Source organism: Alcanivorax sp. IL3 (assembly GCF_047495465.1).
Taxonomy (GTDB): Bacteria; Pseudomonadota; Gammaproteobacteria; order Pseudomonadales; family Alcanivoracaceae; genus Alcanivorax; species Alcanivorax jadensis.
Window position 1 is genome coordinate 453,814 of record NZ_CP179931.1, and the last position, 57,671, is coordinate 511,484.

The window sequence follows — 57,671 nt, forward strand, 5'->3', positions numbered from 1 at the left end:
GCGGCTGTGGGCAGGCCATCATGGTGACGCCACCGGTCTTCACCGTGAAACTGTCATCCTCCAGCGTATAGCTGGCCATGTAATTGTTGCAGGCGGCTTTGCCAGCCAGTCGACCGGGTTCGTGGAAGTTAAGGGTAACCAGCGCGTCGCCCACGTCAGAACCATTGAGGTTATTAACTTGCCAGGCGCTGCCCTGAAGTTGCTCGCTGGTTACCATGGCAGTGGTCCCTTCCGGGTGACTACTGCAGGCGGCAAGAGCGATGGCGGCGCCTACCAGCAAGGATAGCTTTGGTGTTTGCATATCGGGTCCTTCTCGATGACGCGGTATTGGGTCGTCAATTAGTCCCCGACAGGGTGCAATAGTTTCCCTGGCATGGCTAACCCTGATCGCTGCCTGGGTTGACCGGCTCCAGGCGATTCAGGGGTTGGTCCGGTTTGGCGTAGCTCCAGCGTGCCTGGCGGTGGGTCAGGTGATAACTGTCCAGGCCTGACAGGGCCACCGTCCCGGCTTTCTCAATATCCACATAACCGTCACTGCCGAGGGCATAGCCGGGCAACTGGATATGTTCGATGGCGCCAATCACCATCACGGTGTCGTTGATCTGCAGGGTGTGGGTTTCCAGCAGCACCATGCCCAGGCGGATGCGTGCCTGCTCCACAAACGGTGCCGGGAAATCAGGCAGGTAAGCCGGCGTCAGACCGGTGGCCGTGAACTCGGACACCTCGCGCGGGTAGCGTGCGGCGGTCTGGTGGGCGGCAGGCACCATGTCGCCATGCACCTGGTTGAGCGTATAGAAGCCGGTTTCCATCAGGTACTCCAGGCTGTGCCGGTCCACGGAGTGGGGGCGAATGATCATGCCGATCAGGGCCGGGTCGGCGCCCAGATGGAAGCAGGAGCTGACAATGGACAGGTTCTCCTGGCCATTACTGGCGCGGGTGCCCAGCAGGTTTGCGCTCTTGAAGCCGGACAGGCTGTTGATCAGGTTGACCCGTTGTTGGCGTGGCAGGTCCTTGAGAGTATCGGCGGTCAGGTGCATGGTGTGCGTCCTCCTGGCGCCGTATTATCAGAAGCCGCCGTGAGTAAACCGTGGAGACCTCTTACCGGCTATGGCAAATCCTTTCGACCGTGAGCATATTGTTCAGCAGTGGCAGCCCCTCAACTGGGAAGCGTTTGATCCGCTCAGTGAATCCACCCGGCGCTACGTTGCCTACTATGGCCTGAATTTCGCAGAGCGCCTGCCGAATCTGGAGCATGGCTTCGGTTATTTCGAGGCTGCCGGTCACCAGCTGTCGGTGCATGCCTGGCGCCCTAGGGAGCCGCGCGGCACCGTGCTGGTCTGCCACGGCTACTTTGACCATGTGGGCCTGTACCGCCATATCATTGGTCATGTGCTGGAGCTGGGTTATGCGGTGCTGGCGTATGACCTGCCCGGCCATGGTCTCAGTTCTGGCCCCCAGGCGGTGATCGATGATTTTCGTACCTACCGGGATGTGCTCGAGCAATGTCTGGCGCTGGCGGATAACCACTTTCCCGGGCCTTGGCATGTAATCGCCCAGAGCACTGGCGGCGCCATCGTGATGGACTACCTGTTAAGTCGCGGTGACGGCGATGCCAACCCTTTTGAGCATGTGATCCTGCTGGCGCCACTGGTACGGCCGTTCAAGTGGTCGTCGGCGCGCTGGCTACATACGTTTATCCGTCCCTTTGCTCGCAGTATCAAACGGGTTTTCACCATCAACTCCAATGACCCGGATTTTCTGGATTTTCTTGAAAATCAGGATCCGCTGCAGGCGCGCCGGATGTCGGCAGTCTGGGTATCCGCGTTGAAAAAATGGCTGCCGGGTTTTGAGAAAGCATCACGAATAAAGATATCGCCGGTGGTGATACAGGGGGACATGGATGAAACCGTCGACTGGCGTTATAACTTGAAGGTAATTCAGGAAAAATTCCAGGATCCGCATATTCATATGCTGCCAGGAGCGCGCCATCAGCTGGTTAACGAGGATGAGGGGTTTCGCCGGAAAATTTTCGCGATTATCGATCAATATCTCGACTGATTATCGATTTTACGCTTTGTTACTTGAGCTGTGACGCAAATTTCCCGATGGTAGCGTCACATATTGGCAATATGCCTTTTGATTGTTGTTTCAAGGAGACAAAGCATGGATAAGAAACTGATTCTGGCGATGACCGCCGGTGCCGCAATGATGAGTCAGGTAGCAGTAGCCGACCTGAACGCGGGTATCAACGCTGCTGTTAACGCCGAAGCGGATGCCAAAGCCACCGAGCAGTCTGTTCGTGATCAGCGTGATGCAGGCAAAGCCAAAGCCGAACAAATGAAGGAAGAGGCCAAGGCTCGCAAGGAAGCTGCCAAAGAGAAGGCTGAAGCAAAGAAAGAAGAAGCCAAGGCCAAGAAAGAAGCCATGAAGGAAGAGGCTGAAGCCAAAAAAGAAGCAGCCAAAGAGCGTGCTGAAGCAGAGCGCGAAGCCGCAGAAGATCGCATGGAAGCAGAGCGTGAAGCTGCTGAAGACATGAAGGAAGCCGCCAAGGCCAACGCTGAAGCCGATGTTAATGCCAGTGCCGAAGTCAATGGCAACGGTGCCAAGGCTAACGCAAATGTGAATGCCAATGCCAAAGAGAACGCCAGCGAAAAAGCCTGGTTCAACTTCTGGGATTAAGTCATTCGCTTTGCGAAAAAAAGGGCCGCAATTTGCGGCCCTTTTTTATTGCTTGAAATACAGAATTCAATACTGATTGACGCTGCCGCTCTCGCCCACCAGCACCACGTCGGCAGGCCGTTTGGCAAACAGCCCATTGGTAACCACGCCGACAATATTATTGATTTTCTCTTCCATCTCGATGGGATTAAGAATATCCAGATTGTGCACGTCGAGAATGATGTTGCCGTTGTCGGTAACAAAGTCTTCCCGGTACTCTGGCTGACCACCCAGAGCGACCAGTTTACGAGCCACATGGGAGCGCGCCATGGGGATCACTTCCACCGGTAGCGGGAATTTCCCCAGCCGTTTTACTTGCTTGGACCCATCAACAATACAGATAAACTGTCGGGCCACAGCGGCGACAATTTTTTCGCGAGTCAGTGCGCCGCCACCGCCCTTGATCATTTCCCGATGGCCGTTTACTTCATCGGCGCCGTCCACATACACCGGCAAGCTGTCCACGTCGTTCAGTGACAACACCGGAATGCCGTGACTCTTGAGTCGTTCTGCGGTGGCGTCGGAGCTTGCCACGGCACCCTTGATGCGGTCTTTCAGGCTGGCCAGGCCGTCGATGAAGAAGTTGGCGGTGGAGCCGGTCCCCACGCCGATGACTTCGCCCTCGGGTACAAAGCGGAGCGCCGCCTCGGCGACCTGTTTTTTCAGCGCATCCTGGTCCATGAAATTGTCCTGTCGTGCGGGTAAAAGAAATGTGCGGGAATTATAGGGCAGGCGTGGCGATGACTCGACCCTGGAGAGTCCCGACCTATCGCATTTATCCCGGCCAGCCCCTAGACTAGACCCTTCTGCGCACCAAACACCAACCCGGAACTCCCCATGCTGGATAAATACGTCAAACGGATACTGCAATCCCGCGTCTACGACGTGGCGGTGGAAACCCCCATCCATGCGGCGCCGTTGATTTCCAAGCGTATTGGCAACCGCGTGTTGCTCAAGCGGGAAGACCTGCAGCCGGTGTTTTCCTTCAAGCTGCGCGGCGCCTATAACAAGCTTTGTCAGCTCAACGATGAGCAGCTTCAGCGCGGGGTGATCTGTGCCTCCGCCGGCAACCATGCTCAGGGGCTGGCGCTGGCAGCCAGTTCCATGGGTATCAAGGCTACCATCGTGATGCCGCGCACTACGCCGGACATCAAGGTGAACTCGGTGCGCAATCATGGTGGAAAGGCGGTGCTCTACGGCGACAGTTTCGATGAGGCTCTCGCTCATGCCCGCAAGCTGGAAGCGCGTGACAACCTGACCTTTGTGCACCCCTATGACGATCCGGATGTGATTGCCGGGCAGGGCACGGTCGGTATGGAAATCCTGCGTCAGCAAAGTCGCGACCTGGATGCCATCTTTATCCCTGTGGGCGGCGGGGGGCTGGCCGCCGGTGTGGCGGCCTATGTGAAATATGTGCGCCCGGATGTGAAAATCATCGCGGTAGAACCGGAAGATGCCGCCTGCCTGAAGGTGGCGCTTGAGAAAAATCGCCGTGCAATCCTGCCTGAGGTGGGGTTGTTTGCCGATGGCGTGGCGGTGAAACAGATTGGCAAGGAAACCTTCAAGATCCTGCGTCACCACGTGGATGAAGTGATTACCGCCACCACCGATGAAATCTGTGCGGCCATCAAGGATGCCTTCGAGGATACCCGGGCCATCTGCGAGCCCGCCGGCGCGTTGGCCCTGGCCGGTCTGAAGAACTGGGTAGCCAAACACCAGGTGGAAAACCAGACCCTGGTGGCGATTCAGAGTGGCGCCAATGTGAATTTCGACCGTCTGCGCCATGTGTCAGAGCGGGCGGAGCTGGGTGAACAGCGCGAGGCTATTCTGGCGGTGACCATTCCCGAACGCCCTGGTGCGTTTCGTGCTTTCTGCCAGGCCCTGGGTCGGCGTGGTATTACCGAGTTCAACTACCGTTACAGCGATGACCGGGATGCCAACATCTTTGTGGGCATCCAGCTGCGACCGGGCGGGGAAGCCCTTCAGGCCTTGATGGCAGACCTGGAGGAGCGTGGTTACCCAGTGGTGGATATGAGCGGCAACGAAATGGCCAAGTTGCACATCCGCCATATGGTAGGAGGGCATGCGCCACGCCAGGATATGCAGGAAAGGCTGTTCCGGGTGGAATTTCCCGAACGCCCCGGTGCCCTGATGAAGTTTCTCCAGTCCCTGGGAGAGAAGTGGAATATCAGCCTGTTCCATTACCGTAACCATGGCGCGGCCTATGGCCGGGTGTTGGTGGGCTTTCAGGTGGAGGCCGGGAAGTATTCCCGACTGCTTGCTGATCTCAAAAAGGTGCCTTATCCCATGGTCGAGGAAAGCGACAACCCGGCCTACCGCCTGTTTCTGGACTAATACTGAACTAAATAGCGGTGGTTCGGTCACTCCATGGCGACTTTGCTGGAAGGCCAGAATTGAAATAGTTGGCACAATCACTATTTGCGTTTAAAGCGGGTGTTTTTAGCCAGTTAATGAGCCTTTTTGTTAAGAAACGTCAGCAAAGCCGGCTAAGTGCTTGACTTTACATTGCGAAATGATCAAATTTTGACCCGGTTGGCATTTTACATTTTGTAATAGCTTTAAGGTGACACTCTTGTTACGACTTTCGGGTCGCTTTGAGTATTGCTGTACCGCTTTTTGGGGATAGAAAAATGAAGAAAAAGCCGGACGCCCTGGTGCTACTGGCTGTGATATTCGGCTTGGGCGTGCTGATCAGCAGCCTGACCTACGGCGGCAACGAAAACGATTACCAACGCTACGCAGATAGCGCCGGCGTTGTTGTCAGTCACATCCAGTAGTAACAGTCAGATCTACCGGTTGGTCCCACGGGGCTACCGGTAGCGTTCCCTCCGTAACCTTTTGAAAGTCATAACCCACCGCCACCAGTATGGGTCGCCTTGGCCTGCGCGCCAGCTCTGCCAGCGTGCGGTCGTAATACCCTCCCCCCATGCCTAGCCGATAGCCGCAGGCGTCAAACGCCACTGCAGGCAGCAGAATCACGTCCAGTGCCCACAACGCCCGACCCCGATAGTGGTGTGCCGGTTCGGCAATGCCGTAATGGTTGGGGTGCATGGGGTGGTGCCGCTGCCAGAGGCGAAACTGCAGGTGGCCACGGCGGATCGGGTCCAGGCGTGGCAGGTAGGTAGTGGCAAGCTGGAAGCGGTTGTGGTCGAGCCCGGGTAGCAGATCGAGCTCGCCGTCGTTGGCCAGATACAGCGCCAGATGGCGGGCCGGGCGATGGCCTAGTGCCTGATCCAGCTGAGCTCCGACACGGTGGCTGGCCCGGCGGCGCTGGCCAGGAGTCAGGGAGCGGCGTTGCTGTCGGAACTGGCGGCGCAGTTGCCGCCGCGTAGCTGCGGTCATGGGCTGGCCAATGCAGAAATAAAGGGTGCTTCCCGGTCCGCCGCTGCGGGTTTGACCCTTGAACCGCAGGTTCAAGGTGGAGGCAGCAACCCCACCTTCAGGCTTTCCGCTCAATAGGCGGACATGCACACAGGCAGGGCAATATTTGCCCCCGGGTATTACTTTATCGGCTCGGGGACATGACCCTCTGGCGAACGGGCCAGGAAGCACTCGGGTGCAGTATAACAGTGGTATCGGGGACAGGTCAGGACTTGACAGGGAAAGGATTTCGTTGGCCTTTACTCGGAGTCGCTGTAGGAGTTCCCTTCCAGGGGACGAACCACGCGTCAGCGTGGAAATCGCCCGCAGGGCGATCAGGGATGCCGGGGATCGACAGGTCTTTCCAGAAAGGAATGCGTGTTGGTCGGGGCTTTTCCTCGCCAAGGCTCGGTTCGCGCCTCAAGCCGCGCTCCTACAGGGGGGTAGAAACGTGGAGGGAAGAGACTACAGCTTGCGGCGGGCGTCTTCGAAGGCCTGGATTTCGTCTTCCAGGCGAGTGAGCAGGGTCTGGACGCGGGCTTCGCTTTCGGAGTCTTCGGACACCGCCTTGCGGGCGTTGAGCAATTCGTGGCTCATGTTCAGGGCGGTCATGATGGCAATGCGTTCCAGGCCGATCACATTGGCATCGCGGACTTCACGCAGTTGTTTGTCCAGATAGCGGGCGGCGGCGAGCAGGTTGTCCTGCTCACCGGCCGGGCAGGCGACGCGATACTCCTTGTCCAGTAGATGAATTACCAGGGAGTTTTCGTTAGACATGGCCGAGGGCACCGCATTGGCTGTGGATCAGTGTCAGGCAGGATGTCACGCTCAGGACTCCTGCTCCAGGGATTTCAGACGCGAAATAATGGCTTCGACCTTGTTGCGAGCCACATCGTTTTTTTTCAGCAGTTGGGCCCGTTCTTCCACCAGCTTGGCCTCGCGTTCATGCAAGGACTGGTTTTCCTGACGCAGGCGCGCACTGATGCGCAGCAGGTCATCGACGCGGGCTTCCAGTTGCCGTAGTTGTTGTTCCGTCGTCATGGCAAAATGTACGCTGTTCGCCTAAGGTGTGGACCTTTCTCGGCCCGGCGTTCCCGTAGAGCCTGTTTATTGGCCCTCACCCTGCCGGTATTTTCCGGCAATGGCATTCCCACCCGGATTACAGGTTGTTTCAACTATAGGTGTGGGGTTTGCAAGGGTCAACGAAATTCAATAGTGGTAGCCACTTAGCGCACATTATTCACGGGCTGCCTGAGAAGCTGTGCGGCGTCCGGACAGGAGCCGAGATAACCTTCCCATTCCCGCAAAACGGATAGAGTCATGTCCAACCCGATTGATTTTGAAGCCCTGGCCCAGGGCCTGGCTGCCGCCGGTGTGGCCCATTCCCCCAGTGAACTGCAAGGTGTCATGGCGGGGCTGCTGGCCACTGGCCATGGCGGTCACGATGAAGAAGTGATGGGCGTACTGGCGGCCCATACAGATATTGATGGTGGCTTTGACGGCGCTCTCTCGGTGGCACTGCTTTCATTGCGTGATCAGCTTCACGAAGGGTTCCAGGGTACCGGTCTCGATCTGGCGTTGTTGCTGCCCGGCGATGAAGAAGAGCTGGGCCTGCGTGTGGCGGCAGTGGCCCAGTGGTGCGAAGGCTTTCTGGTGGGGTTCGGTACCGGATCGGCCAACACCCATGACAAGGACCTGTCGCCGGGTATCCAGGAAGCCTTGTCCGACCTGGCAGCAATCAGTCAGGTGGCCACGCCGGACGATGACGGGGACGAGCAGGAAGATATGTTCGAGCAAGTGGCGGAGCATTGCCGGATGGCAGCACTGATGATTTACACTGAGCTGGTCATGCGCAACCAGGACAAGCCGGCACCAGCGCCGCAAACGCCACCTACCCGGCACTGAGAATCGCCGTTATCGCTGCCACTACCAAGGAGAGCTCTTGAGTATCAACCGTCAGGAATTCGATCGTCGCCGCCAGGAGCTGATGGGTATCATGGGGCCCAACAGCATTGCCATCCTGCCGGCTGCCCCGGAACGCACCCGTAATCGGGATGTGGAATACCCCTACCGGCAGAACAGCGATTTCTGGTACCTCACCGGTTTTGGCGAACCAGAAGCGATCATGGTGCTGCTGCCTGGCCGGGAGCACGGCGAGTATGTGCTGTTCTGCCGCGAACGCGATCGGGCCATGGAAATCTGGAACGGCTACCGGGCTGGGCCGGATGGTGCGGTGAGCGACTTCGATGCGGATGATGCTTTTCCCATCGGGGACATCGACGAGATCCTGCCGGGCCTGATCGAAGGCCGTGAACGGGTCTATTACGACTTGGGCCACGATGCGGAATTCGACCGTCGCCTGATGGGCTGGGTTAACAGTATCCGTGAGCGGGTCCGTTCCGGTGCCCAGCCGCCCGGAGAGTTCGTTGCCCTGGCCCACCATCTGCACGACATGCGCCTGTTCAAGAGCGCCGCTGAAATCAAGTTGATGCGCCGCGCTGCCAGCATTTCCGCAGGTGCCCATGTGCGCGCCATGCAGGCGGTCAAACCGGGCATGATGGAATACCAGCTGGAAGCGGAATACATCCACGAATTCATGCGCAACGGCTCACGCAGTCCCGCCTACCCGAGTATTGTCGGTGGCGGTGCCAATGGCTGCATCCTCCACTACATCGAAAACAGCCAGAAGCTGAAAAGCGGCGACCTGGTGCTAGTGGATGCCGGTTGCGAGCTGGAGAACTATGCCTCGGACATCACTCGTACCTTCCCGGTGAGCGGTACCTTCAGCAAACCGCAGCAAGCCTTGTACGAACTGGTGCTGGCCAGCCAGCATGCGGCTATTGAGGCTACCCATCCGGACAATCACTGGAATGTCCCCCACGAAAAAGTGGTGCATATCCTCACCCAGGGTCTGCTGGATCTGGGACTGCTCAAAGGTGAATTCAACGAGGTGGTGGAAACCGAAGCTTACCGCCGCTTCTTCATGCATCGCACCGGTCACTGGCTGGGGCTGGATGTGCATGATGTGGGCGACTACCGGGTGCAGGAACAGTGGCGGCAACTGGAGCCGGGCATGGCGCTGACCGTGGAGCCTGGGCTGTATGTGGCGCCGGACGACGACAGTGTGGACGAACAGTGGCGCGGCATCGGTATCCGCATTGAGGATGATGTGGTGGTGACCAAAGACGGCTGTGATGTGCTTAGCCATGAAGTGCCGAAGGAAGTAGCGGATATCGAAGCGGTGATGAAAAAAGCTGTTAACAGTTGATAGTGAATAGTTAACAGCGAAAACCGGTGCTAATACGCTCCTGCAGATACCCCTTATATGGTTTCGGGAAAACCTGGATGACGGAACAGAGGCAAGACCCCATTCTTATCGTCGGCGGTGGCATGGCCGGGGCGTTGCTGGCCTTGTTGTTGCGGCATCACGGTGCGTCGGCGGTGACGCTGGTGGAAAGCCATCCTCTGACCCTGCCCGATGAACCGCCGCTGACGCCCAGCTTCGATGCGCGCAGCACCGCGCTGTCCGCCGGCACCCTGTCGGTACTGGATGAGTTGGGATTGGCCGAGGCCATTCGTGAACATGCCGCCGCTATCGATACCGTGCACGTATCTCGCCGCTCGCGACTCGGCATCACCCGCCTGCGCGCCCGCGAAGAAGGGGTGCCGGCGCTGGGGGCGGTGGTGGAAAACCGCTGGCTGGGTTTTGTGTTGTTGCGGGCCCTGTATGCGGATGCCGCTATCCAGGTGCTGGCACCGGAACGGCTTAGCGCCATTCGCCGTCTGGCAGATGGCTATGAGGCTACCCTGGAATCCGGCCGCACCCTGACCACGCCGTTACTGATTGCCGCCGATGGTGCCGGGTCACGCACCCGGGAATGGATGGGAGTGAGCGCCCGGGACAGTGATACCGGCCACGATGCCATGATCGCCAATCTGTCACTGGCCAGTGACCACCAGGGCATTGCCTACGAGCGTTTTCTCAACGATGGGCCGTTGGCGTTGTTGCCACTGCCGGACCGTCGTTTTGCCCTGGTCTGGACTGGCCCCCGTGAGCAGGTGGATGCCTGGATGGCCATGGAAACCGGTGCTTTGCTGGCGCAGTTGCAGCAGCAATGCCCGGCAGAGGCGCCGCGGATTACCGGTATCGGCGAACGCCAGCGTTACCCGCTGGTGCTCACCCATGCCTGTGCCCAGGCGGTGCCCTACGGTGTGGTGGTGGGCAATGCTGCCCACACCCTGCACCCGGTGGCGGGGCAGGGCTTCAACCTGACCGTCCGCGATCTGCTTCAGCTGGCACGCACCGTGGGTGAGGCGTCGGCACCTGGGGCATTATCCCTGTTGCAGCAATACGTGCAGCGCCGGGAGCAGGACCAGGCCCTGATCAGCCAGGCGTCTCGCTGGGTGCCCGAAGTGTTCCGGGTCCAGCAACCGTTGTTTGCTCACAGCCGGCAGCTGGGGCTGGTCGCCATGGATATTCTGCCCGGCCTGCGGCAGGGGTTTGCCCGGCGGGCTATGGGGCTTTGAAAGGCCAGTTAACAGTTAATAGTGAATAGTTAACAGCGAAACCATGCTACGAAGCTGCTGTAGGCACGGAGCGTAGCGGCGTTCCTACATATCAACAGCGAGCATCGACCTTTGAAGAATGCGGCCATGACAGAACAGCCTGATTGCCAACACATCGTCATCGTCGGCGGTGGTATGACCGGGGGTTTGCTGGCGGTGTTGCTGGCGGAGCAGGGGCTGGATGTGACGGTGCTGGACGGGGCGCCCGCACCGGTGATGCCGTCGGGCCCGGCGCAGTTGCGGGTATCCACGCTCACCGAGGCCAGCTACTGGCTGCTGCAGAACAGCGGTGTCTGGGAGCATCTGGACATGAGTCGGGTGCAGCCCTACGACGCCATGCAGGTGTGGGATCAGGATGGCACCGGCGAAGTGCTGTTCCGCGCTGAAGAGGTGGGCGCGCCGTCCCTGGGCTGGCTATTGGAAAACGGTCACCTGGCGGCGGCGCTGTACCGGCGGGCGGCGGACTTTGCCAATCTGGACTGGCGTTGCAATGCAGCGGTGGATAGCGCCCGCCGTGAGCAGGGTGGCTGGCAGGTGCGCGCCGGAGACCAGTGCTGGCAGGCGGATCTGTTGGTGGGGGCCGATGGCGCCCGCTCCCGGGTGCGGGACTGGGCCGGCATCAGTGGCGGAGCCCGTGACAGTGGTCATCATGCCCTGGTGGCCACCATCGCCACGGCCTTGCCCCATGGTGCCTGCGCCCGTCAGGTGTTCATGGAATCCGGGCCGCTGGCGTTGCTGCCGCTTTACAGTGACCCGCAGCAGGGTGAGCAGCGGCAGTGTTCCATTGTCTGGTCCGGCTGGCCGCAGCGAATTGCGGGGCTGCGTGATCAGGCGCCGGCGGAGTTTGCCGCCGAACTGCAAGCGGCCGTTGGCGATGCGCTCGGCGACGTCACCTTGCTCAGCGAGCGGGCGGTCTTTCCCATTCAGGAGCGCCACGCCAGCAGTTATGTGGCGGCGGGCCTGGCGCTGGTGGGCGATGCTGCCCACGTGATTCATCCGTTGGCGGGGCAGGGGGTCAATCTGGGCCTGCTGGACGCCGCGGTGCTGGCGGAAGAGGTGGAGAGGGCGACTAGCAGTGGGCGCTCCTGTGCGGACAGCGCAGCGCTGGCCCGTTACCAGCGTCGCCGCCGCGGTGAGAACCTGATCATGCAGAATGCCATGCGCGGCTTTCAGCACTTGTTTGGCCAGCGCGCCCTGCCGGTGCGCTGGCTGCGCAACACTGGCATGCGCTGGGTCAATCAGGGCGGGCCGCTCAAGCGCCTGTTTGCCAGTCAGGCCATGGGCCGTGGTGCGGATTTACCGGCGCGCGCACGGCCGCAATCTCAGGGTCTCTAAGGCACGCAAATCAGGCTAGAGCTTGGCATGAAATCCTGCCATACTTGCGCCTCAATTAAGAATCATTCTTGTTTCCTTATGCATTTGATGGAGTCCTCTACTATGCGAGCCGTTGCGTTCCTGGCCGCCGCCGCTGTCATGCTTACCGGGCTGTGGGCTTGTTCCGAACCCGCCGCTGAAGAAGAACTGGTGGTCTATACCTCGCGGAATGACCATCTGATCAAGCCGGTATTCGATGCCTATACCGAATCCACCGGCGTGAAAATCCGCTATATAACCGACAACGCCGCCGCTCTGACCGCCCGTTTGCAGGCGGAAGGTGAGCGCTCTCCGGCGGATATGCTGATCACCGTGGACGCCGGCAACCTGTGGAATGCGGCGGACAAGGATCTGCTGCAACCGCTGGAATCCCCGGTGCTGGCGGCCAATGTGCCGGCGGAACTGACCGACCCGGAGAACCGCTGGTTCGGCCTGACCGTGCGGGCCCGCACCCTGGTCTATTCCACGGACCGGGTGGACCCGGCGGCGCTGTCCAGCTACGAAGCCCTGGCCGAGCCCGAGTGGAAAGGGCGTCTGTGCCTGCGCACCTCCAAGAAGGTCTACAACCAGTCCCTGGTGGCGACCATGATCCAGCGTCTGGGCGAAGAAAAGACCGAGGAAATCGTGCGTGGCTGGGTGGCGAATCTGGCCACCGACGTATTCTCCAACGACACTGCCCTGATGGAAGCCATCGTCGCCGGGCAATGTGATGTGGGCATAGTGAATACCTACTACTTCGGCCGCATGAAGCAGGACAATCCGCAGCTGCCCCTGTCCCTGTTCTGGGCCAACCAGCAAAGCAGCGGTGTGCACGTGAACATCTCCGGTGCCGGCATCACCCGCCATGCGCCGCACCCGCAAAAGGCCCGCGACCTGCTGGAATGGATGAGCCAACCGCAGGCCCAGAAATTGCTGGCCGACCGTAATATGGAATACCCGGTGAATGCCGCCGTGGAGCCCGCCGAAGAGGTGGCTTCCTGGGGTGAATTCACATCGGATGATCTGAACGTCAGTGTGGCCGGCGCCCTGCAGGTGGATGCCGTCAAACTGATGGATCGCGCCGGGTACCGCTAACCGGTGCGAACACGGGGAGCCCTTTCCGCCAGCGGTGCCAGCGTTCTGCTGCTGGCCTTGCTGGTGCTGGTGCCCATTGTGGTACTGCTGGCCGCCTGGCAGCAGGAACAGTGGGCCACCTGGCAGCACCTGCTCGACACGGTGCTGTGGCGGCTGGTGGGCAACACCCTGTTCCTGATGGTGGGGGTCACCGCCGGGGTGCTGCTGCTCGGGGTCTCCCTGGCCTGGTGTGTGGCCACCCTGGAATTCCCCGGGCGGCGCTGGCTGCAATGGGCGCTGTTGTTGCCCATGGCCATGCCCGCCTATGTGCTGGCCTTCGTGATGGTGGACCTGCTGGATTACGCCGGCCCCGTCCAGACCTTCCTGCGCCAGTGGCTGCCGGCCCTGGATTTCAGCGCCCGTCATCCCCTGTGGGTGGTGATCACCCTGTCCCTGGTGCTCTATCCCTATGTCTACATGCTTGCCCGGCTGGCCTTCGAGGCCCAGGGGCGGGCGGTGCTGGAACAGGCCCGTATCCTCGGCGACACGGCCTCTTCCGCCTTCTTCCGGGTGGCCTTGCCGATGGCGCGCCCCGGCATCGCGGCGGGTCTGGCGCTGGCACTGATGGAAACCCTGGCCGACTTCGGCGCGGTGAGTATCTTCAACTTCGATACCTTTACCACGGCGATCTACAAGAGCTGGTACGGCCTGTTCAACCTGCAGGCCGCCGCCCAGCTCGCCTCCCTGTTATTGCTGTTCGTGGTGGTGGCCCTGTGGCTGGAGCGGCGTGGCCGCAGCCGCGCCCGCTACAGTGAGATCGGCGGCCGCCAGACCTTGCGCAGCCGCCCGCGGCTGGCCTGGGGCGTCACCCTGTTTGCCTTTGCGGTACTGTTTCTGGCCTTCCTGCTGCCGGTCAGTCGCCTGCTGTACTGGGTTATCGACAATGGCTTGATGCAGGTGGATGCCCGTTTCCTCAACCTGATCTGGCGCACCTTCCTGCTCGGCACCATGGCTGCCGTGCTGGTGCTGACACTGGCCGGCTGGCTGGCCTGGGTGAAGCGGCATCAGCCGTCACCCTCGGTCTCCGTGGCCGTGCGATTGGCGACCCTGGGATACGCCTTGCCGGGTTCGGTGCTGGCAGTGGGCATCATGATCAGCTTCAGCGCGGTGGAGGGCTGGCTGGCGGATCTGGGGCTGGGCATCGTACTGGTCAGCACCCTGGCCGCGTTGCTGCTGGCCTACGTGGTGCGCTTTATGGCGGTGGGTTTCGGGCCGGTGGAAAATGCCCTGCAGCAGGTGCGCCCCAGCCTGGTGGAGGCGGCTCGTACCCTGGGGGCATCCTCGGCGGAAGTGGGGCGCCGGGTCTATGTGCCGATGATGCTGCCGGGTCTGCTCACGGCGCTGTTACTGGTGGGCATCGATGTAATGAAGGAAATGCCCGCTACCCTGCTGCTGCGCCCCTTCGGCTGGGACACCCTGGCAGTGCGCATTTACGAGCTGACCGCCGAGGGGGAGTGGCAACGAGCCGCTGCCCCGGCGTTGACCCTGGTACTGCTGGGGCTGATTCCAGTGATGGTACTGACCCGCCGACGTGCCGAACGACTGAACTCGCCCCGGAACTGATTCTCCTCCCCGTCCGCGCTCCCCCTGCAAAAAGCCTAACTCCCCCGAAAAAGCTACGAACATCCTCCTACCTGCTTCGATATCGAAGCGTTTATTTTTGTGTATATATGTAAATTTGGTGACGGTTTGGGCGTTTGCCGTGATGTATTCGTGAAGGAAAGTTGGTACGTTTATGCCAACTTATTGCGCACATAACTGTGTATGCAATTTGAAAATAAAAACAGCCCCGTTACGGGCGCGTCTTTTTTGGAGAGCTTCATGACAATACGGAAACTGCTGCCAGCCATGTTGGCGGGTGTTGGGGTTGTGTGCATGTCGCCGGCACTGGCCAGCATGGGCAATATCGGTACCACTTACGGGGTGCTGCCCTCTGATCTGGCTTCTGCTCAGGCCCTGTCGTTGTTCAACAGCCAGGTCTCCGCCACCTACTACAACCCGGCCTACCTGGCCCATGACGATCGCGGCGAGCTGACCACCGGCCTGTTGCATGCGGACCATGAGTTGCGTGGGAGCAGCCTGGGTGGTGCTGCGCCGTTACCTCGCAGCAGCGATACGCTGCAGGACTCACCCTCCCAACACACCCTGCTGGGCATGAAGACCGACCTGTCCTCACTGACCCGCTATAACCACCCCATGTACCTGGGGTTCATGCTGGGGGTGGAGAAGTACGGCGAGGAAATGATGGCGTTCAATTCCCAGACTTCCGTTGAAGGTCAGTACTTTGAATTCGGCCGCCAGCCTCTGTTTCTCAACCTGGGCGGTGGCACGAAGATCTGGCGTGGCCTGGATATGGGCTTGTCTGCCCGCATTACCCTGCACTCCGAGGCAGAACTGGTGGCCACCTCGACCCTGGGTGGGGAGACCAGCTACGAGACGCTCAACGTGTCTGCCAAGCCCTCCATTCGTCCGATCTTCGGCATGAACATGGATTGGGGTGAGAGCTTCTGTGGCGAGGGCGATAACTGCTGGTACAACGGTCTGGAAACCGCCTTCAGCTTTCGCGGTTACTCCAACACCAACACCACGGTGGACTCCACCATCACCATCCCCGGCACGGTGCTGGACCCGGGCATCAACCTGGCCATCAGCACCGTGGATTCCTACCAGCCGAACATTTATGCCGCGGGTCTGGCCTACGGTCGTGATCGTTGGCGGGTGGGCCTGACCGTGGAAATGCAGGAATGGTCACGGCTGGAAGAAGAGCTGGAACGCGACACCATCAAGGACCAGGCGGTGAATGCCGCACAGGATGACTATCGCCTTGAGTTCAAGGACATCGTGGTGCCCCGTCTGGGCGGCGAATTCCATCTGGATGACACCTACATGGTCACCGGCGGGGTAGCGTTCAGCGAATCGCCGCTGGATTCCGACGGTTCCCTGGAAGTGAACTATCTGGATACCGACAAATGGATTGTGGGCCTGGGGCTGACGGCCCGCTACAAGTCGGTGCCGGTGCTTGCCTACCCGGTGCGCCTGGATCTGGCCTACCAGTATCAGAAACTGGAGGCGCGCACCTTTGATCTCTACGACCGTCGCTCTCCGTCGTTCCCGCAGCCCTACGAAAGCGTGGAAGCGGACGGGGATGTCCATGTCTTTTCCGGCTCTATCACCCTGAAATTCTAGGAGATCGGCGATGAGAACAAGAAATCTATGGCTGGTCACAGCCGCCGTGACCCTGGCCGCCTGTGGCGGCGATGCCGGAGACACCCCGTCCATTGCCGGTTGGCAGCAGGCCGAGGTCTATTACAGTTACCCCTATGACGGGCAGCAGAATCTGTCCCCGAAAACGCCGCTGGTACTGCGCTTTTCCCACGCCATGGAGGTGGATGCCAGTCACTTCACCCTGCTGCGCTGTGGGCAAGTGGATGATAGCTGCGCGGATACCGGCGACAATCGGGTGGCCTTGAGCGCCCCCCAGGCGCTGGACAGCGGCAAGGGGGGCAGCCTGCAGCCGCTTTCCCCATTGCAGGCGCATACCCACTATCGGCTGGTCATCGACGGCATCGAAACCAGCCAGGGTAGTCCGGTGTTCCCGGACGGCGGCCTGGATTTTGTCACCCGTCTCAGCGAAGACGGCCCCATGTCCAGCCAGATGGCTACACCGGATCTGGCCATCAGTCAGATCATTCCCGATGGTGATGCCCTGCCGTTCATGGATTTTTCCACCCTGCGGCTACGTTTCAACCAGATGCTCGACCCGGCCACGCTGGTGTACGGCGACACCGGCGCGGGTGCCTCCGTGGAGCTGGAGCACCAGGGTGACACCGTGCCTGCGGCGCTGCTGGTCAAGGGCAATGCGGTTACCGTGGACCCGCTGGATGACCTGACCCCGGGCCAGCAGTACACCCTGAAGTTCACCTCGTCGGTACGCGGTGTGGATCAGGCCCAGCTGACCGGTGGCTTCGAGAAGAGTTGGGTCGCCGGTAATTCCATGCCCCGCGCTACCCTGGTACAGGATGTTCTGAGTGCCAGTGATGACCAGGACGACCCCTGCAACGCTTCCGGTGCCCTGGTAGCCAAGCTCACCGGCGCCACCATGAACTGCGTGCCGATTCAGTCCACCCTGCTGGGTGACAAGGACGCCACCATGCAGACCGGTAATGTGTTTGCGGAGCTGGCCCACCTGCCCAACTACCCGAATGTGTCGCCACTGCGCATTCCCCGCAACAGCCTGCTCACCGGCACCAACGTGACCGTCAAGGTGGCCGGGGAAGTGGCCGCCGGCATTGAGACCGGCGCCATCTCGGTGACCTTCCTGTCCGATGCGTCCGGTTACCTGTTGCCCAATCCCTACAGCGATGCCCATCAGGCGCCCAAACAGGTGAAGCTGTACATGGATATGTCCATGACTGCGGAGAACCCGGAGGCCAATGGCGCTCTCAGCCAGACCCTCATGCATGTGGAGCTCAACGGCATGGCACTGGTGAAAGAGGGCCGCATGGAAATTGATGCGGTGGGTATCGTGGAGCCGAAAGTACTCGGCCAGGAAACCGCCTTTGGCTTGCTCAGCTTCCACATGAAGTCCTACGAGGACCAGGAAAATGCCCCGCAACCGGTGCCGGACATGACCGCACCGGTACGGCAATCCATGGTGCCAGCGGTGGATGCGGAGGGTATGGCGATGAATGCACGCCCCGGCGATGCGGTGATCCTGAATTTCAGTGAGCCACTGGACACCGCCACCCTGCGAGCCGGTGATACCTTCGGCCTGCAACACAATGGCAGCCATGTGACGGTGGACTGGTACCTGGATGGCGCATCGCTGGTCATGCGTCCGGTCACGCCGCTGGCATTTGGTGAAAGCTACACCGCCATGGTCAGCGATCAGGTCACCGACCTGGCCGGTAACCCGGTTATCCCCGTGAGCGACGCATTCAGCTTGCCGGAACGTATCGGTGGCAATGCCGCGCCCATGGTGCTTACCAGTTACCCGGGTTTCCCCTGTGCTGCTGACAAGGAGCACTGGGAAATCGAAGCCGGTAATCATGGCTTCTGTCAGGGTGGTAGCACCGATGACGACCGTAACCCGGTGCCGCATCTACCGGCGGATCGCGCTATCCGGGTGAATTTCTCCCAGGATATCGCGGCAGAGTCCGTGGTGTTCGAAAACACCGATGCCTGCAACGTGGGCAGTTTCCGGGTGGAAAAAGTGGCGTTGGACCCGAGCACCGGTCGCCCGTTGCGCTACGACGAAGGTGGCAAGCGCAAATACAGCTGTGAAACCGGGGTAACGGGGCAACTGAAAGTGGGCACCCGCAGCCTGGTATTCACGCCGGACCAGCCCTGGGAAGCCGGCGCTTATTATCGCTATATCCTGATGAGCGTGAACCAGACCTCTGCCCAGCAGCCCGATGATTGCAGCAGCGGCGAGGCTATCTGCTCCAGCGATGGCAAGCGTCTGCAGACAGCCATGCTGCGAGCGCCGGCGGGCGACATGGGCGGGCCGGACATGCATCTGCATTTCATTGCCAGTGCTCCAGTTGCCAGTGTCTTCCAGCCACTCAAGAATCTGCCCACTGCAGATCTCAATGGTAATGGCCGCTTTGATGTGGGCGAACCGGGGTACCAGGGAGGCGAACCCGGTGCCAACACCACGGCGTTGATCATTGATCAGAGCAAGGGAAACAATGGCAGCGAAGGAGGGGTGACCGACCCTGCGTTGATCTGTGATCAGCCGGAGCAGTGCGGTATCCATGTGGTCGGCGGTCTCAACTCCGAGGTGATCGGCGCTACCGAGCCCTACGATGACCCCTCGACAGCGGACGTGGAAGCCTGGCCGGCGGTAAGGGTAGGGTTGTACCCGACCCTGATCCAGGCGTCGTCGGTCACCCTGAAAGTGAAAATTCTCGGTATTGCAGAAAGTGATACACCCACGGAAACCCAGTTCATGCGCATGCGTTACAGCTGTGTCGCCTGGCCGGAGGATGCCGAGAACTTCTGCGGCAAGCAGAACCCGGATGGCAGTTTTGTCTTCGATGAGTGGGAGCGTCAGGGCCTGATTCCGGGCTGGATCGTGCAAACCCCTGACGGCCCGGAGTTCCGTGCCGATGTGAACCTGTATCTGGATGCCCCTTACATGCACATCCTGCTGGACGGTTCCCACAACCAGCACAGCTACCCGTTGACCATGAACCTGGCCGGGCCGGTGACGTTCCTGCCGGATGGTCGCATGGTGATCGAACAGCTCAACAGCAACGATATCGCTGTGGATGTGAATTTGTCAGTGCTGATCCTGAGCCCGAAGATCTACCTGAAAATCCCGGCTGGCGGAGTCAAACTCCAATACCTGGGTGAGCCCATCAAGCAGTAATCTCTGGATGATGAAACCCTTGCCGGCCTTCGGGCCGGTTTTTTTATGGCCATCTACCCTCCCGTCACATACCCGCCTTTGTGAAGGCAAACCGAAACCGCCCGGTTACATCAGTTAACAATACCGGTGCTCCCACCTACTTTTCTCAACTATTCCCAACTTTTTGCCAACGGCGCTGGCACCGTCGTTTTGTTTGACTTATTGCATATACACAGGGGGGAATAGGCGAGAGGCTGCATAGCTTCACGTGTTGTTCTCCTGTCGCCTGGGAGCTTAACCTGAGGCGAAAACCCTAATAACAAACGCCGGAGAAGCGCTATGACTACCAAGACCCTTACCCGCTGGGGAGCTGCTGTCATTGTCAGCACTGCCCTGTCGAGCCCTGTTTTTGCTGCCATGGGCAACACGGCCAGCACCTATGGCCTGCTTCCCGCTGATGTGGGGACAGCCATGGGCCTTTCCATGTTCAACCCCCAGGCATCGGCGCTTTACTACAATCCGGCCTACTTGACCCGGGATCCCCGCGGTGAGCTGACCGTGGGCCTGTTGCACGGCGATCAGGAACTACGTGCCGTCAGCCAGGGCAACCCCAACGGTGGCGCGCCGTCAGTGATTCGTGATGGTGACGTACTGAATGACACCATGTCTCAGCAGCAGGTCATTGCGCTGAAAACCGATCTCACCGACATGACCAAGTTTGAGCACCCGATCTACTTCGCCATTATCGCCGGGGTGGAGAAATTCGGTGAGGAAATGCTGGCGTTTGATTCCAGAACCAGCCGGGAAGGCCAGTTTTTCAACTACGGCCGACAGCCATTGTTCCTGAATCTCGGTGGCGGCCTCGAACTGGCCAACGGTATTACCACCGGTGCCTCCGCGCACATTTCCCTGCGTTCTGAGGCTACCTTGATCGCCAGCGCCAACCTGGCGGGTGAAACCCAGCGCGAAGAGCTGACCGTTTCTGCCAAGCCGGTGATCCGTCCCGTGCTGTCCATGAACCTGGAATGGGACAAGGTCTTCTGCGGCAAGGAAGATTGCGGCATCTGGACCGGTCTGGAAACCGCGTTTGCATTCCGGGGGCACACCGAGGCCCGCACCGCCGTGGAATCAAAACTGACCATTCCCGGTACCGTGATCGATCCGGGTATTACCGTGCTGATCGATACCATCGATTCCTACCAGCCGGATATCTTCAGCGCCGGCCTGCTCTATCACTTCACAGACAACTTCCGTGCCGCTGTTACCGTAGAGCAGCAGAACTGGAGTGACCTTGAAGACGAACTGGCCCGGGATACGGTCAAGGACCAGGCCTTTGCCGAGTTCAAGGATATTGTGGTGCCGCGTATCGGTGCGGAATGGACCGTGAACGACCATCTGATCCTGTCCGGTGGGGTGGCCTACCAGGAAAGCCCGCTGGAAAGCATCCAGACCCCGGACGTGAACTACCTGGACAGTGATAAATTGATTGTCGGTGTAGGCTCTTCCCTGGTCATCAAGAACCCGCCGATCCTCGCTTATCCGTTGCGCCTTGATTTCGGTTACCAGTTCCAGAAACTGGAAGAGCGGGATTTCGAGTTGACCACCAACCGCCCCGGTGTAGCCAACCCCTATGAAGTAGTGACCGCTGATGGCGATGTCCATGTGTTTTCCGGTGCAGTCACGGTGAAGTTCTAACGGAGGTGTTCCATGAAAAAGAACAATATTGCCCTGACAGCGCTGACCGCCTTGATGGTGGCAGGCTGTGGCGGGGACAAGGACCGGGTGAGCTTCGATACACCCACCTTCAATGCGCGCAACCTGCACTATACCTACCCGCTGGATGACCAGAAACAGGTGGCACCGCGAGCGATTGTGGCATTGCAGTTCAGCCATGCGGTGTCAGCCACGGCCGACAATTTCGTGTTCAAGGACGCCAATGGTGCGGATGTGGCCTTTACCCTGGAATCCGTGGCAGACGGCCGTGGTGTTGTACTGACCCCGGTAAACGCGTTGGCGCCGGCGACGGATTACAAGGTAGTCATGAATGGCGTCACCGTGCTCGGTGAAACCACTACCTTCAAGGATGGCGAACTGAACTTCACTACTCGCGCCGCCCTGGAAGGGCCGCTGGATACTCAGCAGACCGCCGCCAGCTTCGAAGTGGAATCCATCTTCCCGGATGACGACCAGTTCGAAAGCATGGATTTCTCCAGTTTCCGGCTGCGTACCACCAAATCCATTGATGCCTCCACGGCGGTCTATGGTGAAACGGTCAGCCTGATGAGCAATGGCGAGCTGGTACCCGCGCAATTGCTGGTAGGGCGCACCGCCATTACCGTGGACCCCCAGGAAGACATGACCCCCGGTCAGACCTATGAGCTGGGCGTCAGTGGTGTGATGAGCCAGTCCGGTGAAACCATTGCGGCCTTTACCCATTCCACCGTGCCCCAGGACACCACCTCGCCGACTACCGGTGAGCGGGCAGTACTGGTCACCAATGCGCCCCCGGCGGATGATTCCCTGGGGTGTCTGGATGAAGGGGTGATCACCTCTGACCTGACCGGCCAGCCGATCAACTGCGTACCGGTGATCGGCACCCTGCTGCAGGACAAGACCGTGTCCAAGCAGTCCGGTGACGTGTATGCCGAGCTTGCCTTTGCACCCAATTTCCCGGAAGTGACCCCGCTGCGAGTGAAGAAGGGAGGCATTCTTACCGGTGATGCGCTGGAAGTGTTTATCGGTGGTGAAGTGCCGGTGGGCTTTGATTCCGGTGAAGTAACCGTACAGATCATTTCCGATGCTACCGGTTACCTGTTTCCCAATCCCAATGCGGAAAGCGATGACGCACCCAAGCAGCTGCGGCTGATGATGGATGTGGCAACCTCCACCTCCGACGCCCGCGCCAATGGCGCCTTTACCCAGAACCTGATGCACCTGGAGCTGGTGGGTACCGGCCTGATTGAAGATGGCCAGCTGAACACCGATGCCATCACTGTGGTAGAGCCGCGCGTGTTGGGTGTGGAAAACAGCTACGGCGTGCTCAGCTTCCGTATGGAGTCTTATCTGGATCAGGAAAATGCGCCGGTCCAGCCGATCGATTCCGTGAATCCCATCGTTCCCGTTCTGAATGGGGATAACGGCCCGGAATTGTCCTGGCAGCCGGGTAATGTGGCAGACCGCATGGAACCGGGTGAGCCCATTGTTATTCACTTCAGCGAAGCTCTGGAGCCGCAAAGCATCAACGCGGGCACTTCGCTGATGCTCAGCAAAGGTGGCGTTGCCGAGCCCTTCAGTTGGGAACTCAGCGGTAATGCGCTGGTGATTACCCCGGATAGCCCGGTGGAATACGGCGTGGAATATGTGGTGACCACCACACCGGAAATCACCGACCTGGCCGGTAACCCGCTACAGATGCTCGACTCTCTGGAAGGCGACAACTCCCTGGACTTCACCCTGCCGGAATACGTGGTGGATGACGGTGGCGACGATGTTCGCCGTGGGCCGTTCGCGTCCACCGTTTACCCGGGCTTCCCTTGCGCCAGCAGCACTGCCAGCCAGGGCGAAATTGACGCCGGCACTCAAGGCGTGTGTGTGTCTTCCAGTCCGGAAGCGGATCAGGTTGTGATTGACCAGCTGCCCATCGTTGGGTTGCCGGCCAACCGCCCGGTCAAGGTGCGTTTCTCCCAGAACATGGACCCGAGCACCCTGGTGCTTGGCGATACCGTGTTGGTACAAGCGGACGACAACGGCACCTGGGTTGATGTGGAGGGTGAGCTCACAGTAGAAACCCGTGGCTTCACCTTTACACCCAATCAGCCCTGGGATGACACCGGTGACACCCTGTACCGTTATGTGATGGCCGGAAATGGTGGCGGTACCGGTTGTGCCGGCATCTGCTCCGCCGACGGGCTTCCCCTGCAAACGGCTCCGTTGCTCGGTGGCGGTTTGAAAGACGGTGGCCCTGACATGGAGATTCTGTTCCGGGGTGAAACCGCTGTAGATACCATCTTCCAGGAGCTGGGTAACCTGCCCAGTGCTGATGTGAACAACAACTTCCAGATCGACAGCAACGAACCGGTGTTGACCGGGGATACCATTGATCCGGCCAATACACCGGCCAATGCCACCATGATTGTGCCTCGCGGTACCGGTGGGGAAGGGTTGGTGGCTTACGCCAATACCGGTTGCGGTTTTGACAACGTAGCCAGTGGTGAGCCCACCCAGTGTGACGGTGACAAGATCATTTACATCACCGGGTTGCTGAATACGGAAATTCTGGATTTCGATGCCGAAAACCAGGGTGTCCCCGTGGTGATCTATCCTACTGCCGTGGCCTTGACCAACCTGGATGCGACGGCGGTTATTGGTCTGCGACTGACCTCGGATGATGAAACCGGTGGATTGCTCGGTATTATCCCGGTGGTCGGTGACCTGCTTCAGGGTGTTGTGGATGGGCTGCTGGGTGCCACTGGCATCGATAACCTCATTGAGGCGGTCGGGCTGGACAACATCGGCCTGGCACCTGTGCCCACCGCCACCGGCCCCAACATCTTGCGGGTGCGCTACGAGCCGGAAGATCCCAATGATCCGAACAGCCCGCGCACCGTGCCGCCGGTAGGCCTTATCGTGGATACCCCGGATGGCCTGGTGTTCCGTATCCAGTTCGACCTGCTGTTCGATGCCCCGGCACTGAGCCTGCCGCTGGGTCTGGAGCACAATGTGAAGAGCCTGCCCATCGACAATGTACAACTGGAAGGGCCGCTGGACTTCCTGCCCGATGGGCGCCTGTTCATCGGTCTGCAAAACCAGGAAGCCCTGGATGTGGACCTGGAGATCACCCTGGCCGGTTTCGATGGTGGCAAGGTGTTGCTGCAGATTCCGCTGGGCGGCATCAACCTCAGCTACCAGAGCGCATCCATTCAGTGATTTCTCTCCAGTAGTTCCTTGAAATATGCCCCGGCTTGTCCGGGGCTTTTTTTGTTTTCCCTGAAGCAGATATCCTCGACCCGTTGGCGCCTTGCTGGCAAGGCGAAGCCCGGACGACCCCGATATCCTGATCTGTGCCCTGGCCGCTGCCGACTTTTTGGCACATTCGTGCCGGACGTGGCGCCCCTTTCTCCTGCCAAGTGCATCACTGTTTTCAACAATTTTACGTATATCTGTCGCGGATTACGCCGATTACCGCTTTCTTCCTATGTGAATGCCTGTGTACTCCTGACTAGGGTGTCATCCCCCTGTCGCCACCCCCGCGACACAGAAAAAGAAATCAGGAGTGCACAATGTCTGTTTCATTCAAGGGACGCGCTGCCGTCGTTGCCGGCGGTTTGCTGATGCAGTCTGTTGCCATGGGCAGCATGGGTAACATCGGTACCACCTACGGCGTGTTGCCTTTCGATCTGGCCACCGCCCAAGCCCTGAGCCTGTTCAACAGCCAGACCTCAGCCACCTATTACAACCCGGCCTATCTGGCCAAGGATTCGCGCGGCGAACTCACCGCCGGTTTCATGCACGCGGACCATGAGCTGCGCGCTAACAGCCTGGGCGGCGCGGATGCGCCGGTACGGAACGGTGATGTGATTCAGGACTCTCCCTCCCAGCATGTGCTGATCGGCATGAAGACCGATCTCACCTCGCTGACCCAATACGATCATCCGCTCTATCTGGGCCTGATGCTGGGCGTGGAAAAATACGGTGAGGAAATGCTCGCCTTCGAATCCCAGACCTCCCAGCAAGGGCAGTACTTCGAGTATGGCCGTCAGCCCCTGTTTCTGAATCTGGGCGGTGCCACCCAGCTGTGGCGGGGGATCGACGTGGGTGCCACCGCCCGGATTACCCTGCATGCCGAAGCCGACCTGGCCGCCACCACGGACCTGGCCGGTAACACCCGCTATGAAAAACTGGAAGTGTCCGCCAAGCCCGCCATCCGGCCGATCTTCGGCATCAACATGGATTGGGGCGAGACCTTCTGCGCCGAAGGCGACGACTGCTGGTTCAATGGTCTGGAAACCGCGCTGGCCTATCGCGGCTATTCCAATACCAAGACGGAAGTGAACGCCAATGCGGTGATCCCCGGGGTAATTTCCAGCCCGGGCCTGATGCTGGCCATCAACACCCTGGATTCCTACCAGCCCAACATCCTCAGCGGTGGCCTGCATTACCAGTCCGGTCGCTGGCGCACCGGGGTGAGCGTAGAATGGCAGGAGTGGTCGGCGCTGGAAGAGGAATTCGAGCGCGACACCATCAAGGACCAGACCGTCAATGGCGATGTGGGTCAGCTGCGTTTCAAGGATGTGGTGATCCCGCGGCTGGGCGCCCAGTACCGCCTCAACGACACCTTTACCTTCAATGGTGGCCTGGCCTTCAGCGAATCACCGCTGGATTCCGACGCCTCCGTGGACGTTAACTATCTGGATAGCGACAAGTGGATCGTTGGCCTGGGTGTGGCCGCTGAGTTCAAGGAACCGTGGTTGCTGGCCTACCCGGTGCGTCTGGACTTCGGTTACCAGTACCAGAAGCTGGAAGCCCGGGAGTTCGATATCTATGACACCCAGTCCGCCGCTTACCCGCAGCCCAGCGAACGGGTGGAAGCGGAAGGTGACGTCCACGTCTTCAGCGGTTCCCTGACCCTGAAATTCTGATTGCGGAGGCAAGCATGATGTTGCGAATACTTTCCCTGATTGCCGCCGCGTCGCTGCTGGTCGCCTGTGGCGGCGGTAGCGAGCAGACGGTGGATTACAGCGCCCGTAAAAAAGGGCAGGTCTATTACAGCTATCCGGCGGATGAACAGACCGGCGTGTCCGTGCATGCGCCGGTGGTGGTGCAGTTTTCCGAGCCGCCAACACTGGCCGATCAGGACGTGAGCCTGGTGGGGCCGGATGGCCAGGTGGATGTGGTGCTATCCCGCGCCGACCAGGACCGGTCCCTGGTGGTGACCCCTCAGGCGCCGCTGGCTTTCCAGAGCGATTACCGACTAGAGCTGGACGGCATGACGCTGGTCGGTTTCAGCGGGGGCGAGCTGGCCTTCACCACCGGCACTGCCGGCAAGGGCCCGGCCAGCGAGCAACAGCAGGCGGAGGCTTTTACCGTCAGCCGCTTTTCGCCGTCCGCTGACGACACCCGCCCGCTGATGGATTTCTCTACCCTGCACGTGCAGTTCAGCCAGCCGCTGGACCCGGGCACCGTGGAGTACGGCACCACCGTCAGCCTGGAAGATGGCAGCGGCAACCTGGTGGAGGCCAGCGTGCTGGCAGGCAGCAACCGCCTCACGGTAGACCCGGCTGGCGACCTGCAACCGGGGCAGAGCTATACCCTGATGCTCGATAGCGCCCTGAGCAGCCGTTTCGGCACGGCCCTGACCGGCGACAGTGAGTTTGCGGTAAACCCGCAGGACTCCCGGCCCCGTGAAACCCTGGCTCTGGAAGCCATGGCCGCCGACCCGGTGAAAGGCTGTAATGAGGAGGGCGTGACACTGTCTCCGCTGACTGGCGCGCCGATCAACTGTGTGCCCCTGATTGCCCGTTTGCTGGGCAACACCACGGTGTCGAAACTGTCCGGGGATCTGTTTGCCGACCTGGCCTTTATTCCCAACTACCCGGACGCCTCGCCGCTGCGGATTCGCAAGGGTGCGCTGCTGAAAGGTGCGCCGCTGGAAGTCTTGATCGGTGGCCAGTTGCCCGCCGGCTTTGATTCCGGCGAGGTGACGGTGAGCTTCCTGTCCGATGCCACCGGCTACCTGTTGCCGGCCCCCTACAGTGCCCGCCCGGAAGCGCCGCGCCGCATCATGCTGACCCTGGATCTGGCGTTTTCCACTGCCGATTCCCGTGCCAACGGCGCCTTCACCCAGACCCTGTTGCAAGTGGAGCTGGTGGGCCGTGCCATCGTCGAAGAGGGGCGCATGGAGATCGATGCCCTGGGTGTGGTCGAGCCGGAAGTGCTCGGTATCGAAACCGCCTTTGGCGTACTCAGCTTCCATATGGAATCCTACCTGGATCAGGAGAATGCCCCGGCGCCACCGGTGGATATCACCGGGCCCACCCTGCAAAGCTGGCAGCCCGGTGACTATGCGGACCGCTTCCGCCCCGGTGATCCCATTGTCCTCAATCTCAGCGAAACCCCGGATCAGGACAGCATCGAAGCCGGTGTCAGTGTCACTCTCACCGACCAGGGGGTGGCGGTGCCGTTCCAGTGGAAGCTGGATGGTGCCTCGCTGATTCTCACCCCGGAGCAGCCGCTGGCATTCGGCACCGAGTATCAGGTCACGCTCACCGACGGTGTGGAAGACCTGCACGGTAACCCGGCTAGCCCGGAAACCCTGCTGTTCAGCATGCCTGCTTACAGCCCGGATGCGCCGCGCACGCCTTACACCACCACTGTGTACCCGGGCTTTCCCTGCGCCGTGGATCCGTCCAGTCGCGATCTGGGCAACGGCATTCAGGGTCAGTGCGCCAGTGCCTTCCAGAACCAGGCCGGCGACCTGCTGCCGGTGGATGCGATGCCTGCCAACCGGCCTATTGAAGTGCAATTCTCCCAGGACATGGATGCCAGCAGCATGGTGCTCGGCCAGGCCTGCGGTGAAGGCAGTGTGCGAGTGGAAAAAATCGACAACGCTGGCAATTGCCTGGAAGCGGTGCCCGGCTACCTGTCCCGCAACACCCGCTCACTGACGGTGATTCCCGCACAGCCCTGGGAAGAGGGCACCTTGTACCAGTATGTGCTCGGGTCCCATGAAAACACCGGCTGCGGCCAGGACGTGATCTGCTCGGTGGCGGGTATGCCCCTGCAGACCGCCCAGTTGCTGGCGCCGGCTGCGGATGAAGGTGGCCCGGATATGGCGATTGCCTTTACCGGTGCCCCGGCCACCAGCAATGTGTTTCTGCCGCTGCGCAACCTGCCGAAGGCGGATGTGAACGCCAACTTCGAGATGGATGCCGGTGAGCAAAAAGCGGTGGAAGACCCGCCGGGCAGCGGCGACTACCCCACGCCCACCAATGCCGCCTCCCTGTTTGTCACCGGCACCGGCGGTCTGGCCACTGGCGCCAACGTGGGCTGCCCACTGAACCAGGATTGCCCCGGCGAGAAGTTCACCTACCTGAACGGTGGCATCAATGCGGACATCATCGGCTGGAACGAGGACGAGCAGGCGGTGGAAGTGCTGCTCTACCCGCCGGTGTTGATGACCACCAACAGCAGCGTCTACGCCCAGATCCTCGGTCTGGTGGAGCCGGAAGTGCCCACCGAGCCACTGGTGATGCGGGCCCGTTATGCGGATGACGGCAACGGCAATCGTACCGAGCCGGTGCGCGGCTATATCCGTCACGACGGCAATTCGCTGACCTTCGACACCACCCTGGATCTGTTTCTGGATGCCCCGGAAATGGAAGCGCCGCTGGGGCTGCCGCACAATCTACACAGCCTGCAGCTCAACGATCTGCAACTGAACGGTCCGGTGGAATTCCTGCCGGATGGCCGTCTGGTGATCGGTCTGCTCAGCCTCAATGCCCAGAACATCGATGTCAGTATCGGTGGCGGGGCGGCCACCATTGACCTGCAGATCCCCACCGGCGGGGTCAACCTGACCTTCCAGAGCGGTTCCATCAAGTAACCGCTGACCTGCCGCGGCCGTCTGCCCGCTCCCGCAACCAGCCCTGTGCTGCCCCTGTGGGAGCGGTCGTTCGACCGCGATCTCCATCACGCCCTGTCGAATACCCGACCAATCCGCCCCTGTCCATGCCGCCAGCCTATGCCCCTCGGCCTCGGGCCGATATAATTGCCGCTCATTTGAATAGTGGTGTTTATATGGGTCATCGCACAGCTCTGTACGACGCGCATCTGGCGGCCGGCGGCAAGATGGTCGACTTTGGCGGCTGGGACATGCCGATCAACTATGGCTCCCAGATCGAGGAGCACCATGCGGTGCGCCAGCACGCCGGCGTATTTGATGTGTCCCACATGACGGTGGTGGATATCGCCGGGGCCGGCGCGCGGGACTTCCTGCGCCACCTGCTGGCCAACGACGTGGATCGCCTCACCCCTGGCCGAGCCCTGTACAGCGGCATGCTCAACGACAGCGGCGGCGTCATCGATGACCTGATCGCCTACAAGCGGGACAATGACTACCGTCTGGTGGTAAATTGCGCCACCCGCGAGACCGACCTGGATTGGATGGAAAAGCACGCCGGCGGTTTCGCCGTGGATATCCGCGAGCGTGCCGACCTGGCCATGCTCGCCATCCAGGGCCCGCAGGCACGCAGCCTGGTGGCCGGCCTGCTCAGCGGCGCCCGCGCCGAGGCGGTGAACACCCTGAAAGTCTTCGGCTTCGCCGAAGAGGGCGACTGGATGATCGCCCGTACCGGCTACACCGGCGAAGATGGCGTGGAAATCATGCTCCCCGGTGCCGATGCGGTGAAGCTGTGGGAGCAATTGCTGGACGCTGGCGTGGCGCCCATCGGTCTGGGTGCCCGCGATACCCTGCGTCTGGAAGCCGGCATGAATCTGTACGGCAACGACATGGACGAAAGCATCACCCCCTGGGAAGCCAACATGGGCTGGACCCTGGTACTCAACGACCGGGATTTTGTCGGTCGCCAGCCGCTGCTCAACCAGCAACAAAATGGCCACGGAGAACTCGTTGGCCTGGTGCTGGAAGGCAAGGGCGTACTGCGCGCCCACCAGCAAGTGTTGTTGCCCAATGGCGAGCAAGGCGAAATTACCAGCGGCACGTTTTCGCCGACGCTGGGCAAGTCCATCGCCCTGGCCCGGCTGCCCGCCGGCGCCACCGGCAAGGTGGACGTGGAAATCCGCAACAAGCGCCAACCCGCCCAGGTGGTCAAGCCGCCTTTCGTGCGTAACGGCAAGGCAGTGTACAAAGAGTTGTAGCATTCGCGATGCAAGCATCGCTTCCCACGGCATCTGAACTGGACCGGGGTTTGTAGGAAGTCATGCTTGCATGACGAAGAAATTGGCACCCAGGCATGGCTTCAACGACAAGCCTGCAGAACATACAGATTTCGGCGTCATGCGTGCAGCATGCCGCGTGAAGCGTTAAACCAAGGAGACAACAATGAGCGAGATTCCAGCCGAGCTGCGTTATGCCGCCAGCCACGAATGGGCCAAGAACGATGACGGTGTGGTGACCGTGGGCATCACCGAACACGCCCAGGATGCCATGGGCGATCTGGTGTATGTGGAGCTGCCTGAAGTGGGCCAGGTGCTGGCCGCCGGTGATGAAGCCGGCGTGGTGGAATCCGTGAAAGCCGCCTCCGACATTTACGCCCCGATCTCCGGTGAAGTGATCGAGATCAACGAGGCGTTGGAAGATGAACCGGAACTGGTCAACAACGTTCCCTATGAAGGCGGCTGGCTGTTCAAGATCCAGATGAGCGAAGCCGGTGATCTGGACAACCTGCTCACCGCCGATCAGTACCAGGCGCAGATCGAAAGCGAATAACGCTAGCGATAACACTCCGTAGGAGCGGCGCTTGAGCCGCGAATGTGCTTGCGATGTCTTTCCTCGCACGGATTCGCGGCTCAAGCGCCGCTCCTGCGGTGCTGATGTAGCGCGCTGTATTAGCCAACACCCAACCTATCCAGGTACCCCAATGCCGTATATCCCCCATACCCCCGATGACGTGCGCGCCATGCTCGACGCCATCGGCGCCGACAGCATCGAAGACCTGTTCGATGAAATCCCCGCGCACCTGAAAGCCGCTGGCAAACTCGACGCCCTGCCCGACGGGCTGAGCGAAATGGATGTGACCCGGCTGATGAACGAGCGCGCGGCCATGGACGCCGGTGCCGTGAGCTTTATCGGTGCCGGTGCCTACCAGCACCACATCCCGGCGGCGGTATGGGAGATTGCCACCCGCGGTGAGTTTTATACCGCCTACACGCCTTACCAGGCGGAAGCGAGCCAGGGCACCCTGCAGGTGATCTACGAATTCCAGACCCTGATGACCCGGCTCACCGCCATGGACGTGAGCAACGCCTCCGTCTATGACGGCGCCTCCGGCCTGGCCGAAGCAGTGCTGATGAGCCTGCGCGCCAACCGCAAGAGCAAATCCCGCAAGGTGCTGGTGCCGGCGGCCCTGAACCCGCGTTACGCCAGCGCCACCCAGGCCATCGTGGAAAACCAGGACGTGGCCCTGGAAACCGTGCCCTTCTGTCAGGAAAAAGGGCAGACCCTGATCGACGCCCTCAAGCACCACGAAGGCGAAGACTACGCCGCCCTGGTGATCAGCCAGCCCAACTACTTCGGCAGCCTGGAAGAAGTGGATGCCCTTACCGACTGGGCCCACGCCAACGGCATGCTGGTGATCGCCGTGGTTAACCCCACCGCCATGGCGCTGATTACCCCGCCCGGTGAATGGGGTGAGCAGGGCGCCGATATCGTGGTTGGCGAAGGCCAGCCGCTGGGCGTACCGCTGTCTTCCGGTGGCCCCTACTTCGGCTTCATGTGCTGCAAACAGAAATACGTGCGCCAGATGCCTGGCCGTATCATCGGCCGCACCGTGGACATGGAAGGCAAGCAGGGCTTCACCCTCACCCTGCAGGCCCGCGAACAGCACATCCGCCGTTCCAAGGCCACCAGTAACATCTGCACCAACCAGGGCCTGGCCATGACCGCCGCCACCATCTACACCTCCCTGCTGGGGCCGGACGGCCTCACCAACGTGGCCGCCCATAGTCATGCCAATACCCAGGCGCTGGCCGACAAGCTCACCGCCATAGACGGCGTGGAACGCGCCTTTGCCGCACCCACCTTCCACGAAGTGGTACTCACCCTGCCGAAACCGGCGGGCGAGGTGCTGGCGGCCCTGGCCGAGAAAGATGTGCTGGGCGGCGTCAGCCTGGCCACTGATTACGACATGGACAATGCGATCCTGGTGAACGCCACCGAAGTCCATTCCGAGCAGGATTTGCAGCTCTTCGAACAAGCCCTGAAGGAGGTGCTGGCATGAGCGAGACACAACTGATCTTCCAACTGTCTCACCCGGGCCGCAGCGCCACCTCCCAGGCGCCCAAGGCACTCAGCGACGATAAGCTGTCGGCGATTCCCGCGCACCTGCGCCGAAAGCAGAAGCCGGGCCTGCCGGAAGTGTCCGAAATGCAGGTGGTGCGTCACTACACCAACCTGTCCAGCAAGAACTTCGCCATCGACAAGCAGTTCTACCCGCTGGGCTCCTGCACCATGAAGTACAATCCCCGTGGCGCCAACCGTGCCGCCATGCTGCCGGGCTTTCTCAACCGCCACCCGCTGGCCCCGGAAAGCCACAGTCAGGGTTTCCTCAGCTGCATGTTCGAGCTGCAGAACTTCCTCAAGGAAGTCACCGGCATGAAGGGCGTGTCCCTGGCCCCCATGGCCGGCGCCCAGGGCGAATTCGCCGGCGTGGCCATGATCCGCGCCTACCACGAAGCCCGTGGCGATGATGAGCGCACTGAAATCCTCATCCCCGAAGCGGCCCACGGCACCAACCCGGCCACCGCCGTCATGTGTGGCTACAAGGTCCGTGAAGTGCCCGTCGGCAAAGACGGCGACGTGGACCTGGAAGCCCTGAAAGAAGCCTGCGGCCCACAGACCGCCGGCCTGATGATGACCAACCCGAGCACCTGCGGCGTGTTCGAACGGCAGATCGAAGCCATCTCCAAAGCCGTTCACGAAGCTGGCGGCCTGCTCTACTACGATGGCGCCAACCTGAACGCGATCCTCGGCAAGGTGCGCCCCGGTGACATGGGCTTCGACGTGATCCACATGAACCTGCACAAGACCTTCGCCACCCCCCACGGTGGTGGCGGCCCCGGTGCCGGCCCGGTGGGTGTGTCCGAGCGCCTGCTGCCCTACCTGCCCACCCCCATGGCGGGCCAACGTGACGACGGCAGCTACCACTGGATCGACAGCGACACCCTGGATACCAGCATCGGCCACCTCAGTGCCTTCATGGGTAACGCCGGTGTGCTGCTGCGCGCTTACTTCTACGCCCGTTCCCTGGGCCGTGAAGGCATGATCCGCGTGGGCGAATTTTCCACCCTGGCTGCCAACTACCTGCTCAAGCGCCTGGAAGCCGTGGGCTGCACCGCCGCCTACCCGGATCGCCGCGCCAGCCACGAGTTCATCCTCACCTTTGCGAAAGAAGCGAAAGAGCTGGGTGTCACCGCCATGGATATCGCCAAGCGCCTGCTGGACTACAACCAGCACGCGCCCACCACCTACTTCCCGCTGCTGGTGCCGGAATGCTTCCTTATCGAGCCCACCGAAACCGAAAGCAAGGAAGCCCTGGACGAGTTCGTGGACGCCATGGCCGCCATCCTGGAAGAAGCGCGAACCGAGCCCGACATGGTGAAAGAAGCGCCCTTCACCCAGCCGGTGCGCCGCCTGGATGATGTGAAAGCTGCCAGAGAACTGGACCTGACCTGGTCAGACTGATTCCCGGCCACAAAAACCGTAGGAGCCATGCTCGCATGGCGAACAAGAACCCGGCGAATGCCGGGTTCTTTTTTATATATCACCCGCGATCCAACGGACTGATCACCCCCAGCCCACCCCTTGCCTATTCCTCGCCTTCTACATTGCTGTCCTTTTAGCCAATATTTTCATGGGGCTCCGTTTTCAGCGCCGAGCAAGTTGAATATTTAGATTAAGGTTTGCAGGTTTCCGGATTTTCAAATAAACGAATCAGTTGATGGGTTCATGAGAATCTATATTCAATAAGGCGTGGATTTTTATGAGTATGCAGGGGATTGAGTAGCCGCAAGTTGGTATGTGGATAATGTGATATGGTATGACTGTTTTTTGAAATAACCGGTATGGTCCTGCTTGGGGCTTTGAGAGTGAGAATGGCAATGAATCTATCAAGGCGATATATAACTCTTATTTTTGTAGGTTGGCTGTCATTTGGATTTACATGCTTTCTTTGTTCCCGTGGTTATACTGGTGGGGCAGAAACATTTTTCTTTTGGCTGTCATTGACCTCTTGGACATTGCTCCCATTGGTTCACTTATTGGTGGCCGTATTAATTGCTGGAAAGAAAAAGAGTGATCCGTCGTTAGTTGCTACAGTCGGCATGTTGTTCGCTGTCCTGGTTTTCATTGCAGGGCTGATAGGATCAGGATTTTCCAGCTACGCCTAGGGGTATTGAGTAAGGATATTTTCAGGGCTCCATGGTTTCATTGTTGATGAAGGTTTTTACATTAAATTTTTGGGAGCCTTACTCTTTGGCGAATATTAATTTCACTGCCTAAGATTGTGATTTTCTTGGATTCGGAGATTACATATGGTTTTAGTCTTGTGTCAGTCTTTTCAAGAAGATCAATATTTCCATTGACTCTATGCAGTCGCCCTTCCTGAGCTCCCTTGGTGACTCATTGTAAGCGGTGAATAGTGCTGCATTCGACGTTACCCCTCGCAGGTGGCAAGCCTCTTTTTATCCCTATTTTGTCTCTTTCTTTCAAGAGGGAGCTGCGGCCTATGCTGTGAAAGCAAAAGGTCAACGGTTGTTAAAGAAGTGGAGAAGTGTACGGTAAAGGGCCAATGCCAAATTTTCGACAGGAGGCGCTCAATGAAAAAAGATCCCAACAAAGGCTATATTGCTTTATTAGGATGGAGTTTGAACGCGGTCGAGGCGGCGGAGAAGTTTGATCGCCGTTATGTGGTTGTGGCCCCGGACTGGGCAGAGGCGTATTGCCAGGAGCATGATATTCCCTACGTGCCCTGGAATTTCGAACGCCTGAATGATCGCTCCATGGAGATTGCCCAGACCCTGAAAGACATGGGTGTGGATGTGTCGGTACCGCTGTATGAGGAAACCGTGGAGTGGGCCGGTGCGATTAATTCGGTGCTGCTGGATAATCCTCGTTTGCTGGGCCAGGCCATGCTGATGCGGGATAAGTCCTTGATGAAGCGGCGCGCACAGCTTGGCGGTATCCGGGTGGGTATTTTTGAGGAAGCCCATGACCGGGAGGACGTGATCCGGTTCCTGAAGCGGGTGAACCAGACCCTGCTCAAACTGGATGGTGATCCCAATGACCCGATTCACCTGAAGGCCTTTGACAAGGCCGGTTGTCTGGGCCACCGGGTGATCCGTACTCCGGATGAGGTGGATGCGATTCCTGATGAGGAATTCCCGTCGTTGATGGAGTCGCATCTGGATGGCTGGGAATTTGCGGTGGAGGCCTGGATCCATGATGGCAAGATCTGTTTTCTCAACCTGTCCGAGTATGTGACGCTGGGGTATTCAGTGTATGTCCCTGCGTCGCCGGATCTTGAGCAATACCGGCCGCAAATTACCCAGCAGATCGAGAAGCTGATCAAGACCTTTGATATCGAGTTCGGCATGATTCATCCGGAGTACTTTGTCACCAGCGATGGTGAGATGTACTTTGGTGAAGTGGCTTATCGCCCGCCGGGCTTCAAGGTGTTCGAGTTGCTGGAACGGGTCTATGAGGGTTTCAATGCCTATCAGGCCACCATGCTGGTGTTCGACCCCAAGGCCACCACAGAGGAAGTGAAGGCTTACTTCCCGAAAGAGGTGGTGGATGCCAAGGGCCATGCCGGTTGTTTCGGGGTGTACCCGCGTCGGCGTGTGGTCAGTCAGCTGGAGATCCCGGAGGAGACCGAAGACCATCCCTACTTCGAGTCCCATGAACTGACGGCGCCCATGGAAGAGGTTGTCACCAAGCGCACCGCCTTTGGTACCCATTGGGGGCTGATTTACTTCATGGGTGACGACCCGAAAGAGATGCACCGGTTGCTCAAGCGGCAGGAAGAGCTGGATTTCTATGTGTGAATACGCTGTCACCATGGGGCCCGCCGGGCCCCCACGGATTCGTTAAGGAACTGCCCTGTGTCTACGACCCATTCAGAGACGTCCGCGTCCAGCAATCTGTCTCTGCTACTTGTGCGGCTGGATGATGCCATCACCCAGTTGGCAGAGGCGCCCTCCTTTACCCGGCCGGCCAAGGTGCCACGGGTACTGGATACGGCCCGGCGGGTAATGATGCAGGAGGGCGGTTGTGCGGCCCTGGGCGAACGCATCGAGACGCTGGAAGCGGCCGGGATTTTTGCCGGGACAGATTGGGCGGAGCCGCAGATTCTGGTTCCCGGTTTCACTACCCAGTCCCTGCAAAGTGCCCAGGCTGAGCTGGTGGTGATCGAGGCCCTGAGCGAGCTGCGCATGCTGGCGGTGGCCTGTGGCGATTACCGCCACACCCTGATTTCCGCCGAGCAGGCCCACCATTTTCTCACCCAGGTGCTGGCGCTCAATCTGGCCATGCTGTTTTCGCCGCCTTCCGAGGCGCAGCGTGAAACCCAGGGCCGCCTGGCGGTGCTGCCACAGAATCTGTTGCAGCATCTGGCCGAGCGCATCGGTTATGAGCATATCGTCGACAAGCTGATTGAAGAGATCTGGCGGATTCTCAATCAGCGCCCCATTCAGACCGAGCCGGTCAAGCAGATGGTCACGCAGATCGCCATCTGCCAGGTCAATCCGGATATCGATCTGGGCAGCAGCGGGCAGGGGGCGGACCGCTTGGTGAGCAGCCTGTTCGGCCCGACCCGGGCCTGCCGGGAAGACCCGGGCGTGGCGATCTACCTTGAGCGGCTCGCCAGCATGGATGCCACGGCCTTGCAGGGCGAAGCCACCGGGTTTGCCCGGGCCATGCATGACACCGGGTTGGTGTCGCCGTATCACCCGGTGTTGCTGCGCCATTTGCTGGAGGAGGGTGACCACCTGGTGGCGGAGGCCATGGGCCTGTCGTCAACCGGTCGCGATTGCCTGCTGTGTTACCGGCAGCTGGTGCAGGCGTTGATTGAAGCGGCGGTGCATCCGCAAACTGCCCAGGCCATTTATGGCCTGGCGTTGGTGCTGGAGCGGGGCATTCTCTATCAACCGCCAGTGGCGCCGGCCCTGTGGCGGCAGCTGGGCCTGGTTCTGTCTGACTGGTCGTGCCAGCGCCTGGCACTGGCTTTCGGGGATCAGGTGCCGCCACAGGCGCATCTGATCGAAGGTGTGCTGTGCATGCTGGGGCAGCCACTGGGCGTGGGGCAGGGCAATAATCCCACCTGCCAGTCCGCCCGGGCGCTGTCCATGTGGTCGTACAACGATCCGGATTACCTGCTGCAAATGGTCACCTGGGCGGCCCGTGACGATGAAATCATCATGCATTTCGAGGGCCAGCCGATTTCCTCCAGCGAAAGCGTTGGCGGTGTGGCCAGTAGCCTGCCCATGGACCTGGACCCGGTGTCTCTGCTGGTTGTGCCCCATCTGGACCGGATCTATGCGGAAATGGGCCGCCGCTGTATTGAGCGTGAGGGTGATCCCCACCGTTGGGTGAACCCGGAGTTTCATGGCTGGTGGTCCGGCCGCGGTTTTCGTATCAATGTGGATGTGGAAACCGGCAAGCTGTGGGAGCTGGATGATTTCCTGCGTCATTTCTATGCGGCCTATCATCCCTACTACAACGGCAATCAGCCGCTGATACACCCCCAGCCTGCGGGGGTCGCTGTCACCGACAGTGCTGCCCGTTTTATCGGCTGGCATGCCATCAGTATCTTGCGGGTGGCGCTGGATCCCCAGGATGTCATGCGGGTGTATTTCTATAACCCCAACAACGACAGCGGTCAGGACTGGGGCGATGGCGTGGTGGTCAGCACCGCAGGCCATGGCGAACGTTTTGGCGAGGCGTCACTGCCGTTCGAGCAGTTTGCGTCACGGCTTTATATCTTTCATTTTGATCCCCTGGAGCGGGGTGAGCTGGCGCAGGTTGAGCAGCAGCAACTGGATCAAGTCAGCGGCTATCTGCAGCGCAGCTGGGGCGCGGACAGGCTGCCCGAGGGTGGCCTGCAGGCCAGTGAAGGGGCGACCGGGCCGGGTTGATCAAGGCCTGATCCCGTCGCGCAAGGCCCGGCAACACGATGACGTCCCATGACGCTGCGAAGAACACGCGGATGATGGATGTCCTGTTGTTCCGGCTGGCAATAGTCGCCTGGCTGGTGTGCGCCATTGCTCCCATCGATGGCACCTGGTTTGCCGGTGTCGGGGTGTTCGTTGTGTCGATGATGGGCAGCGTGGTGATGCTCGCCAACCTGACGCCGGATTATGTGGATAGTCTTGGTGAGATGCTGGGTCTTCTTGCTCTTCTGATGCCCGGGTATAACCTGATTTTTTTATGGGGGTTGTGGCGCTTCTCTTCGCTGGGGCCGCATCCCTGGTCAGGATGGAATCTGCTGCTTTACGCCTGCTCCCTGCATGCGTGTTTTTATGCCTTCGCGTTTTTTGTTACCCCTTCTGATGTATCGCTGACTGTTACTGCTACAGGGATTCGCTGGGTGTTTGCGATCTGGTCCGGCTCGCTACTGTTGTTGGCGTTGGCTTTTCTGGTACGTTGTTATCGGTTACGTCGGTTATTGCGTGAAGGATAAATGAACGTTTCCTGCTCCGGTTTAGTATCAAACCTGTGATTCATCATATCGGATCATGGTTCATGCTTGCCGCAGGAGCGCCGCTCCTGCAGTAAAGGCAATGTCATTCCGGATTAATAAATAACAGGATTTAAAAAACCGTTGGGCCCATCTTTGCTAGCATGAGGCCGTTGTCAGTTACGGAGAGTTGCTACCGGCATTCTCCAGTCGCCAACCCTGTCATCATGGATGAAATGCTATGACGGAAAAACGCACCCTCCCCACCTCGACGATTCTGCTACCGGTTTTTATTCCGGCTGTGGTGGTATCGCTTCTGCTGATTATCGGCACCATCAGCGACCCGGAACGGGCTGGCGAAGCCTTTAACACGGCGCAAGCCTGGATCACCTCGAATTTCGGCTGGTTTTACATGCTGTCGGTAGCGCTGTTCCTGATCTTTATTGTCGGTGTGGCGATGACTCGCTGGGGCAATATCAAGTTGGGGCCGGATCATTGCGAGGCGGAATATTCATTCCCGGAATGGTTCGCCATGCTGTTTTCCGCCGGTTATGGCATCGCCTTGCTGTTCTTCGGGGTGGCGGAGCCCGTGCTGCATTATGCGGAGCCCCCGGCCGGGGCGGCAGAAACGGTGGATGCGGCCAAGCAGGCCATGCAGATTGCCTTTTTCCACTGGGGTTTTCATATCTGGGCGATTTACGGCCTGGTGGGTCTGGTGATGGCCTATTTTGCCTTTCGCCATGGTTTGCCGTTGTCCATGCGGTCGGCGTTTTACCCGCTGATTGGTGAACGAATTTACGGGCCGATCGGTCATGCCATCGATGTGTTCGCGATTCTTGGCACCATGTTCGGTATTGCCACCACCCTGGGTTTGTCCGCCGCACAGATCAACGCGGGGCTGAATTATCTGTGGGGTGTGCCGGTGGCCACCTGGGTGCAGATTACCGCCATTGCCATTGTTACCGCTCTGGCCACCGTGTCGGTGGTGGCCGGGATGGACAAGGGTGTGAAGCGCCTGTCGATTCTTAACATGGTGCTGGCCGTGGCGCTGATGGCGTTTGTGTTTGTGGTCGGGCCGACCATTCATATCCTGGAAAGTTTTCTGCAGAACACGGGTAGCTATTTAAGCGGCATTGTCGAACGCACCTTCAATCTGCAGGCCTATACCCACAGCGACTGGATCGGTAACTGGACCCTGTTTATTTTCGGCTGGACCATCGCCTGGGCGCCCTTTGTCGGGCTGTTTATTGCCAAGATCAGCCGTGGCCGTACCATCCGCGAGTTTGTGGTGGGGGTGATGCTGGTGCCGTCTTTGTTCACCTTCCTGTGGTTCTCCGTGTTTGGTGATACTGCGCTGAACATGATCATGAACGAAGGCGTGAGTACGCTGGTTGGTGATGTACAGACCGACAAGGCGGTGGCGTTGTTCAAGTTGTTTGATGAACTGCCATTGTCGTCGTTTATTTCCTTTCTGGCGGTGCTGTTGATTATCACCTTCTTTGTGACGTCTTCGGATTCCGGCTCCCTGGTGGTGGACTCGCTGGCTTCCGGCGGGGTGCTGAATACCCCGGCCTGGCAGCGGATTTTCTGGGCGGTGCTGGAGGGGACCATTGCGTCGGTGTTGTTGCTGGCTGGTGGCTTGCAGGCGCTGCAGACCATGACCATTGCCAGCGCCTTGCCCTTTGCCATCATTATTATTCTGGCGGCCGTGGGCATGTGGCGGGCGTTGGTGATTGAGGGGCATCGCGAAACCAGCTTGCAAATGCATATGGCGACGCGCCGTCACCTGACCGGTTCCCAGTGGCGCCATCGTCTGAAAGGCATGATGGACTTCCCTGGCCGCGACAATGTGGAAAGCTTCATTCGCGGTAAAGCCATGCAGAGCATGGAAAAGGTGGTCAAAGAGATGAAGGAGTCCGGCTGGGATGCCAGGGTGGTGTTCGATGAGAGCCTGATCCGTGCCGAACTGCAGGTGGAACGTGAAGGGCATGTGGGCTTTGTCTATGACATCCGCCTGGTCAGCCAGCCGGTGCCCGGCTTCGTAACGGCGGGGGGCGCTTCCACGGTGATGAAAGAGGAAAACTATTACCGGGCGGAAGTGTTCCTGCGTCGCGGTGGCCGTTCCTATGATGTGTTCGGTTATGACGAGGATGACATCATTCGCGATATTCTCGACCAGTTCGAAAACTACCTGCATTTCCTGGATCTCACTCCGGGCAAACTGCCCTGGGAAATGGGTGAGCACGATGACCTGCTGCATCCGCCGGAGGATGAAGGGAAAGAAGATCGGTAAGTCTGATACTGTCGGTAAAGAAGGCCGGCAGTTTTGTAGGGGCTATGCTTGCATGGCGAAAGGTGTTCGGGTTCGCCATGCGAGCATGGCTCCTACGGTGGTTTGAATAGACGCGTGAGCGGCTGTCAGGAGGGACGCCGCTGCTTGGCCAGTTTCTCCAGCCACATCAGGGTATCCACCTGGGTGACCAGGTGATCCAGGTAGGCGGGGGAAAGATCGCGCAGGGTTTCCAGGGCGCTTGTGACCAGACGGTGGGAATTGAGCGGGCCGGCGTCGCTGGGGGTCTGATGGATAGCCTGAGCGATGCGTTGGCGTTTGCGCTGACTTTGCTGTGTGGCGCGGACCTGACGCAGGGCTTTCAGCTCCCGTGGGCCGCTATTGTCTGTCGGCGTTGCCGGAGTAGTGATGCCGTGCCGGGCCAGTACGCTTTGTTCCTGCTGGCGTAGCAGGGCGGTCATCGGGTCTCTGTGGTCGTCGTCTTCCTGGGGTGTCTGGTTGGCATAGCAGGCGTGCAGGGCGGCAAACGCAGAAGGGTCTTGCTGCCGTTGACGGGCGCGCAGATGGCGCAGCAGTGCTTTCAGATCCCCTTTCTCCCGCATGGCGGCCACGGGCTCACTCAGCGCCTCCTCGGCCAGTTGCGCATCCACCCGGGCACTCTCGGCCTGAAACGCTTGCTGAAACTCTTCCAGCGCTGTGGCCAGCCGTGTCAGCGGCGTGGGGCTGACACGTGTCAGGGTGCCAAGACGCTCGGCCTGGGCTTCCAGGTAGCGAAAGCGAACCGGGGCAAAGCGGGCTGCGCCCTGATCGCGCAGGCTCGCCAGCTGTTCGGTCATGGCACTGAGCGAGGGAGTGTTGAGGCTAGGAACATCAGCCATTGCCGTCGGCTCCTTCTGCCTGGCTGGCATGCTGGGCGGTACTGACCTTGGCGCCCTGGCGGGGCACGGTGGTCAGTTCTACCCGGCGGTTCTGGGCCCGGGTGGTATCGCTGTCGTTGGGCACCACCGGCTGGTGGGGGCCGAAGGCGGCGGCGAACACCTGGTCAGCGGGCATGCCCTGGTTGATCAGGGTGCGCGTTACGGTGAGCGCCCGCTGGGCAGACAGGCCCCAGTTGTCCTGGTAGCGGCGGTTGCCGCGCTGGATCGGCAGATCATCGGTGAAGCCGCTGACCATCAGTAGTTCGTCATGCTGATCCAGAAACACCTGCAGCGGCTTGGCCAGATCGCGCAGCAGTTCCTCGCCCTCCGGCTGTAGCTGGTCCGAGTTGAGCTGGAACAACACGCTGCCGCTGATGCCGATGCGGCCATCGCGGAAGGTGACCCGGCCACTGGCCAGGGGATCGGCCAGCGCCTCTTCCAGGGCCTGGCGGCGCTGCTCTTCGGCCACCCGCCGGGCCTTTTCCTCTTCCAGTGACTGGCTCAGCTCTAGCTGAATGCCGATGACCCACACCAGCACCAGCACCAGAATGCCCACCAGGGCAGCCATCAGGTCCGAGAAGATGGCCCAGACGGATGAGCTGTCGCTGTCGTGAAGATCGTCCATCAGTTGACCTCGCTGGTCGGGCGTTCTTCGCTGTGGGTGTCGCTGCCGTTGGCGCCGCTGTTGGCGTTATTGAGCGTACCGAGGGCGTCGATCACTTCCTTCTGCGAGGCCATGCTCAGTTCGATTACCTCGCGGGCCTGCTCCACGTAGTAGTTGAGCTGTTCGTCGGCCCGGGCGGAGGACTGCTCCAGACGGCTTTCCACCTGTTGCAGGTTGTCCAGCAGCTTGTCGTTGGCGTCGCTGAACACCTGCACGGCGGTGGCGAAGGCATCGCTGAGGCTGGCCACTTCAGCGGCGCTACCGGACACATCGCCGGCCACCTGGTCGAGCTGCTCGCTCTGGGCGCTGACCTGTTGGGCGAAGGTATCGCTGACCTGGGTCAGGGTGTCGCTGGCGGTGGTGATCAGGGTTTCGATGGCATCCCGTTGGGCGCCAGCAGCATCGCGCTGGCCGCTGAGCAGGGTGTCCAGCTCGGCCATGATGCGGCGGCGCTCTTCCAGCAGTTCGTTGTCCCGTTCGCTGCTGCGGGTCATTTCCTCGCGCAGGCGGCTAATCACTTCCGCCGCCGCTTTCGGGGTTTCCGAAGCAGTCTCGATCAGGCGGGTCATGGGCGCTTCCAGGGCGGTGCCCAGTCGGCCCAGGTGCTCGCTGACGGTACCTTCCAGCTGTGCCAGCCGCTCACTGGCGGCCTCGCTGCGGCCGGCTTCTGCGTCACGCAGGGCAATCAGTTCCTCGCGCACGGTGGCTACCAGGGTCTCCAGGCCGGTTTTCTGGCCGTCCAGCAGGCCGGTGGCGCTGTCCTGGAACTGGCTGTTGTGCTCGCTCAGGGCGCTGCGCAGTTCGCTGATCAGGGTGGTGCCGGAGGCCTGTTGTGCGTCGATACCGTCGCGCCACTGGGCGGCGGCCTGGTCGCTGACCTCACGGAACTGGCCGGTGACAGCGCTGAGCTGCTCTTCGCTGGTGCGGGCCAGCTGCTGCTGGGTATCGCGCACTTCCTGCAGCAGGCTGTGGCCGGTGTCTTTCTGCTCGGCCAGGCCCTGTTGCCACTGTTGCAGAGCCTGCTCGCTGGCGCTGCGGAATTGCTCGGCGATGGCGGCTAGTTGCTGTTCGCTGGCGTTGCCCAGCTCTGCCTGGGTGCTGCGCATCTGTTCGAGCAGCTGGCTGCTGTTGTCGCGGAACTGATCGTGATGAGCGGCCAGGGAGGTGCTGATATCGCTGACCAGGCGGGCGCTGGTCTGCTGATGCTGCTCAAGCCCCTGCTGCCAGTGTTGGGCAGCGGATTCCGTGGTCTCGCGGAACCGCTCGGTGAGGGTGGCAAGCTGCTTTTCGGTGATGGCGTTGAGCGTTTCGTGGGTGCCCTGCACCTGCTGGCTCAGGTCGGCCAGGGATTGCTTCATGATCGGCTGGATGTTTTCCACCGCCAGGCGGCTGCTGTCCGCCAGGGTTTCCTTCAGCGACTGGCTGACGGAATCCGCCAGGGTGCGGTACTGGTCGGTGAGAGTGTGGTGGAAATCCTGCTGGTTGCGGGTCAGGGACTCGCTGAGCTGTTCGCCCATCTGTTCCATGCGCCCGGTGAGCCCCTGCAGGGCGCTGACCAGCTCCGGGAAGATGCGGGATTGATCCTGCAGGGCGGTGTAGGCGGACTGGCGCTGGTGATCCAGGGAGAAGGCATGCAGTTCCAGGTCCACCCGGTCGTCCAGCTTGCGCGATACGGTCATGCGGTCGCGGCGGCACAGGGCGGCGCTGAGGCCCAGCATGGCAGAGGCGGCCACACCGGCAATGGAGGTGCCGAAGGCCAGGCTGAGCCCGGCGATGGGGGCGGCCAGGGCGCTGCGGATGGCGGTGAGTTCGCTGCTGCCATCCAGGGCGGTGGCGGCCCCTTGCAGGGTGACGATCATGCCCACGAAGGTGCCCAGCAGGCCCAGCATCACCAGCAGGCCGGTGAGGTAGGGGGTCAGCTGGGGGCCGGGCAGGGGCGCCGGGTGGCCATCGATGCGGCGGTGTACCGCGTGGCGCAGGCTGCCGGGCAGGGCCTTGAGCCAGTGAGTCAGGCCATCGCGGCTTTCCGGCAGGTCATCGAGCTGCCGGTCCAGGGTGGCGGTGGTGCGGCGAAAGCGCACCAACTCGGCAAAGCCCAGGGTATAGGCGGCGGCGATGATCAGGGTCACGGTCAGGGCCACCGGGTTGCTCAGAAAGGTGGCGGCGATCCAGACCACGGCAATGGCGCCGAGGAGAAAGGGGACAGCAAAAAGAAAGCGTCTCATACGGTCTTGCTTACCTCGTTATGGGTGGACTGGTTGCCCGTCGCATCGGCGACAAGGGCGTCCAGCAGGCCGAGTATGGGTTCCTGGCGGGCGTCCAGCTCGGCAAGTAACAGCAGTTGCAGTTCACGCCGGAACTGGCTCAGCCACCCCTGTGGGGCGAGCCAGTCCTCGACGGTATGAAAGGGATCACGGGTGTCCCAGAGGGTGCGATAGCGTTTTTCCAGAAAGCCGGGCAGGGCGCCGAAGCAGTGGCGCACGTAGCCGCTCAGGCTTTGTTCAAACACCGCATCCAGTTCCGCCAGCCGGGCCATGGCCTGGCTGTGGCCGATGAGGATACGACGGGACCGCTGGCGCAGGTTACTGAGCCCGGCAATCATCTGCCGTTGGTGGGCCTGATAAAAGCGTTCGTAGGCGCCAAAGGTGGGGCGCTTGTCGGTCTGGGCGTCGTCCTTGAGCGGCGGCAGGGGGATCACCGAGGCCGCCTTCTCTCCGGCAAAGCTTCGGCTCAGGTGGGCCAGCAGGGTGTCGCGGGTCTTCAGCAGGTCCGCCTGCAGGCGTTCGGTGGCGTCCGGCCTGGCCTCGAAGGGACCTTTGGGGCGGTATTGATTGGCGCCGTCCAGAGAGATGGCATCGGACAGATCGAACAGCCGTCCCAGGCGCTCGGCAAAGTCTCCGTGGCTATCCCTGGCTGCCTTGCGATCCAGCTGCGTCAGCAGCGTCACCAGACGGCTGCTGGCGGGGCCGGATGGTGCGGGTGTGTGCGTCCTATGCATACTCTTGGTTATCCATGCTGCAGGGCGTTCTGGAGCGAGCCGGCCATTCTAATCGGGAAAGGGCGGGGATGATAATGCGTCTGTCGGTTGCGCGCTGCTGGCGATGGCGGGGTTGGGGTGGTGAAATAGGTTCAGGTTCCGTGGCGAGCTGCCCGCAGGGTGAAAGGGGGGAGCAATTCGCTATCGGAGCCTGTCGGCTACAGGAGAAACCGGACATGGAAAAAACACTGATAATAGCGGCGATGCTGTTTCTCGCCGGTTGCCAGCCCATGCCGGGTAGCGACCGGGACAAATATGGCTGCCTGGGGTCTGCGGGGTATCAGTGGTGCCCGGCCAACGACAGCTGTGAACGGCCCTGGGAGTTGGCACAAGAGCAGGGCTTTGAGCGAAGCCAGGCGGCCTTTGACGAGTACTGCAGCGGTTAGTTGCAACCCTGAGACAGGACGATGTCAGTCGTCCTGCGGGTCGATGCTGTCCATGTTGCGCGAGGCGGTGCGGGCGTCTTCCAGGGCGGCAAATTGTTCGGAAATCAGCGAGCCGACTTCCTGATTGACCTTGCGAATGGTGTCGTATACCAAGCCGATGGTTTTACGCTGTTTGTCTCTCAGGTTGCCGGCCTTTTCTTCGAACAGTCCAAGCTTTTCCAGCGCGTCGAAGGGCAGCCCGGCGATGTGCTGGTGCACCTCTTCCACGGTGGTGGCGCCGTCTTCAATGGCTTCCTGAATCATGTCTTTGAGCAGTTCTGCCCGTTCAACGTTTTTCTTCATTATTGGTCCGCAACGCCCATGGGTGAGTGGAATGCTCTTGGCAATGTAACGGAATCCACGGGTTACGGCCAGATTTCAGGCGGCCTGGGTGACCGATTGTCCGACGTAATAAACCGTTACCACGCATCGCCTTGACCAGGGCGGAACAATGGGGCCAATCTGGAAGCGGATTCATGCAGAGACTTGCAAGGAGTCATACCGTGGAAAATGCAAAACAGATGCTGGCCGATATCAAGGGCAAGCTGGATGAACTGGAAACAGAACTGGAGCAACTGGAGGCCCGGGGCGTCGGTTCCAGTGGTGATTCCAGTACCGAAGCGGAACGTCACCAGCTGGCCCTGCAGGATGTGCTCACCGATTTGCAGCAGCGCATTGATGAATACCATGAACTGGCCGACATGGATGCGGATGGCCAGGGCAACTGGCAGCAACTGGATCGCGACCTGATGGATCTGGACAAGGATCTTTACGGCGCTAACTGATTGCCGGATTGCTGTTTTGCTACTGCCGTGCTTGCCCGGCGTGCCACAGGAATCTTTTCACTCGCTGTTGTGGGCAGGTGATTAGCCGGAGGTGAAGGACTGAACCTTTGACTTTTGCTGGCTGATGTTCCCCGCTATTCTTGCGCCCTCCATGGACGGACGGTGTTGTGATGACTCTCAAACCACTTAGTGGCGTGCTGCTGCTGCAATCCCTGCGCAAACATCTGGGTTTTTTCTGCATTCTCTTTTTTATGGGGCTGACATTCGCGTCCGTGGGTGTGGGCCTGCTGGTGTGGGCGCACTCCCCGGGAGACTGGGGGTTGTTGCTGTTTGCGTCGTTGTTTGCGTTGATCGGCTTCGGCGTGTTGATCATGGCGTTTGTTACCACTTACAGCAGCGTGGGTTATTACTACGAGCGTGCCCTGTTGAAAGAATACGGCATTAATATCGATGGCCGGGTGGTGGGGGTTCAGCAATATAACCAGCCCGAAGACGGGGAAGAAACTTTGTGGCTGATGACCTTCGAATATCACCATCAGGGCTTGCGCTATGAAGTGGATGCCATGCTGCCCGGTGAGCAATGGGCGGATAAGCTACCGCAGCAGCAATGGCTGCCACTGCGGTTGCTCAAGCCCCGCCCGCAGGTGGCGGAACCCCGTTGGCGAAAACTGAAAAACCAGCTCAAGCTGGACGGGGTTTGGAGTTAAAGGCCTTAAAGACAAAAGCGTTTTTTCACCACCGAGGGCACAGAGCTCACTGAGGAAAACCGTTTCTCCGGGGTATATGTAGGGTGGGTTAGCCGCAGGCGTTACCCACGGATTGCGCGTTTCTTGTGGATTACGCCTGCGGCTAATCCACCCTATACAAAAGCAAAGGTGATGGTTTTTCCTCAGTGAGCTCTGTGCCCTCTGTGGTAAAAATCGACTCCCCTACATCACCAGCAACTGCCCCAGCCCCAGCACCGCCACAAAGCCCACGCTGTAGGCCACCAACAGGTAGAGGAAATAGCGCAGGTAGCTGACGAAGGTCAGCACTTCCACCTTGCTCATGGCGATCACCCCGGCGGCGGAGCCGATGATCAGCAGGGAGCCGCCCACGCCCACCGAATAGGTCAGTGACAGCCATTCCGGCAGGGTCATGTCGATACCGGAATTGAGCAGGGCCGCGGTCAGTGGCACGTTGTCGAACAGGGCCGAGGCGATCCCCACCAGGAAGTTGGCGGCTACCGGGGGCATCACATCGTACAGGGCCGGGAAGTAGGCCAGCATGCCCAGCTCCTTGAGCATCCCCACCAGCAGTAGTACCCCGAGGAAAAACAGCAGGGTGTCGAACTCGATCTTGCGGATGTATTCCAGCACCGGTTCGTCCTTGTTGAGGAACTGCACTACCAGAAACATCAGTGACAGCCCGAACAGGAAGCACAGCACCGGCGGAATGCCAAAGGCCACATTGGCACCGATAGTGCCGAGGATGGTGGCGAAGAACAGTATCGCGATGACCTTGTCGCCTCGATCAATCACGGTTTCCTGTTTCTGGATCTGTACCTCGCCGCTGAGCCCCAGCGACAGCATGCCGGCCAGTACGGCAACCGCGCCGGCGGCGGGCAGGCTGAGCAGGAGAAGGTCGGGGATTTCCACCTTGTCCGCCAGAAAGATCATCAGCGTGGTCACGTCGCCGGTGATCAGCGCAGTACCGCCTGCGTTCACCGAGAACACCACCAGGACCACATAGCGCAGCAGCTTTTCCGCCGGTAGCTTCAGGTTCGTCAGCACGGCAATACACACCAGGGTGGCGGTGATGTTGTCAGCCAGGGAGGAGAACAGGAACGCGAACAGACCGGTGAGCAGCATCAGCTTGCGTTCGCTGATGCGAGTGGGTAGCAGGCGGTTGACGATGCTGTCGATAATGCCCTTGCCGGACAGGTACGCCACAAAGGTCATGGCGGCCATCAGGAACAGCCACAGGGTGGCGATATCCAGCAGGTTTTCGTCCAGCCGTTCCATCAGGATGTCGTGGCTCAGATGGGCCGGCGGGGCGATAAAATACAGCAGCCAGGCCAGGGAGCCGAAGAACAGGGTGGTCTTGGCCTTGTCGATGTGGACCATGTCTTCGACGACGATGGACAGAAAACCCAGTGCTACCAAAATCAGTAAAACGGTGCTCATGACGGGCCTCTCTCACGGCAGGGAGGTGTTGAGGGTGAGGGCGGCGGTATTCTAGGCCTTTTGTGAACTGGGTTCACCACTAGTCCCGCTTTATTTACTGTGAACGCCCCGGGCCTGAAAAAAATCCCCATGAAAGAGCAAATTTGCTGCCTTGCCCCTTTAAATTAATGCGAATAATTCGCATTATTGTGTCTTGAAGTTTTTGGGTGCCCCTGTGACTGGTGCCTGTTCACTTGCCGTTACACGATATTCGAGGAATTCCATGCTGTCCCGCGTCTCTACCGGGGGCCTGTTGCTGGCCTCTCTGCTGCTCTCTGCCTGCAGTGATGAACCCGCTGCCACGCCAGCACCGGCCTACGACGAGGCCCGTGCCCGGCTGGTGATCAATCACTATGCCGACCTGGCGCTGGCTGCCTACAGCGATGCCCTGAGCGAGGCTCGCGAATTGCGTGGGCAGATTGATGCCCTGCTGGCGCAACCCAATGCAGAGACTCTTGCTGCAGCCCGTCAGGCCTGGCGCGATGCCCGGGTACCCTACATGCAGACGGAAGTCTTTCGTTTCGGCAATGCCGTGGTGGATGAATGGGAGGGGCAGGTGAATGCCTGGCCGCTGGATGAAGGCCTGATTGATTACGTGGCCGACGATTATCAGGCGGTGATGGGTAACCCGGGCGCCCGAGCCAATATCATTGCCAGTCAGTCATTGAAGATTGGCGAACAGCAGCTGGATCTGAGTGAGCTGGATGCCGATCTGCTGGCCAGCCTGAACGAGCTGGGCGGGTCCGAGGTGAATGTGGCCACCGGCTATCACGCCATCGAATTTCTGCTCTGGGGGCAGGACCTGAATGGCACCGATGCTGGTGCCGGCGAACGCCCGGCCACGGATTTTGCTACCGGTGAGGCTGCCACCGGTGGCCACAACGACCGTCGTCGCGACTACCTGACCGTGGTGACCGATCTGTTGATCAGTGATCTGGAAGCCATGGTGGCTGAATGGCAGCCGGACCAGGACAACTATCGCGCCGACCTGGCGGCAGACAGTGTGGAAAACGGCCTGCGCAAGATGTTGTTCGGTATGGGCAGCCTGTCCCTGGGCGAGCTGGCCGGTGAGCGCATGAAGGTGGCCCTGGCCGCCCATTCGCCGGAAGACGAGCATGATTGCTTCAGTGACAACACTCACTTTTCCCATTTCTATAACGGCAAGGGTATCGAGAATGTCTATCTGGGGGAGTACCAGCGGGTAAACGGTGAAACCGTCAGCGGCCCGTCCCTCAGTGATCTGGTGGCTGCCAGCGAACCGCAGCTGGACGAGGCACTGAAAGCCGACCTGAATGCCAGCGAGGCGGCCTTGCAGACGCTAGTCGACAGTGCCGCCAGCGGCGTGCATTTCGATCAACTGATCGCGCCGGGCAATGCCGAGGGTGCTGCCACGGTGAACGGGGCCATTGATGCCCTGGTGGAACAGACCACCCGCATCGAAAAGGCGGCCCTGGTACTGGATATCCAGGCCCTGAATCCGGACACCGCCAACCATAGTTTCTGAAAAATCGTGATTAACAGTGACAGGGCAGCGAAGGGTTGCTGCCCTTGCTGAGCCTGCATGCGTGGCCCCTGTGGCTGCGCTATCAAGATAGAAGGATATTCATACCTTGCGTTATCTCCTGCTGACTCTGGCCATTCTGCTGACCGCCTGCGACCAGGGCCCGAGCTTTACCGAAGCGGAGCCCGGCGAGCACCTGTCGGCCGGCGAAGGCACGGTTACCAAGACCGACCAGAACGCTTTTTCCCTGCCGCTGGCCAACCTGTCGCCGTCGCGGCGGCTGGATTTCAGTGTCGGTAATAGTTTCTTTCGCAATCCCTGGGTGATTGCCCCGGCGTCCACCGATGCCCGGGACGGCCTGGGCCCACTGTTCAACACCAACGCCTGCCAGAACTGTCATATCAAGGATGGTCGCGGCCATCCGCCGGCCCCGGACGCCAAGCAGGCGGTGTCCATGCTGGTGCGTCTGTCGGTACCTGCCAGCGCGACCGACGACCTGACCCGCAGCGGTCTGGTGCCAGAGCCCAACTACGGGGGCCAATTCCAGGATGCGGCCATCCCCGGGGTGTCACCGGAAGGTCGGGTGCGGGTCACCTATGAGCTGCAGACCATGACGTTTGCCGATGGTCACCAGGTAGAACTGCGCAAACCGCGCCTGGAGTTTTCCGATCTGGCCTATGGGGACATGCACCCCGCTACCTTGTACTCCGCCCGCGTTGCGCCGCCGATGATCGGCCTTGGCTTTCTGGAAGCCATTCCCGAAGCCGATCTGTTGGCCCATGCCGATCCCCATGACGAGGACGATGATGGCATCAGCGGCCGGGTCAACCGGGTCTGGGATCGTGCCACTGGCACCACGGCCATGGGCCGGTTCGGCTGGAAGGCCGGTCAGCCCAGCCTGCGACAGCAGAATGCGGAAGCCTTTGCCAACGACATGGGGCTCAATAGTCACCTGGTAACGACGGATTCCTGCGCGCCCAGCCAGACCGATTGCCTGGCTATGCCCAATGGTGGCGAGGTGGAAGTCAGCGACAGCATCATGGACAGCGTGCTGTTTTATACCCGCAATCTGGCGGTCCCGGCCCGCCGTAATGTGGATGACCCGCAGGTACTGAAAGGCAAATCGTTATTCCACCAGGCCAACTGTCAGGGCTGCCATGTGCCCAGCTTTACCACCGGCGCCGATGCGGCAGAACCGGAGCTGGCCAACCAGACCATCCGCCCCTATACCGACCTGTTGCTTCATGATGTCGGCCCGGGTCTGGCCGATGGGCGTCCGGAATTCCTGGCCAATGGGCAGGAATGGCGTACCCCGCCGCTATGGGGCATTGGCCTTACTGAGGCGGTGAACGGGCACACCCAGTTCCTCCACGACGGTCGGGCCCGTAACCTGATGGAAGCGATTCTCTGGCACGGTGGCGAAGCCGCCGGCTCCCGGGACACGGTGCTCATCTTCGACGCCGAGCAGCGCGCTGCGCTGTTGGCTTTCCTGAATTCGCTGTAACCCTGTTGGCTTTCATTCTGAGGTTTCCATGCAACGCCTGATAGTGCTGATTACCACCCTGATGCTGGCTGCCTGCAGTGATCCGCGCCAGCAGGTCACCACGCAACTGGCCGATCAGGTGCTGCTGCCTGCGCACCAACAGTGGCAAAGTCGCAACATGACCCTGCTGGACAGCACCCGGGCCTGGTGCAGTGGCGATCAGGAACTGGCCAGCCTGAAGCAGGCATTCCACCAGAGCCAGTCTGCCTGGTCCCGCCTGCAGCCTTTGATGGTCGGGCCATTGTCCGAGGGCAATCGTAGCTGGCAGGTCCAGTTCTGGCCGGACAAGCGAAATATGGTGGCGCGCCAGACCGAGGACTTGCTGGATGAATTTGCCGATCTGACTCAGCCGCAACTGGAAGGTGCCAGTGTGGTGGTACAGGGGCTGACGGCGTTTGAATATGTGCTCTTCGATGAGCAGACGGCTGTCACTGAAAACCCAGACCGCTACTGCCCGTTGCTGACGGGCATTGCCCGTCACCAGTTGACCTTGTCTGATCAGGTGCTTGCCCTATGGCAGCAGCCCGAAGGAATGCTGGATAAGCTCACGAGCTTCCCCAATGCGCGTTACGCCAATGCGGATGAGGCTCTGGGTGGCATCCTGCGTGTTCAGGTCACCGGTGTTGATACCCTGAAGAAAAAGCTGGGTACGCCCATGGGCCGGCTCAACAGCGGCGTGCCGCAACCCTATCAGGCGGAAGCCTGGCGCAGCCGTCATTCCACGGAAAACCTGCAGGCCTCCCTGGCGGGCGCCCAGGCGGTGTGGGAGCGGGTCCGTTCCCTGGTAGGGGATGCCGGACTGGTGGCTGATATCGACCAGGCCTACAAGACAATCCGTGACCAGTTGGAAGCCTTGCCGGCGCCGTTGATGGAACTGGTGCAGGACCCGACCCGCCAGGCGCAGTTGCAGTCGCTGTATCAGAACCTGGATGCCATGGAAACGCTGCAGCAAGACGATCTGGCCCGGCACCTGGGCATCCAGATCGGCTTCAACGCCAACGACGGCGACTAGATTTCTACGAAGCCGCGTAGGAGCACCGCTTGAGGTGCGAACCGCGTCAGCGGAAATCGTCCGCAGGGCGATCAGGTGTTTCAGAGACGGATAAGGCCGCCCGGACATCATTGCAGTAAACATGCATTGCTCCCGCCGCGCTGATGCGCGGTTTGCACCTCAAAGGGTGCTTCTTCAGCAGGATTTAGCAATTTTTGGGGAAGTCCGTTATGCCACTGACACGACGACAATTACTGGGCGTTGGTGCGGCGGTAGCCGGCACCGCCGCCCTGGGCGGCTGGACCGTCTGGTCCGGGCGAGGCCAATCGCCGCTGCTATTGTCCGCCCGCAATGATGATGCTGGCCAGCATTATGCGGTCGGTTATTTTCTTGATGGTCGGCGCGCTTTTGCGACTCCGGTGACGGAGCGTTGCCACGACATTTGCGGGCATCCTTTCCTGCCTCTTGCCTTGTTTGTGGGGCGTCGTCCGTCCCGGGAAAGCTACCTGGTCGATCTGCGTGACGGCACTCTTCTGCAGACCCTGCACAGCCAGCCGCAACGGCATTTCTACGGTCACGCTGTCTTCCACAACAGTGGCCGGTGGCTTTACGCCACGGAAAACGATACCCGTGAACCGGGACGCGGCGTGCTGGGCCGCTATCGGCTGGATAGCACGCGTCTGCAGCTAATCCATGACGGCGAGGTGTCCAGCCATGGTGTGGGCCCGCATCAACTTGCCTGGTTGCCGGACGGCGAATCCCTGGTGATTGGTAACGGCGGTATTCGTACCGAAGGCGGCAGCCGGAAGGAAATGAATTTACCGGCCATGGCGCCGAGCCTGGTGATCATGGATCGCCAGGGTGAGCTGCTCAGTAAAGAAACCCTGCCGCAGCAGAAAAACAGTATTCGGCATCTGGCCGTGGCCAGTGACGGCACCGTGATCACCGGCCAGCAATACCACGGCCCGGCCTGGGACAAGGTGCCATTACTGGCCATCAAGCGCCCCGGTGAGGCATATCACCCTTTCCCGGTGAGTGAATCGCAACTGGCGATAATGAACCAGTACACCGCCAGCATTGCCATCCACAGCGAAAAAAGACTAGTGGCAATGACCGCCCCGCGCGGCAACCGTTTTTTCATCTGGGATCTGGATAGTGCCGCCACCGTGGTGGATGCGCCCATGCCGGACTGTGCTGGAGTTGGTGCAGTACCCGGTGGTTTCGCGGTGACTTCCGGGCAGGGCAAATGCCGTTACTTCGACTGCACCGGCGGTGCAGTGCAAAGCCACTGGCTGACACTGCCTGATGGCTGGTGGGATAACCATCTCTGGCTAGGGTGATCGGTTTCTTCAGCAAGCAAGAGAGATTGATGGCGGGAGGGGAGTAAAACTCTTCGTTTTGCGAGCAACGCTCCAACAGCGGGTTTCTGACCAGCATCCGTGCCCCGTTGGAGCCTTGCTCGCAAGGCGAAGTTCTATCGTCTGTTTCAATCGTGCCAGTTGGATACCTTGCCGGAGCAGACCCAGTCCTTGGAGCCTTTTTCTACCCCGATCCAGTTATAGGTATAGCGGCCATTGGCGTTGCTGGTAGACCAGCTCTTGGTGTTGCCTGCTGAAATGCCGGAAGCGCCGCAATCTTCGGAACCGTTATCGCGCTCATTGCAGAAACGGGCATAAATACGGTTGTTGCAGGTGTTGCGGAAGGTGACGGTAAAGCGTCCCTCGGTGTACTGGCTCCATTTTGTGTCGTGCACTTCCATGCAGGGGCCGCCGCGGCTGTTGCGGCCATCCCAGCAGGTGTCGTCGTCAAGGCTGGAATAATAGTCGGCTACGGCAAATTGCGAGGCGAGCAGTGCGGCAATGCCAAAGGTCCATTTCATGATCTTCCCCTTTTCTGTCCATCGGTTTGGCCCGGTGTGTCCTCAACCGGGAATCGTCGTTCCATTAAGGAGCCTCTGAAGAGCTTCTTGCATGCTCAGTCTTTCAGGCTGGCTCGCCCTCTCTGCCAAGGTAAAGAGGGGCGCAATATCGAAGGTGTGTGTCCACCCATCGAACGAGTGCGGGCCAGCCTGGAAGACCCGGAGGGCGCGGCCTGAAGGGCACATCCGCTGCGCTTTGTCGCTAGGAAAGGGGGCCACCCTGTCCGTCGCGACAAAACACAACAGCTGCACCCTTCAGGCCACGCTGAATACGCAAGAAGCTCTCCAGAGGCTCCTTCATTGTAGAAACTGGGCAGAAATGAGCTTCCCCCATATGGGGTAAACGGCAAAAAAGCCTCAGTGATCGCCGCTGCATTCCTGGTGATCGCTGAGTACCTCGATGACTCGGCACTCGCCGGTATGCCCCTGTTCGCACTCTTCGATCATCCGGTCCAGTTCATCGCGTAATGCCGTCAGCGAGCGGATGCGGTTTTGCACGGCAGTCCGGTGGCGGCGGGCGATGCTGTCGGCGTGGCCATGTTGCTCGCTCATGGCCAGCAGTTCACGAATATCATCCAGGGTGAAGCCCAGCTCCCGGCTGTGGCGAATGAACTGCAGCCGTTCGCGGTGCTTGCGGTGATAGCGTCGCTGGCCGCCTTCGCTGCGGGCGGGTTCGGGCATCAGGCCGATCTTTTCGTAGTAGCGGATGGTTTCCACCTTGCAGCCGGCGGCCTTGCTCAGGGTGCCGATAGAAAAAAGGGTGCTCATGGCGCCTCCGGGGCTTGAACCTGTAGTCACTATAGCTTTTTTAATGGTGACATAACGGTATGGGTTCAAGGAGCTTTTCATGAATGAGCGACAGCGACAGGCCTTCGGGACAGCGATGAGCGAGGCGCGTCTGGCTTACCGCCAACGCCGCTGGGAGCAGGCGTTCGCGCTGCTGGAGCGAGCCCACGTGCTGGGCCAGACCCGGGTCACCCCCCATGTGCAGAGCCACTGGTGGATGCTGAAAGTGGGGTGGCAGCGCCTGGATGCCCGCGAAGTGCGTGGTCAGTTGTTGCGCCTGCTGGCGGCCATGCTGTTGTCGCGGCTGTGGGTGCCCCTGGGTAATACCGGCGGCGCCAACGTCAACCCGCTACAACCCATGCCGATTGCCGATGACCTGCGTGAACTGATGGAGACTGACTGATGGGCTGTTGCGATACCGATATCCAGGCCAGCCCGGCGCCGGCATACCGCCGGGTGCTGTGGCTGGTGCTGCTGATCAATGCGGTGATGTTTGTGGTGGAGGCGACCTCCGGGGTGCTGGCGGACTCCCGCGCCCTGCAGGCGGATGCGCTGGATTTCCTCGGCGATACGGCCACCTATGGCCTGACCCTGTGGGCGCTGGGCCAGTCCCTGGCCTGGCGGCTGCGGGCCGCCCGCATCAAGGGGTTCTCCCTGCTGATCATGGGCGTGGTGGTGCTGGCCAACAGTGTCTGGGCCCTGTGGCAGGGCAGCGCTCCCCAGGGAGAGATGATGATGGGGGTGGCCGGGCTGGCGCTGGTTGCCAATGTGGTCAGTGCCCTGTTGCTGCTGCGTCATCGGCAAGGGGACGCCAATATCCGTTCCGCCTGGCTGTGTTCGCGCAATGATGCGCTGGCCAATCTGGCGGTGCTGGTGTCCGGCAGCCTGGTGCTCTGGCTGGGCAGCCGCTGGCCGGACCTGCTGGTGGCGCTGGCGATTGCCGGCCTGTTTACCCACAGCGCCCTGTCGATTCTGCGTCAGGTACGCGATGAACAGGGCGGCCAGCAATGTGCAGAGGAAAAGGAGTCATGTTGATCAGACTGGAATTTTCCAGTGCGTTGCCGGTGAGCCGGGCTGCTCTGTGGCAGGCAATGACTGCCATGGAAGGCATCAACCAGGAAATGCGACCCTGGCTGACCATGGGGGCTCCGGCGGGTGTCCAGGGATTGCAGGACGTGCCACTGACGCCGGGTAAGCCGCTGTTTCGTAGTTCCATCAAACTGTTTGGCTGGCTGCCGATAGGGTATTCGGACCTGACGTTGCTGTCCCTCACTCCCGGAGAAGGCTTCGTGGAGGCCTCGCCCATGACTGGTATGCGAGCTTGGCGTCATGAAAGACGCTTGGAGGATAGCGACACTGGCTGTAGGCTTCTCGACACCCTGGTGTTCGAGCCGCGGGTATTGCCGACAGTCACGTCGGCGATTATTCGCGCCTTTTTTGGCCATCGTCACCGCCGCCTGCGTCGCCGTTACCGCTGAGTCTCTATGGATTTCAAACAGGAAGATCTGAAAGCCCTGATCGAACGCACCATGCCGTTCGGCAAGTATCAGGGGCGGGTGTTGATCGACCTGCCTGAACCCTACCTGCTGTGGTTTGCCAGTAAGGGTTTCCCCAACGGCGAGCTGGGCCGGCTGATGGCGCTGGCGCTGATGTTGAAAATGGACGGCACTGAAAAGCTGCTGGAGCCGTTACGACAA

General features: G+C 60.3%; 49 protein-coding genes and 1 other RNA gene (2 of these 50 only partly in view). 35 read left to right on the forward strand and 15 right to left on the reverse strand.

Annotation, left to right across the window (positions count from 1 at the left end):
- A protein-coding gene (locus ACMG4M_RS02195; RefSeq protein ID WP_272962539.1) for an META domain-containing protein crosses the window boundary here: on the reverse strand, positions 1–301 show its 5' portion. The gene continues 128 nt to the left of window position 1, outside the view; 301 of the gene's 429 nt are visible here — the first part of the coding sequence; its start codon is at positions 299–301; the stop codon falls past the left edge of the window.
- Between the two features lie 76 nt (positions 302–377).
- Positions 378–1,037: a flavin reductase family protein gene (locus ACMG4M_RS02200; RefSeq protein WP_035246073.1), complete on the reverse strand. Its 660-nt coding sequence runs from the start codon at positions 1,035–1,037 to the stop codon at positions 378–380.
- Positions 1,038–1,107: 70 nt separating this feature from the next.
- On the opposite strand from ACMG4M_RS02200, the gene ACMG4M_RS02205 reads away from it, so the two are divergent.
- Positions 1,108–2,058 (forward strand): alpha/beta hydrolase, encoded by a 951-nt coding sequence (locus ACMG4M_RS02205; protein ID WP_414430653.1) that lies wholly within the window; start codon positions 1,108–1,110, stop codon positions 2,056–2,058.
- 105 nt (positions 2,059–2,163) lie between these two features.
- Positions 2,164–2,679: a hypothetical protein gene (locus ACMG4M_RS02210; RefSeq protein WP_035246075.1), complete on the forward strand. Its 516-nt coding sequence runs from the start codon at positions 2,164–2,166 to the stop codon at positions 2,677–2,679.
- A 66-nt stretch (positions 2,680–2,745) separates the two neighbouring features.
- Here ACMG4M_RS02210 and rpiA read toward each other — a convergent pair whose 3' ends face one another.
- Positions 2,746–3,399 carry a ribose-5-phosphate isomerase RpiA gene (rpiA, locus tag ACMG4M_RS02215; RefSeq protein WP_272962540.1) on the reverse strand — a complete coding sequence of 218 codons (654 nt, stop codon included), beginning with the start codon at positions 3,397–3,399 and terminating at the stop codon, positions 2,746–2,748.
- A 156-nt stretch (positions 3,400–3,555) separates the two neighbouring features.
- Between rpiA and ilvA the strand changes: the two genes are divergently transcribed.
- Together ilvA and ACMG4M_RS02225 are read left to right on the forward strand one after the other, a co-directional pair.
- Positions 3,556–5,073 carry a threonine ammonia-lyase, biosynthetic gene (gene ilvA, locus ACMG4M_RS02220; RefSeq protein ID WP_035246079.1) on the forward strand — a complete coding sequence of 506 codons (1,518 nt, stop codon included), beginning with the start codon at positions 3,556–3,558 and terminating at the stop codon, positions 5,071–5,073.
- Positions 5,074–5,369: 296 nt separating this feature from the next.
- The gene (locus tag ACMG4M_RS02225; protein ID WP_156964847.1) at positions 5,370–5,516 is read left to right on the forward strand and encodes a hypothetical protein; all 147 of its coding nucleotides are present in this window, start codon (positions 5,370–5,372) and stop codon (positions 5,514–5,516) included.
- Here the strand turns inward: ACMG4M_RS02225 and ACMG4M_RS02230 are convergent.
- The 4 genes from ACMG4M_RS02230 to ACMG4M_RS02245 form a co-directional block, all read right to left on the reverse strand.
- Entirely contained in the window at positions 5,500–6,081 is a 582-nt protein-coding gene (locus ACMG4M_RS02230) for a 5-formyltetrahydrofolate cyclo-ligase (protein WP_272962541.1), read from the reverse strand. The two genes, ACMG4M_RS02225 and ACMG4M_RS02230, sit on opposite strands and share 17 nt — an antisense overlap.
- A 25-nt stretch (positions 6,082–6,106) precedes the next feature.
- Positions 6,107–6,290: non-coding RNA, 6S RNA (ssrS, locus tag ACMG4M_RS02235), on the reverse strand.
- Between the two features lie 274 nt (positions 6,291–6,564).
- Positions 6,565–6,876: a cell division protein ZapA gene (locus tag ACMG4M_RS02240; protein ID WP_414430654.1), complete on the reverse strand. Its 312-nt coding sequence runs from the start codon at positions 6,874–6,876 to the stop codon at positions 6,565–6,567.
- Positions 6,877–6,927: 51 nt separating this feature from the next.
- A complete protein-coding gene (locus ACMG4M_RS02245) occupies positions 6,928–7,140 on the reverse strand; it encodes a TIGR02449 family protein (RefSeq protein WP_035246082.1) in 213 nt (70 codons plus the stop codon).
- 279 nt (positions 7,141–7,419) lie between these two features.
- Here ACMG4M_RS02245 and ACMG4M_RS02250 point away from each other — a divergent pair, with 279 nt between their 5' ends.
- The 20 genes from ACMG4M_RS02250 (at position 7,420) to ACMG4M_RS02345 (ending at position 41,206) form a co-directional block, all read left to right on the forward strand.
- Complete coding sequence (locus ACMG4M_RS02250) at positions 7,420–8,004, forward strand: UPF0149 family protein (RefSeq protein WP_272962542.1); 585 nt, start codon at positions 7,420–7,422, stop codon at positions 8,002–8,004.
- Between the two features lie 37 nt (positions 8,005–8,041).
- Positions 8,042–9,367 (forward strand): Xaa-Pro aminopeptidase, encoded by a 1,326-nt coding sequence (gene pepP, locus ACMG4M_RS02255; RefSeq protein ID WP_035246087.1) that lies wholly within the window; start codon positions 8,042–8,044, stop codon positions 9,365–9,367.
- 77 nt (positions 9,368–9,444) lie between these two features.
- Complete coding sequence (locus ACMG4M_RS02260) at positions 9,445–10,626, forward strand: FAD-dependent monooxygenase (protein ID WP_414430655.1); 1,182 nt, start codon at positions 9,445–9,447, stop codon at positions 10,624–10,626.
- Positions 10,627–10,752: 126 nt separating this feature from the next.
- Positions 10,753–12,000 carry an FAD-dependent monooxygenase gene (locus tag ACMG4M_RS02265; protein WP_335626205.1) on the forward strand — a complete coding sequence of 416 codons (1,248 nt, stop codon included), beginning with the start codon at positions 10,753–10,755 and terminating at the stop codon, positions 11,998–12,000.
- A gap of 102 nt (positions 12,001–12,102) precedes the next feature.
- Entirely contained in the window at positions 12,103–13,113 is a 1,011-nt protein-coding gene (locus ACMG4M_RS02270; protein WP_277672665.1) for an extracellular solute-binding protein, read from the forward strand.
- Between the two features lie 3 nt (positions 13,114–13,116).
- Entirely contained in the window at positions 13,117–14,715 is a 1,599-nt protein-coding gene (locus ACMG4M_RS02275) for an ABC transporter permease (RefSeq protein ID WP_297765656.1), read from the forward strand.
- Between the two features lie 258 nt (positions 14,716–14,973).
- Complete coding sequence (locus ACMG4M_RS02280) at positions 14,974–16,338, forward strand: OmpP1/FadL family transporter (RefSeq protein ID WP_297765659.1); 1,365 nt, start codon at positions 14,974–14,976, stop codon at positions 16,336–16,338.
- A 10-nt stretch (positions 16,339–16,348) separates the two neighbouring features.
- The gene (locus ACMG4M_RS02285; RefSeq protein ID WP_414430656.1) at positions 16,349–19,525 is read left to right on the forward strand and encodes an Ig-like domain-containing protein; all 3,177 of its coding nucleotides are present in this window, start codon (positions 16,349–16,351) and stop codon (positions 19,523–19,525) included.
- 318 nt (positions 19,526–19,843) lie between these two features.
- On the forward strand, positions 19,844–21,199 hold the full coding sequence (locus ACMG4M_RS02290) for an outer membrane protein transport protein (RefSeq protein ID WP_335626207.1): 1,356 nt from the start codon (positions 19,844–19,846) through the stop codon (positions 21,197–21,199).
- Between the two features lie 12 nt (positions 21,200–21,211).
- Positions 21,212–24,430 (forward strand): Ig-like domain-containing protein, encoded by a 3,219-nt coding sequence (locus ACMG4M_RS02295; protein ID WP_335626208.1) that lies wholly within the window; start codon positions 21,212–21,214, stop codon positions 24,428–24,430.
- Between the two features lie 353 nt (positions 24,431–24,783).
- Entirely contained in the window at positions 24,784–26,142 is a 1,359-nt protein-coding gene (locus tag ACMG4M_RS02300) for an OmpP1/FadL family transporter (protein ID WP_297765671.1), read from the forward strand.
- Positions 26,143–26,156: 14 nt separating this feature from the next.
- Entirely contained in the window at positions 26,157–29,105 is a 2,949-nt protein-coding gene (locus ACMG4M_RS02305) for an Ig-like domain-containing protein (protein WP_335626209.1), read from the forward strand.
- Between the two features lie 194 nt (positions 29,106–29,299).
- Positions 29,300–30,379, forward strand: a complete 1,080-nt coding sequence (gcvT, locus tag ACMG4M_RS02310) for a glycine cleavage system aminomethyltransferase GcvT (protein WP_335626210.1) — start codon at positions 29,300–29,302, stop codon at positions 30,377–30,379.
- 184 nt (positions 30,380–30,563) lie between these two features.
- Complete coding sequence (gene gcvH / locus ACMG4M_RS02315; RefSeq protein WP_272974645.1) at positions 30,564–30,950, forward strand: glycine cleavage system protein GcvH; 387 nt, start codon at positions 30,564–30,566, stop codon at positions 30,948–30,950.
- A 151-nt stretch (positions 30,951–31,101) separates the two neighbouring features.
- Complete coding sequence (gene gcvPA, locus ACMG4M_RS02320; RefSeq protein ID WP_414430657.1) at positions 31,102–32,460, forward strand: aminomethyl-transferring glycine dehydrogenase subunit GcvPA; 1,359 nt, start codon at positions 31,102–31,104, stop codon at positions 32,458–32,460.
- A complete protein-coding gene (gene gcvPB / locus ACMG4M_RS02325) occupies positions 32,457–33,923 on the forward strand; it encodes an aminomethyl-transferring glycine dehydrogenase subunit GcvPB (protein WP_335626212.1) in 1,467 nt (488 codons plus the stop codon). Before gcvPA ends, gcvPB begins: the two co-directional genes overlap by 4 nt.
- Positions 33,924–35,056: 1,133 nt before the next feature.
- Positions 35,057–36,283: a carboxylate--amine ligase gene (locus tag ACMG4M_RS02330; protein ID WP_035246113.1), complete on the forward strand. Its 1,227-nt coding sequence runs from the start codon at positions 35,057–35,059 to the stop codon at positions 36,281–36,283.
- A gap of 57 nt (positions 36,284–36,340) precedes the next feature.
- The gene (locus tag ACMG4M_RS02335; RefSeq protein ID WP_414430658.1) at positions 36,341–38,371 is read left to right on the forward strand and encodes a hypothetical protein; all 2,031 of its coding nucleotides are present in this window, start codon (positions 36,341–36,343) and stop codon (positions 38,369–38,371) included.
- Between the two features lie 71 nt (positions 38,372–38,442).
- Entirely contained in the window at positions 38,443–38,916 is a 474-nt protein-coding gene (locus tag ACMG4M_RS02340) for a hypothetical protein (RefSeq protein WP_414430659.1), read from the forward strand.
- A 238-nt stretch (positions 38,917–39,154) separates the two neighbouring features.
- The gene (locus tag ACMG4M_RS02345) at positions 39,155–41,206 is read left to right on the forward strand and encodes a BCCT family transporter (RefSeq protein ID WP_414430660.1); all 2,052 of its coding nucleotides are present in this window, start codon (positions 39,155–39,157) and stop codon (positions 41,204–41,206) included.
- Between the two features lie 125 nt (positions 41,207–41,331).
- Here the strand turns inward: ACMG4M_RS02345 and ACMG4M_RS02350 are convergent, their stop codons facing one another.
- Genes ACMG4M_RS02350 through ACMG4M_RS02365 form a run of 4 tightly spaced genes read right to left on the reverse strand, consistent with a single transcriptional unit; the run spans position 41,332 to position 45,782 of the window.
- Positions 41,332–42,081 (reverse strand): DUF2894 domain-containing protein, encoded by a 750-nt coding sequence (locus ACMG4M_RS02350; RefSeq protein ID WP_414430661.1) that lies wholly within the window; start codon positions 42,079–42,081, stop codon positions 41,332–41,334.
- The gene (locus ACMG4M_RS02355; RefSeq protein ID WP_272997207.1) at positions 42,074–42,745 is read right to left on the reverse strand and encodes an OmpA family protein; all 672 of its coding nucleotides are present in this window, start codon (positions 42,743–42,745) and stop codon (positions 42,074–42,076) included. Before ACMG4M_RS02355 ends, ACMG4M_RS02350 begins: the two co-directional genes overlap by 8 nt.
- A complete protein-coding gene (locus ACMG4M_RS02360) occupies positions 42,745–45,009 on the reverse strand; it encodes a DUF802 domain-containing protein (RefSeq protein ID WP_414430662.1) in 2,265 nt (754 codons plus the stop codon). The genes ACMG4M_RS02355 and ACMG4M_RS02360 overlap by 1 nt, the downstream gene beginning before the upstream one ends.
- Positions 45,006–45,782, reverse strand: coding sequence for a DUF3348 family protein (locus tag ACMG4M_RS02365; RefSeq protein WP_052042553.1), 777 nt, complete (start codon positions 45,780–45,782; stop codon positions 45,006–45,008). The genes ACMG4M_RS02360 and ACMG4M_RS02365 overlap by 4 nt, the downstream gene beginning before the upstream one ends.
- A 215-nt stretch (positions 45,783–45,997) precedes the next feature.
- Here ACMG4M_RS02365 and ACMG4M_RS02370 point away from each other — a divergent pair, with 215 nt between their 5' ends.
- Positions 45,998–46,207 (forward strand): hypothetical protein, encoded by a 210-nt coding sequence (locus ACMG4M_RS02370; protein ID WP_035246124.1) that lies wholly within the window; start codon positions 45,998–46,000, stop codon positions 46,205–46,207.
- 24 nt (positions 46,208–46,231) lie between these two features.
- On the opposite strand, the gene ACMG4M_RS02375 is transcribed toward ACMG4M_RS02370, so the two are convergent.
- Positions 46,232–46,549, reverse strand: coding sequence for a hypothetical protein (locus tag ACMG4M_RS02375; RefSeq protein WP_035246126.1), 318 nt, complete (start codon positions 46,547–46,549; stop codon positions 46,232–46,234).
- Positions 46,550–46,749: 200 nt separating this feature from the next.
- On the opposite strand from ACMG4M_RS02375, the gene ACMG4M_RS02380 reads away from it, so the two are divergent.
- Both ACMG4M_RS02380 and ACMG4M_RS02385 read left to right on the forward strand, forming a co-directional pair.
- Positions 46,750–47,031, forward strand: a complete 282-nt coding sequence (locus tag ACMG4M_RS02380; RefSeq protein ID WP_232222023.1) for a hypothetical protein — start codon at positions 46,750–46,752, stop codon at positions 47,029–47,031.
- Between the two features lie 170 nt (positions 47,032–47,201).
- Positions 47,202–47,738: a hypothetical protein gene (locus ACMG4M_RS02385; RefSeq protein WP_035246129.1), complete on the forward strand. Its 537-nt coding sequence runs from the start codon at positions 47,202–47,204 to the stop codon at positions 47,736–47,738.
- A gap of 222 nt (positions 47,739–47,960) precedes the next feature.
- Here ACMG4M_RS02385 and nhaD read toward each other — a convergent pair whose 3' ends face one another.
- Complete coding sequence (nhaD, locus tag ACMG4M_RS02390) at positions 47,961–49,196, reverse strand: sodium:proton antiporter NhaD (protein ID WP_035246130.1); 1,236 nt, start codon at positions 49,194–49,196, stop codon at positions 47,961–47,963.
- 262 nt (positions 49,197–49,458) lie between these two features.
- Here nhaD and ACMG4M_RS02395 point away from each other — a divergent pair, with 262 nt between their 5' ends.
- The 4 genes from ACMG4M_RS02395 to ACMG4M_RS02410 all read left to right on the forward strand — a co-directional run bounded on the left by ACMG4M_RS02395 (position 49,459) and on the right by ACMG4M_RS02410 (position 54,610).
- Positions 49,459–50,739, forward strand: coding sequence for an imelysin family protein (locus ACMG4M_RS02395; RefSeq protein ID WP_414430663.1), 1,281 nt, complete (start codon positions 49,459–49,461; stop codon positions 50,737–50,739).
- A 106-nt stretch (positions 50,740–50,845) separates the two neighbouring features.
- Entirely contained in the window at positions 50,846–52,240 is a 1,395-nt protein-coding gene (locus ACMG4M_RS02400) for a di-heme oxidoredictase family protein (RefSeq protein ID WP_035246133.1), read from the forward strand.
- A 28-nt stretch (positions 52,241–52,268) separates the two neighbouring features.
- The gene (locus ACMG4M_RS02405) at positions 52,269–53,291 is read left to right on the forward strand and encodes an imelysin family protein (RefSeq protein WP_414430664.1); all 1,023 of its coding nucleotides are present in this window, start codon (positions 52,269–52,271) and stop codon (positions 53,289–53,291) included.
- Positions 53,292–53,500: 209 nt separating this feature from the next.
- Complete coding sequence (locus ACMG4M_RS02410; RefSeq protein WP_414430665.1) at positions 53,501–54,610, forward strand: DUF1513 domain-containing protein; 1,110 nt, start codon at positions 53,501–53,503, stop codon at positions 54,608–54,610.
- A 146-nt stretch (positions 54,611–54,756) separates the two neighbouring features.
- Here ACMG4M_RS02410 and ACMG4M_RS02415 read toward each other — a convergent pair whose 3' ends face one another.
- Both ACMG4M_RS02415 and ACMG4M_RS02420 read right to left on the reverse strand, forming a co-directional pair.
- Positions 54,757–55,149, reverse strand: coding sequence for a hypothetical protein (locus ACMG4M_RS02415; RefSeq protein WP_035246135.1), 393 nt, complete (start codon positions 55,147–55,149; stop codon positions 54,757–54,759).
- A gap of 396 nt (positions 55,150–55,545) precedes the next feature.
- Positions 55,546–55,956, reverse strand: a complete 411-nt coding sequence (locus tag ACMG4M_RS02420; protein ID WP_035246137.1) for a MerR family transcriptional regulator — start codon at positions 55,954–55,956, stop codon at positions 55,546–55,548.
- A 79-nt stretch (positions 55,957–56,035) separates the two neighbouring features.
- Between ACMG4M_RS02420 and ACMG4M_RS02425 the strand changes: the two genes are divergently transcribed.
- The 4 genes in view from ACMG4M_RS02425 to ACMG4M_RS02440 are tightly spaced (at most 6 nt apart) and all read left to right on the forward strand, a layout consistent with a single transcriptional unit that may run on beyond the window.
- Complete coding sequence (locus ACMG4M_RS02425; RefSeq protein ID WP_035246138.1) at positions 56,036–56,377, forward strand: DUF3703 domain-containing protein; 342 nt, start codon at positions 56,036–56,038, stop codon at positions 56,375–56,377.
- On the forward strand, positions 56,377–57,009 hold the full coding sequence (locus tag ACMG4M_RS02430) for a cation diffusion facilitator family transporter (protein WP_052042555.1): 633 nt from the start codon (positions 56,377–56,379) through the stop codon (positions 57,007–57,009). Before ACMG4M_RS02425 ends, ACMG4M_RS02430 begins: the two co-directional genes overlap by 1 nt.
- Complete coding sequence (locus tag ACMG4M_RS02435; RefSeq protein WP_272962568.1) at positions 57,003–57,452, forward strand: hypothetical protein; 450 nt, start codon at positions 57,003–57,005, stop codon at positions 57,450–57,452. The genes ACMG4M_RS02430 and ACMG4M_RS02435 overlap by 7 nt, the downstream gene beginning before the upstream one ends.
- Before the next feature lie 6 nt (positions 57,453–57,458).
- Positions 57,459–57,671: the 5' portion of a DUF3820 family protein gene (locus ACMG4M_RS02440; protein WP_035246140.1), read on the forward strand. It continues 12 nt past the right edge of the window; 213 of the gene's 225 nt are visible here — the first part of the coding sequence; its start codon is at positions 57,459–57,461; its stop codon lies off the right edge, out of view.

Bases quoted from the DNA above. Each gene is read 5' to 3' on its own strand.
- ACMG4M_RS02200 (WP_035246073.1), bottom strand. From the start codon at position 1,037: ATGCACCTGACCGCCGATACTCTCAAGGACCTGCCACGCCAACAACGG.
- ACMG4M_RS02205 (WP_414430653.1), top strand. From the start codon at position 1,108: ATGGCAAATCCTTTCGACCGTGAGCATATTGTTCAGCAGTGGCAGCCC.
- ACMG4M_RS02210 (WP_035246075.1), top strand. From the start codon at position 2,164: ATGGATAAGAAACTGATTCTGGCGATGACCGCCGGTGCCGCAATGATG.
- rpiA (WP_272962540.1), bottom strand. From the start codon at position 3,399: ATGGACCAGGATGCGCTGAAAAAACAGGTCGCCGAGGCGGCGCTCCGC.
- ilvA (WP_035246079.1), top strand. From the start codon at position 3,556: ATGCTGGATAAATACGTCAAACGGATACTGCAATCCCGCGTCTACGAC.
- ACMG4M_RS02225 (WP_156964847.1), top strand. From the start codon at position 5,370: ATGAAGAAAAAGCCGGACGCCCTGGTGCTACTGGCTGTGATATTCGGC.
- ACMG4M_RS02230 (WP_272962541.1), bottom strand. From the start codon at position 6,081: ATGACCGCAGCTACGCGGCGGCAACTGCGCCGCCAGTTCCGACAGCAA.
- ACMG4M_RS02240 (WP_414430654.1), bottom strand. From the start codon at position 6,876: ATGTCTAACGAAAACTCCCTGGTAATTCATCTACTGGACAAGGAGTAT.
- ACMG4M_RS02245 (WP_035246082.1), bottom strand. From the start codon at position 7,140: ATGACGACGGAACAACAACTACGGCAACTGGAAGCCCGCGTCGATGAC.
- ACMG4M_RS02250 (WP_272962542.1), top strand. From the start codon at position 7,420: ATGTCCAACCCGATTGATTTTGAAGCCCTGGCCCAGGGCCTGGCTGCC.
- ACMG4M_RS02260 (WP_414430655.1), top strand. From the start codon at position 9,445: ATGACGGAACAGAGGCAAGACCCCATTCTTATCGTCGGCGGTGGCATG.
- ACMG4M_RS02265 (WP_335626205.1), top strand. From the start codon at position 10,753: ATGACAGAACAGCCTGATTGCCAACACATCGTCATCGTCGGCGGTGGT.
- ACMG4M_RS02270 (WP_277672665.1), top strand. From the start codon at position 12,103: ATGCGAGCCGTTGCGTTCCTGGCCGCCGCCGCTGTCATGCTTACCGGG.
- ACMG4M_RS02280 (WP_297765659.1), top strand. From the start codon at position 14,974: ATGACAATACGGAAACTGCTGCCAGCCATGTTGGCGGGTGTTGGGGTT.
- ACMG4M_RS02285 (WP_414430656.1), top strand. From the start codon at position 16,349: ATGAGAACAAGAAATCTATGGCTGGTCACAGCCGCCGTGACCCTGGCC.
- ACMG4M_RS02290 (WP_335626207.1), top strand. From the start codon at position 19,844: ATGACTACCAAGACCCTTACCCGCTGGGGAGCTGCTGTCATTGTCAGC.
- ACMG4M_RS02295 (WP_335626208.1), top strand. From the start codon at position 21,212: ATGAAAAAGAACAATATTGCCCTGACAGCGCTGACCGCCTTGATGGTG.
- ACMG4M_RS02300 (WP_297765671.1), top strand. From the start codon at position 24,784: ATGTCTGTTTCATTCAAGGGACGCGCTGCCGTCGTTGCCGGCGGTTTG.
- ACMG4M_RS02305 (WP_335626209.1), top strand. From the start codon at position 26,157: ATGATGTTGCGAATACTTTCCCTGATTGCCGCCGCGTCGCTGCTGGTC.
- gcvT (WP_335626210.1), top strand. From the start codon at position 29,300: ATGGGTCATCGCACAGCTCTGTACGACGCGCATCTGGCGGCCGGCGGC.
- gcvH (WP_272974645.1), top strand. From the start codon at position 30,564: ATGAGCGAGATTCCAGCCGAGCTGCGTTATGCCGCCAGCCACGAATGG.
- gcvPA (WP_414430657.1), top strand. From the start codon at position 31,102: ATGCCGTATATCCCCCATACCCCCGATGACGTGCGCGCCATGCTCGAC.
- gcvPB (WP_335626212.1), top strand. From the start codon at position 32,457: ATGAGCGAGACACAACTGATCTTCCAACTGTCTCACCCGGGCCGCAGC.
- ACMG4M_RS02330 (WP_035246113.1), top strand. From the start codon at position 35,057: ATGAAAAAAGATCCCAACAAAGGCTATATTGCTTTATTAGGATGGAGT.
- ACMG4M_RS02340 (WP_414430659.1), top strand. From the start codon at position 38,443: ATGATGGATGTCCTGTTGTTCCGGCTGGCAATAGTCGCCTGGCTGGTG.
- ACMG4M_RS02345 (WP_414430660.1), top strand. From the start codon at position 39,155: ATGACGGAAAAACGCACCCTCCCCACCTCGACGATTCTGCTACCGGTT.
- ACMG4M_RS02350 (WP_414430661.1), bottom strand. From the start codon at position 42,081: ATGGCTGATGTTCCTAGCCTCAACACTCCCTCGCTCAGTGCCATGACC.
- ACMG4M_RS02355 (WP_272997207.1), bottom strand. From the start codon at position 42,745: ATGGACGATCTTCACGACAGCGACAGCTCATCCGTCTGGGCCATCTTC.
- ACMG4M_RS02360 (WP_414430662.1), bottom strand. From the start codon at position 45,009: ATGAGACGCTTTCTTTTTGCTGTCCCCTTTCTCCTCGGCGCCATTGCC.
- ACMG4M_RS02365 (WP_052042553.1), bottom strand. From the start codon at position 45,782: ATGCATAGGACGCACACACCCGCACCATCCGGCCCCGCCAGCAGCCGT.
- ACMG4M_RS02370 (WP_035246124.1), top strand. From the start codon at position 45,998: ATGGAAAAAACACTGATAATAGCGGCGATGCTGTTTCTCGCCGGTTGC.
- ACMG4M_RS02375 (WP_035246126.1), bottom strand. From the start codon at position 46,549: ATGAAGAAAAACGTTGAACGGGCAGAACTGCTCAAAGACATGATTCAG.
- ACMG4M_RS02385 (WP_035246129.1), top strand. From the start codon at position 47,202: ATGACTCTCAAACCACTTAGTGGCGTGCTGCTGCTGCAATCCCTGCGC.
- nhaD (WP_035246130.1), bottom strand. From the start codon at position 49,196: ATGAGCACCGTTTTACTGATTTTGGTAGCACTGGGTTTTCTGTCCATC.
- ACMG4M_RS02395 (WP_414430663.1), top strand. From the start codon at position 49,459: ATGCTGTCCCGCGTCTCTACCGGGGGCCTGTTGCTGGCCTCTCTGCTG.
- ACMG4M_RS02405 (WP_414430664.1), top strand. From the start codon at position 52,269: ATGCAACGCCTGATAGTGCTGATTACCACCCTGATGCTGGCTGCCTGC.
- ACMG4M_RS02410 (WP_414430665.1), top strand. From the start codon at position 53,501: ATGCCACTGACACGACGACAATTACTGGGCGTTGGTGCGGCGGTAGCC.
- ACMG4M_RS02415 (WP_035246135.1), bottom strand. From the start codon at position 55,149: ATGAAATGGACCTTTGGCATTGCCGCACTGCTCGCCTCGCAATTTGCC.
- ACMG4M_RS02420 (WP_035246137.1), bottom strand. From the start codon at position 55,956: ATGAGCACCCTTTTTTCTATCGGCACCCTGAGCAAGGCCGCCGGCTGC.
- ACMG4M_RS02425 (WP_035246138.1), top strand. From the start codon at position 56,036: ATGAATGAGCGACAGCGACAGGCCTTCGGGACAGCGATGAGCGAGGCG.
- ACMG4M_RS02430 (WP_052042555.1), top strand. From the start codon at position 56,377: ATGGGCTGTTGCGATACCGATATCCAGGCCAGCCCGGCGCCGGCATAC.
- ACMG4M_RS02435 (WP_272962568.1), top strand. From the start codon at position 57,003: ATGTTGATCAGACTGGAATTTTCCAGTGCGTTGCCGGTGAGCCGGGCT.